Source organism: Streptomyces sp. ISL-1, from assembly GCF_018614585.1.
Classification (GTDB): Bacteria; Actinomycetota; Actinomycetes; order Streptomycetales; family Streptomycetaceae; genus Streptomyces; species Streptomyces maoxianensis.
Genome location: NZ_JAGGOI010000007.1, coordinates 173015 through 230685 on the forward strand (window position 1 = coordinate 173015; position 57671 = coordinate 230685).

Below are 57671 nucleotides of genomic sequence, written 5' to 3' on the forward strand. Positions count from 1 at the left end.
GGATGCACCGGGTTGACCGGAACGTCTTCCTACTGGCTCCGATCGGCACGGAGGTCGAGGGGATAGCGGCCGCCGCCGTCCCCCGTTCGTAGGAAGCCCGTCGAGGCGGAACGGTTCGGCGCACTTCGCGCTGCGTACCGTCCGGCTCATGGACGCAAACACCCCGCTCAACGGCGCGAACAGCGCTCGCCCCGGCATCACCGAACTGCGGCTCTCCGCCTTCAGAACACACCGGGGCGCGGCCTTTCCCCTCGGTCCGCTGACGCTCTTCGCGGGGGCGAGCGGCAGCGGCAAGTCGAGCGTCCTGCAGGCGTACGAGGCGCTGGCGCGGCTGGGTGCGGGCGACGACCTCGAGGCCGCGTTCCCCGATCCCGTGGCGTGTGTGCCCGAGTGGGCCCAGGCCGACGGTCAGGGCCGGCGGGGATTCAGGATCGGCTGCACCGTCGACGGCCCGGCCGGTCCCGTACGGCTTGATCTCGCCGTACAGGCGGAACCCGAACTGAGGGTCGTCGGCGAGCGGTTGACCAGCGGCGGGCGAACCCTGCTGACCACCGCGCTGCGCGATCCCGGCCGGTCCTGCGTGCAGGCTGCCTGGCACACTGCCGGGGCCGCGTCGGTAACGCGTGCCCCACTGCCGGACGACCGGCTCGGCACGGCCCTGCTGCCGTTGCGCGTGGCAGGCAAGACGCAGGGGCAGTTACAGGTGCTCGCGGCCGCCGAGCAGGTGGTGGTCGCGCTGCGGTCCGTATTCGCCTGTGACCCGCAGCCGCACCGGATGCGTGAGCCGGTGGCGGCGGGGGATGGGCGGCTGAGGCGCGGCTGCGACAACCTCGCGGAAGTACTCCACCGGACCCGGAGCGAGTGCGCCAAGCGGCATGCGCGACTGGCCGCGGCCGCGCGCGTGGGGTGCGCGGGGATGGTTGAGGAACTGGCCGTCGAGGAGCTGGGCGACGGGACGGTGCGCGCGCTGCTGGGCCGGGGCGGCACGCGGGGAGCCACTCCCGTGGGGCGGCTCGGCGAGGGCGAGTTGAGGTATCTGGCGCTCGCGCTGGTGCTGCTGACCGGGCCGGGAGTGCTGGCCATGGAGCAGGCGGCCGAGGTGCCGTCGGCGTACCAGGCTCTCACTGTTCTCGCGGACGGCTTCGACCGCTGCCTGGACCCGCGACAGGCGCGTGAACTGGTGTCGCTGGGCACGGAGGTGTGCGCGCGGGGTCATGTCCGGCTGGTGGGGGCGGTCGCCGATGCGTCGTATGTGCGCGGAGTCGACGGCGTGACGGTGGTAGACCTGGTGCCGTGACGACAGATGACGGACGGGACGGACGGGACGGACGGGACGGACGGGCCGGACGAGACACAGAGGGTGGACGGGGCGGGTTGGACGGGCCGAGCGGACAGGACGGACAGGGCGGGCTGCGCGGGCTCGATGTGGCGGGGCTGCAGCGCAGGCTGGCCGAGTTCGCGGCGTCGCGCGGCTGGGAGCCGTACCACACCCCGAAGAACCTGGCCGTGGCGCTGAGCGTCGAGGCGTCCGAACTGGTCGAGATCTTCCAGTGGTTGACGCCGGAGCAGTCGGCGCGAGTGATGGACGAGGAGGGGTCGGCGCACCGGGTGCGGGACGAGGTCGCGGACGTCCTGGCGTATCTGCTGCAGTTCTGCGAAGTGCTCGGAATCGACGTGCTCGCCGCGCTCTCCGACAAGATCGACCGGAATGAGATCCGGTTCCCGGCGAAGTGATCGTCGGCGCGCCGCGTGATCCGCCGGACCTTCCTTCGTCACTCTATGGAGTTGGCCGGATATCCACAACGGCCTTGGTGTCCACAGATTTCCGAATTCCCTTGGCGTTCAGGCTCAAGCTCCTTCACTCTGGGTAATGAACTGAGTGGGCAGTAAGTCGTACGAACGGGGGCGGCGTACATGGATGCGGAACGGCTCATCGGAGTCAGCCGGCATGCCCTGGCTCAGAGTCGGGCGGTGCCGGACATTGTGGCGGAGGCCTGGCAGGCGCAGGCACTCGCACAGGCGATCGGGAGCAAGCTGGCGGTCTGTGGACCGCTGGAGCTGAGAGCCGAGGCGCGCGGGCTCAGTGAGATCGGCGGGCGCGCATGCGGAGTGCTTGATCATCCGATGGTGCGCAGCGGTGGGGTCAGGGCGGCACAGTTGTCCGAAGTGGCAGATGCGCGGGGGACGTTGATCGGGCTGGGAGTGCTGCTGGGAGATGTGGGAATCGCGCTGGTCGGGGTCGCGTGCGCCACGGATGAGGAGGGCTTGTACTGGCAGTGCATCGAGGCGATAGACGCCGCGGACGAGTCGAGCGACCGGGTGCGGGGAATGCTGCGCCGGCTTGCGGAGAGACCGCCCGACACGATCCGGGGCAGAGCTGATCCGGTGGCTGTGGCGGGGCCGGTGGAGGCGGTGGAGCCGTTGGGGTCGCTGGATGTGTCGGATATGCCGGATTCAGTGGAGCCGTCGGCCTCGTTCGGCCCGTCTGGCCCGCCCGCCCCGTCCAGTGCGCCCTCCGGCTCGGTGGACGTCCTGGACGCGTTGGACTCGGCGGCGGGGCCGTCATGACCTCGCGGTGGTCCGGCGGGGGCCGCGCGGGCGGGGCGCGCCCCGCAGGAGTGGAGGGTCTTCACCCCACCCGGCCGGTGCCGCCCCGGTGGGGACAGCGGGGTTGGCAGTCGTTGAAAGGTGCAGGATGGATGCATGGATCTTCGAATCTTCACCGAGCCCCAGCAGGGGGCGAGCTACGACACCCTGCTGACCGTTGCCAAGGCCACCGAAGACCTCGGCTTCGACGCCTTCTTCCGTTCCGACCACTATCTCGCCATGGGGTCCGCCGACGGACTGCCGGGGCCCACCGACGCCTGGATCACCCTGGCCGGGCTGGCCCGCGAGACCAAGCGGATCCGCCTCGGCACGCTGATGACGGCCGGCACGTTCCGGCTGCCTGGCGTGCTGGCCATCCAGGTCGCGCAGGTCGACCAGATGTCGGGCGGCCGGGTCGAGCTGGGGCTGGGTGCCGGCTGGTTCGAGGAGGAGCACAAGGCGTACGGCATCCCGTTCCCCAAGGAGAAGTTCGGGCGGCTGGAGGAGCAGCTGGAGATCGTCACCGGGCTGTGGGCCACGGAGGTCGGCAAGACGTTCTCGTACGAGGGCGCGCACTACCAGCTCGTCGACTCGCCGGCGCTGCCCAAGCCCGCCCAGTCGAAGCTGCCGGTGCTGATCGGCGGGCACGGGGCGACCCGCACCCCCCGGCTGGCCGCGCAGTACGCCGATGAGTTCAACATCCCGTTCGCCTCGATCGAGGACACCGAGCGGCAGTTCGGCCGGGTCCGTGCCGCGGCGCAGGCGGCCGGGCGAGGAGCGGACGATTTGGTGTACTCCAACGCCGTCGTCGTATGTGTGGGCAGGGACGACGCGGAGGTGGCGCGCCGCGCGGCGGCCATCGGGCGGGAGGTGGACGAACTGAAGGCGAACGGGCTGGCCGGCTCGCCCGCCGAAGTGGTCGACAAGATCGGGCGGTACGGCGCCATCGGATCGTCCCGGATCTACCTCCAGGTCCTGGACCTCGACGATCTCGATCACCTGGAGCTGATCTCCTCCCAGGTCCAGTCCCAGCTGAGCTGATCGCCGTGCGCCCCGCCCGTACTCTCGCCGCCGCCCTGGCCGAAGGGGTCGTCGTGCTCGACGGTGGCCTCTCCAATCAGCTGGAGGCGCAGGGCTGCGAGCTCTCCGACGAGCTCTGGTCGGCTCGGCTGCTCGCCGACGGTCCGCGCCAGATCGAGGCGGCGCATGCGGCGTATGTTCGGGCGGGCGCTCAGGTGCTGATCACCTCCAGCTACCAGGCCACGTTCGAGGGGTTCGCGCGGCGGGCAGTCCCGCGGGAAGAGGCGGCGGGACTGCTGGCGCGCAGTGTGGAACTGGCCCGAAGCGCGGGCGAGTTGATCGGGCGGGAGGTGTGGGTGGCAGCCTCGGTCGGGCCGTACGGCGCGATGCTCGCGGACGGCAGCGAGTACCGGGGCCGGTATGGACTGTCCGTGCGAGAGCTGGAGCGCTTCCACCGGCCGAGGATCGAGGCCCTGGTGGCGGCGGGCCCCGATGCGCTGGCGCTGGAGACCGTGCCGGACATGGATGAGGCAGAGGCGCTGATGCGGGCGGTCGACGGGTGCGGGGTGCCGGTCTGGCTCTCGTACAGCATCTCCGGCGAGCGCACCCGGGCCGGCCAGGATTTGGCGGAAGCGTTCGCTCTGGCCGCCGGCCGGGACCAGGTGATCGCTGTCGGGGTGAACTGCTGCGAGCCGGGTGACGCGGACCGTTCGGTGGAGCTCGCGCAGTCGGTGACCGGTAAGCCGGTGGTCGTCTATCCGAACAGCGGCGAGCGCTGGGACGCCGAGAAGCGGGGGTGGCGGGGCGGGGCCACGTACGACCCCGGCCGGGTGCGGGACTGGCTGGCGGCCGGGGCCCGACTGGTCGGCGGCTGTTGCCGGGTCGGGCCGGAGCAGATCGCGGAGCTCACAGCGGCCATCGAAGGCGGCGACCGCTAAGGGCGGCGGCCATCGAAGGCGGTGGCGTCCAAGGTGCGGCGTCCAAGGCGCGGCGTCCAGGGTGCGAGCTACACGGGTGCGGCGTCCAGGGCTGCGGCGGTAGGCGCCGACGCCGCCACGCGAAGCTGTTCCCACCTGCCTGTGGGTAACCGCCCCCGCCTAGAATTCCCTGGTCAGGACGGGTGAATACGACCATACTCGGACGCGTGTTCCTGACGATCAGTACCACCGGCACCCCAGAACGTCCCGCCACCGACCTCGGCTTTCTGCTGCACAAGCATCCCGACAAGGCGCAGACGTTCTCCACGTCGCACGGCACGGCGCATGTCTTCTACCCCGAGGCGTCCGCCGAGCGCTGCACGGCCGCGCTGCTGCTGGAGGTGGATCCGGTGGCGCTCGTGCGGCGCGGCAAGGGCAAGGGTCGTGGCGGGGCGCCCGATTCTGCGCTCGCGCAGTACGTCAATGACCGGCCGTACGCGGCGTCCTCTCTGCTGGCCGTCGCGCTGAGCACGGTCTTCAAGAGCGCGCTGCGGGGCGTGTGCGCCGCGCTGCCCGGACGCGCCGAGGCCCCGATGCCGCTGCGCGTCGAGGTGCCCGCGCTGCCCGCGCGCGGAGGGGCGGAGCTGGCCGGAAAGCTGTTCGGGCCGCTCGGTTGGACGTCGGTCGAGGTCGAGCCGGTCGCGCTGGACGAGCAGTTCCCCGAGTGGGGCGACTCGCGCTATGTCCAGCTGACGCTGGAAGGGGAGCTGCGGCTCGCCGACGCGCTGCGGCAGTTGTACGTCCTGCTGCCGGTGCTCGACGACGCCAAGCACTACTGGGTCGCGCCCGACGAGGTGGACAAGCTGCTGCGGGCGGGCGAGGGCTGGCTGGCCGAGCACCCCGAACAGAAGCTGATCACCAGCCGCTATCTGTCCCGCCGCTGGGGGCTCACCCGGCAGGCGATGGAACGTCTTGAGCTGGTACGGCTGGCCGAGGCCGACGACCTCGAAGTCGAGGACGTCGACAATGCCGTTGACGAGACGACGGACACCGAAGAGAAGCCGGTTCCGCTCGCCGAGCAGCGGCGGGACGCGATTCTTGAGGCGCTGCGCGGGGCCGGGGTGAACCGGGTGCTCGACCTGGGCTGTGGACAGGGCCAGCTGGTGCAGGCGCTGCTCAAGGACGTCAGCTTCACCGAGATCGTGGGAGTTGATGTGTCGGTGCGTGCGCTGACCATCGCCGGGCGCAGGCTGAAGCTGGACCGGATGGGGGAGCGGCAGGCCGCTCGGGTCAAGCTGCTGCAGGGCGCGCTCACCTACACCGACAAGCGGCTGGCCGGCTATGACGCGGCCGTGCTCTGCGAGGTCATCGAGCACCTTGATCTGCCCCGGCTGCCCGCGCTGGAGTACGCGGTGTTCGGATCCGCCCGGCCGCAGACCGTGATCGTGACGACGCCGAACGTCGAGTACAACGTCCGCTGGGAGACCCTGCCCGCCGGGCACGCGCGCCATGGGGACCACCGCTTCGAGTGGACGAGGCAGGAGTTCCGCACCTGGGCGGAGGGCGTCGCCGAACGGGACGGCTACGGCGTCGAGTTCGTCCCGGTAGGGCCCGACGACCCCGAGGTGGGGCCGCCGACCCAGATGGCTGTCTTCACCAGGACCGACAAGGCCGAGGCTGACAAGAACAAGCCCGAGGCCGAGGCTGAGACCGAAACCGAGACCGAGAAGGAGGCGAAGGCCGCATGACCAGCACAAACACCACGACCGCCGCGCCGGCGAAGCGCAGGCTCCCGGTGACCGACCTGTCCCTCGTCGTCCTCATCGGCGCCACCGGATCCGGCAAGTCCACCTTCGCCCGCCAGCATTTCAAGCCCACCGAGGTCATCTCCTCCGACTTCTGCCGCGGCCTCGTCGCCGACGACCAGAACGACCAGGGTGCGAGCGGCGACGCCTTCGACGTACTGCACTACATCGCCGGCAAGCGGCTCGCGGCCGGGCGGCTGACCGTCGTCGACGCCACCAGCGTGCAGCCGGAGAGCCGCAGGCAGCTGGTGCAGCTGGCGCGGCAGTACGACGTGCTTCCCATCGCGATCGTTCTCGACCTCCCGGAAGAGGTGTGCTCCCAGCGCAATGCGCTGCGCCCCGACCGGGCCGGGATGCCGCGCCATGTCATCCAGCGTCACCGCCGTGAACTGCGGCGCTCGCTGCGCGGACTGGAGCGCGAGGGCTTCCGCAAGGTGCACATCCTGCGCAGCGTGGAGGAGGTCGAGACCGCCGAGGTCGTCCTGGAGCGTCGCTACAACGACCTCACGCACCTCACTGGCCCCTTCGACATCATCGGCGACATCCACGGCTGCAGCTCTGAGCTGGAGACCCTGCTCGCCAAGCTCGGTTATGCGGACGGCGCCCACCCCGCGGGGCGTACGGCCGTTTTCGTCGGCGACCTCGTCGACCGCGGACCGGACAGCCCCGGTGTGCTGCGCCGGGTGATGAGCATGGTCGCGTCGGGCAACGCCCTGTGTGTGCCCGGGAACCACGAGAACAAGCTCGGCCGCTACCTGAAGGGCAGGAACGTCCAGCACACGCACGGACTGGCCGAGACCGTCGAGCAGTTGGAGAAGGAGGACGACTCCTTCCGCGAGCAGGTGCGGGAATTCATCGACGGCCTGGTCAGCCACTACGTCCTGGACGAGGGCAAGCTGGTGGTCTGCCACGCCGGTCTGCCCGAGAAGTACCACGGACGCACCTCCGGCCGGGTCCGCTCGCACGCGCTGTACGGCGACACGACAGGCGAGACCGACGAGTTCGGCCTGCCCGTGCGCTACCCGTGGGCGGAGGACTACAGAGGGCGCGCCGCTGTGGTCTACGGCCACACACCCGTGCCCAGCACATCGTGGATCAACAACACCATCTGCCTGGACACCGGAGCGGTCTTCGGCGGCAGAATGACCGCGCTGCGCTGGCCGGAGCGCGAACTGGTCGACGTACCGGCCGAGAAGGTCTGGTACGAGCCGGTCAAGCCGCTCGGCACCGAAGCGCCCGGCGGCCGCGAAGGCAGGCCGCTCGACCTCGCCGATGTGCAGGGACGGCGGGTCGTGGAGACCCGGCACATGGCCCGCATCGGCGTACGCGAGGAGAACGCCGCGGCGGCGCTCGAAGTAATGAGCCGTTTCGCGGTCGACCCGCGGCTGCTCACGTACCTGCCGCCGACGATGTCGCCGACCGCGACCTCGAAGGAGGAAGGCTATCTGGAGCACCCGGCCGAGGCCTTCGCGCAGTACCGGGCCGACGGCGTCGCCAAGGTCGTGTGCGAGGAGAAGCACATGGGCTCGCGGGCGGTGGCGCTCGTCTGCCGGGACGCCGAGGTCGCGCGCGAGCGGTTCGGGGTCGGGGCTGCCTCCCCGGCCGGGGGCTCCGGGGCAGGTCCAACCGGTGCGCTGCACACCCGTACCGGGCGGCCGTTCCTCGACGACGAATCCATGACGGAAGAGATCCTGGACCGGCTGCGCACGGCCGTCACCGAAGCCGGTCTCTGGCAGGAACTGGACACCGACTGGCTCCTGCTGGACGCCGAGCTGATGCCCTGGTCCCTCAAGGCTTCCGGGCTGCTGCGCTCGCAGTACGCGGCGGTCGGCGCCGCTTCCGGCGCCGTCTTCCCCGGCGCCACGGCGGCCCTCGAAGCGGCGGTCGCGCGCGGCGTCGAGGTGGAGGGACTGCTGGCCAAGCAGCGCGGACGCGCCGGTGACGCCGCCGCGTTCACCGAGGCGTACCGGCGTTACTGCTGGACGACCGAGGGGCTTGACGGAGTGCGGCTCGCTCCGTTCCAGATCCTCGCCGTACAGGGGCGTTCGCTTGCGTCCGTGCCGCACGACGAGCAACTGGCATGGCTGGACCGGCTGGTGGAGCACGACCCCACGGGCCTGCTCCAGGTCACCCGTCGCCTCGTCGTCGAGACCGGCGACGAGGCATCGGTCGGCGCCGGTGTCGACTGGTGGCTGGAGATGACCGGAAGGGGCGGCGAAGGCATGGTCGTCAAGCCGCTCCAGGCACTTGCCAGGGACGGGAAGGGCCGGCTCGTGCAGCCAGGCATCAAGGTCCGCGGCCGCGAGTACCTGCGGATCATCTACGGTCCCGAGTACACCCGCCCGGAGAACCTGGAGCGGCTGCGCAATCGGTTCCTCAATCACAAGCGCTCGCTGGCGCTTCGGGAGTACGCGCTGGGTCTCGAGGCCCTGGACCGGCTGGCCGACGGCGAGCCGCTGTGGCGGGTCCACGAGGCGGTCTTCGCGGTGCTGGCACTGGAGTCGGAGCCGGTCGACCCCCGGCTGTGAACTGTTCGGGTGGATCTCGTGGACCATTCGCCGGGTGAAGGGAGCCCCGCGCGGCGAGGATGGGGGCATGGGATTCCACGTCGACTCCGAGACCGGGCGGCTGCGCCAGGTCATACTGCACCGGCCAGATCTGGAGCTGAAGCGCCTCACCCCCAGTAACAAGGACGCCCTGCTCTTCGACGATGTGCTGTGGGTGCGCCGCGCCCGTCACGAGCATGACGGGTTCGCGGACGTCCTGCGAGACCGTGGGGTGGTGGTGCACCTCTTCGGCGATCTGCTGCGCGAGTCGCTGGAGATCCCGGAGGCCAGAAAGCTCGTCCTGGACCGGGTCTTCGACGAGAAGGAGTACGGGCCGCTCGCCACCGACCACCTCAGAGCCGTCTTCGACGAGCTGCCCACGGCCGACCTGGTCGAGGCGCTCGTCGGCGGGATGACCAAGCGGGAGTTCCTCGCCGGTCATCCCGAGCCGACCTCCGTCCGCTTCCATGTGATGGACCTGGACGACTTTCTCCTCCGGCCGCTGCCCAATCACCTCTTCACCCGCGACACCTCCGCCTGGATCTACGACGGCGTGTCCATCAACGCCATGCGCTGGCCGGCCCGGCAGCGCGAGACCGTCCACTTCGAAGCGATCTACAAGCACCACCCGCTGTTCACCGGCCCGCGGGCGGGGGAGTTCCACCACTGGTCGGAGGGGCAGGACGACTACCCCTCCACCATCGAGGGCGGCGATGTCCTGGTCATCGGCAATGGCGCGGTGCTGATCGGGATGAGTGAGCGCACCACTCCGCAGGCCGTTGAGATGCTGGCGCGCGGGCTCTTCGCGGCGGGCTCCGCCCGGACCATCGTGGCGCTGGACATGCCCAAGCGGCGTGCCCTGATGCATCTCGACACCGTGATGACGATGGTCGACCGTGACACCTTCACCCAGTACGAGGGGCTCGGCATGCTCCGCTCGTACACCATCGAACCGGCCGTCGGACCGCAGGCCCTCAAGGTCACCGACCATCCGCCCGAGCACATGCACAGCGCGATCGCCGCCGCGCTGGGGCTGAAGGAGATCCGGGTGCTCACACCGACGCAGGACGTGCACTCGGCGGAGCGCGAGCAGTGGGACGACGGCTGCAATGTGCTCGCCGTCGAGCCGGGCGTCGTCGTGGCTTATGAGCGCAATGTCACTACAAACACCCATTTGCGCAAACAGGGCATCGAAGTGATCGAGATCCCCGGCAGTGAGCTGGGGCGGGGCCGTGGAGGTCCCCGCTGTATGAGCTGTCCGTTCGAACGCGATGCCGTGTAGGGCCGTAACCCGACCCCGCGGCCCCATGGTGCCCGTATAGCAATGCAGTCTCTCGTATATACTTCCACGGTCACCGCATTTGCGACCCAGGAGCAGCCACCATGGCGATACATCTCGAAGGCCGCCACTTCCTCAAGGAGCTGGACTTCACCGCCGATGAGTTCCGCGGCCTGATCGATCTGGCCGCCGAGCTCAAGGCTGCCAAGCGGGCGGGCACCGAGGTCCAGCGGCTGCGCGGCAGGAACATCGCGCTGATCTTCGAGAAGTCGTCGACCCGTACGCGCTGCTCGTTCGAGGTCGCTGCCGCCGACCAGGGCGCTTCGACGACGTACATCGACCCGTCCGGATCGCACATCGGCAGCAAGGAGTCCGCCAAGGACACCGCGCGGGTGCTCGGCCGCATGTTCGACGCCATCGAATTCCGCGGTGACGGCCAGGCCACCGTCGAGGAGCTCGCCGCGTACGCGGGGGTGCCGGTCTACAACGGCCTCACCGACGACTGGCACCCCACCCAGATGCTCGCCGACGTGCTCACCATGACCGAGCACAGTGACAAGCCGCTCGACCGGATCTCCTTCGCCTATCTCGGGGACGCCCGCTTCAACATGGGCAACTCCTACCTGGTGACCGGCGCGCTGCTGGGCATGGACGTACGGATCGTCGCGCCGAAGTCGTACTGGCCGGCCGAGGAGATCGTGACCCTTGCCCGCGCGGCCGCCGAGACCAGCGGCGCCCGGATCATCCTCACCGAGGACATCGCCGAGGGGGTCCGGGGTGCGGACTTCGTCGCCACCGACGTCTGGGTGTCGATGGGTGAGCCCAAGGAGATCTGGGACGAGCGCATCAAGGTGCTCGGTCCCTATGCCGTGACCATGGAGGTGCTGCGCGCCACCGGCAATGCGGACGTGAAGTTCCTGCACTGCCTCCCCGCCTTCCATGACCTGGGCACCAAGGTCGCTCGCGAGATCCATGAGAGCCACGGCCTGACCGAGCTCGAGGTCACCGACGAGGTCTTCGAGTCTGAGCACTCCGTCGTCTTCGACGAGGCGGAGAACCGTATGCACACGATCAAGGCGGTCATGGTCGCCACACTCGCGGCCGCCGGATAGTCACGCGGTGGTCGGGGGCCGCGCCCTCTCCCGCAGCCCCGAGCGGGAGCAGGTCAGCAGCTCCGCGAGGGGAGCGTGAACCAGACCGCCTTGCCCGCATCGGTGAGGCGGTGCCCGCAGGCCGAGCTCAGCGCGCGGATCAGCAGCAGACCCCGGCCGTTCTCCCTCCAGGCGTCGGGCGCCGGGCCGTGCCCGGGCCGGGGCCAAACGCCCGGCGGGGCCGGGTCGCCGTCATGGACCTCCACCTGACAGCCCGTCGCCAGGAGTTCCACCACCAACTCGATGGGGCTCTCGCCACTGGTGTGCTCCACCGCGTTGGCAACGAGCTCCGCCGTGAGCAACTCTGCCGTGTCGCTGTCCGCCGACACCTCGATCTCCGCCAGCGCCGTACGGATCAGGGCGCGGGCGATGGGCACGGCGGCCGCGGTGTGCGGCAGCGCGATGCGCCACGAGGCGGGGACTGGCATGCCGGAGAGTTCGAGCAAGACGGGGGTCCATTCGAGGTGCGAGGTCGTGGATTCAACCTTACGAAGCCCAAGACGCCGGACAAGGGCTCGCGGCCCGTCCTGGATGGGACCTGTGCCACAACTGGGACGGGATCTTCGCATCGATACAAGCGTCGTATCGCGCACTCGTGACGAGAGTCACGCAATGGTGATAGCTTCGAGAGGCAGCCAGCAGCCCGCCCGCTGAAGGAGGCCACACTCCATGAGCCCCTTTTCCAGCTCCGCGCAGCGCACCGAACAGTGGCGCCATCTGCGGCTCAGGACGGACGACGGGGTCGCGACCGTCACCCTCGCCCGTCCCGAGAAGCTCAACGCCCTCACCTTCGGCGCCTACGCCGACCTGCGCGACCTGCTGGCCGAGCTGGCGCGGGAGCGGTCCGTACGAGCGCTGGTGCTGGGCGGGGAGGGGCGCGGGTTCTGCTCCGGCGGTGACGTCGACGAGATCATCGGCGCGACGCTCTCCATGGACACCGCCCAGCTCCTCGACTTCAACCGGATGACCGGGCAGGTCGTACGGGCGCTGCGCGAATGCCCCTTCCCGGTGATCGCGGCGGTGCACGGCGTCGCGGCGGGAGCCGGCGCGGTGCTGGCGCTGGCCGCGGACTTCCGTATCGCGGACCCGTCGGCCCGTTTCGCGTTCCTCTTCACCAAGGTGGGGCTCTCGGGCGGCGACATGGGCGCGGCGTATCTGCTGCCGAGGGTGGTCGGCCTCGGCCACGCCACGCGGCTGCTGATGCTCGGCGAACCGGTCCGCGCACCCGAGGCCGAACGGATCGGCCTGATCAGCGAGTTGACGGACGAGGGCCGGGCGGACGAGCGGGCGGCGGAGCTGGCCCGCCACCTTGCGGACGGCCCGGCGCTGGCGTATGCCCAGACCAAGGCGCTGCTGACGGCCGAGCTGGACATGCCGCTCGCGGCGTCGGTCGAACTGGACGCGGCGACGCAGGCGCTGCTGATGAACGGCGAGGACTACGCGGAGTTCCACGCCGCCTTCACGGAGAAGCGCCCGCCGAAGTGGCGGGGGCGCTGACGATGACCCCGCCGCCGGCCGCGCCCGGGGTGACGGGTGAGGAGCGCCCCACCCCGCGCTTTCCCGGAACCGGGGGACAAGCCCCCCGGACCCCCGCCGCAGGCTTCGCCGCGACCCCGGCCGCGCCCGGGGTGACGGGTGAGGAGTCCCCTACCCCGCGCTTTCCCGAAGCTGGGCGGCAAGCCCCCCGGGCCCCCGCCGCCGGGGCGTCCGACGCGCCCCCCGCGCCCGCCGAAGCTGCGCCCTCGGCCCACCGGACCCCGCAGCCCGCGGCGGTCGCTCCCACCGCGCCCGCGGACGACGAGCAGACCCCGCGGCCCACGACCGCCGCCGTCATTCCCGCCCCCCGCCCCTCTCGTCCCCTCCGCATCGGTGTCATCGGTGGTGGGCCCGGTGGGCTGTATGCCGCCGCGCTGCTCAAGCGGCTCGGACCCGAGCGCGACATCACGGTCTGGGAGCGCAACGCTCCCGACGACACCTTCGGCTTCGGTGTCGTCCTGTCCGACGAGACCCTCGGTGGGATCGAGCACGCCGACCCCGTCATCTACCGCGCGCTCCAGGACGAGTTCGTACGGTGGGACGACATCGACATCGTCCACCGCGGCCGCACCCTCACCTCCGGCGGGCACGGCTTCGCCGCCCTCGGGCGGCGCCGGCTGCTGGAGATACTGCACGGGCGCTGCGCATCCCTCGGCGTACGCCTCCGCTTTTGCACCCCCGCCCCGCCCGCCGCCGAACTCGCCGCCTCGTACCACCTGGTCATCGCGGCGGACGGGGTGCACAGCCTCACCCGGGATGCGCACGCCGACACATTCGCGCCGCGCATCACCACCCACCGCTGCCGCTACATCTGGCTCGCCGCCGACTTCGCCTTCGACGCCTTCCGGTTCGAGATCGCCGAGACCGCGCACGGCGTGATGCAGTTGCACGGCTACCCGTACGCCCCCGACGCCAGCACCGTCATCATCGAGATGCGCGAAGAGGTATGGCGGGCCGCGGGTTTCGACACCGCCGACGAGCAGGAGTCCACCGACCTCTGCGCCAAGATCTTCGCGGAAGCCCTCGGCGGCCGCGCCCTCCGCTCCAACAGCTCCTCCTGGGTCGCCTTCCGTACCGTCGTCAACGACCGCTGGTCCCACGGCAATACGGTGCTTCTCGGCGACGCCGCCCACACCGCCCACTTCTCCATCGGCTCCGGTACCAAGCTCGCCGTCGAGGATGCCCTCGCGCTCGCCGCCTGCGTCGAGGAGCAGCCCGACCTGCCCGCCGCGCTCGCCGCGTACGAGACCGAGCGCCGCCCGGTCGTCGAGTCCACGCAGCGCGCGGCGGCCGCCAGCCTCCGCTGGTTCGAGGAGCTCGCCGGCTACGTCGAGCAGCCGCCTCGGCAGTTCGCCTTCAATCTCCTCACCCGCAGCCGCCGTGTCACCCACGACAATCTGCGGCTGCGCGATGCTGCGTTCACCGACGCCGTCGAGCGCGACTTCGGCTGCCCGCCCGGCACACCGCCGATGTTCACCCCCTTCACACTGCGCGGACTGACCCTCCGCAACCGGGTCGTCGTCTCACCCATGGACATGTACTCCGCAGTGAACGGCGTCCCCGGCGATTTCCACCTCGTTCACCTCGGCGCACGGGCCCTGGGCGGAGCCGGCCTGGTGATGACCGAGATGGTCTGTGTGAGCGCCGAGGGCCGCATCACGCCCGGCTGCACGGGTCTCTACACCCCCGAACAGGCCGCCGCCTGGCGTCGCGTCACCGACTTCGTGCACGACCACTCGCCCGGCACGGCGATCGGCGTCCAGCTCGGCCATTCCGGCCGCAAGGGCTCCACCAAGCTGATGTGGGACGGCATCGACCAGCCGCTGGACGAGGGGAACTGGCGCATCGCCGCCGCCTCACCGATCCCGTACCGCCCCGGCGTCAACCAGGTACCGCACGCCCTGGACCGCGTCGGACTCACCGACATCCGCGAGCAGTTCGCCGCCGCGACCGGGCGCGCCGCCCACTGCGGGTTCGACCTGCTCGAACTCCACTGCGCCCACGGCTACCTCCTCTCCGGCTTTCTCTCCCCGCTCACCAACGGGCGAACGGACGCCTATGGCGGCTCCCTGGACAACCGTCTTCGCTTCCCACTCGAAGTCTTCGACGCGATGCGTGGCGTCTGGCCCGACGACCGGCCCATGACCGTCCGCATCTCGGCCACCGACTGGGCACAAGGCGGCACCACGGCCGAGGACGCGGTCGAGATCGCCCGTGCCTTCGCCGCCCATGGCGCGGACGCCATCGACGTCTCGACGGGACAGGTCGTCCCCGACGAACAGCCGGAGTACGGCCGCTCGTACCAGACGCCGTACGCCGACCGGATCCGCAACACCCTCGGTGTCCCCGTCATCGCGGTCGGCGCGATCTCCTCCTGGGACGACGTCAACTCGCTGCTGCTGGCGGGCCGCGCGGACCTGTGCGCGCTGGCCAGGCCGCATCTGTACGACCCCCACTGGACCCTGCACGCGGCAGCGGACCAGGACTACGCGGGGGCGGCGCTGTGGCCCGATCCCTACCGGGCGGGCAGCCGCAAACCCCCGGCCGGCCGCACCGACGCCCCGAAGCCGCGGCTCACTCTGAGCTGAGCTGTACGAACTCCGCGCCCGCGTCCCGCAGCAGCGCGTGCAGCCGAGCGAAGACCTCCGCCGACCGTCCGCCGGGCCAGCCCTGCGGCAGCAGCTCGGCCGGCAGCCCCGGATCGATGTACGGCAGCTGCCGCCAGGAGTCCAGCGCCGGCAGATAGTCCCGGTAGGCATCCCGCGGCGGCACCTCACCGCGCGCCTCCCACGCCCGCAGCACCGGCTCGTGCAGATCCAGGAACTCCTCGTGCTGCTTGGCGATCGCGCCCAGATCCCACCAGCGCGCCACCGCCTCCGCCGTCGCCGCGAAGCCGAGGTGCTCGCCGCGGAACAGCTCGACGTACGGGTCGAGCTGGAGGCGGCGCAGCGTGTGCCGGGTCTCCTCGTACAGCCACGCGGGGGCGATCCACACCCCGGGCGCCGCCGACCCGAAGCCGAGCCGCCCCAGCCGCGAACGCAGCAGATGGCGCTTGTGGCGCTCGGCCTCGGGCACCGAGAAGACGGCGAGCACCCAGCCGTCGGACAGCTGCGGGGCGTGCCGGGCGTAGATCCGCCGGTCGCCGTCGTCGAGCAGCTGGCGCGCGGCGGGCGACAGGGCGTAGCCGGCCGCGCCGTCCGGGGTGCGTTCAGGCACGAGCAGGCCGCGGCGCTTGAGCCGGGAGACCGAGGAGCGCACGGACGGCGCGTCCACGCCGAGAACCGCCAGCAGACGAATGAGCTCGGCCACGGGGAAGGGACCCTGCCGCTCGCGTCCGTAGGCGCCGTAGAGGGTGACGATCAGGGAACGGGGAGTGTGTTGCTCGGCCACGTGATCACTTTAGGGCCGCAGGCGGAAGCGCTGCAGCTTGCCGGTGGGGGTGCGCGGAAGAGCGTCGAGGAAGACGATGTCGCGCGGGCATTTGTACGGTGTCAGGCGCCCTTTCACCGAGTCGGTGAGCGCGGCGACGGTGTCCTCGCCGGCCGGGACCCCCGCGCGCAGCACGACGTACGCCACCACGATCTGTCCTCGTAGGTCATCGGGGTGGCCGACCACCGCGGCCTCCGCCACATCCGGATGGTGCAGCAGCGCGTCCTCCACCTCGGGTCCCGCGATGTTGTAGCCGGCCGAAATGATCATGTCGTCGGCGCGGGCGACGTAACGGAAGTAGCCGTCGGGTTCACGGACGTATGTGTCGCCGGTGACGTTCCAGCCGTCGTGCACATAGTCCAGCTGCCTGGGGTCCGTCAGATAGCGGCAGCCCACCGGGCCGCGCACGGCCAGCAGGCCCGGCTCCCCGTCCGCGACGGGCCGCCCGGAACGGTCCACCACGCGCGCCTGCCAGCCAGGAACCGGAATCCCGGTGGTGCCGGGTCGGATCGCCTCGTCCGCCGCCGAGATGAAGATGTGCAGCAGCTCGGTCGCGCCGATGCCGTTGATGATGCGCAGCCCGGTCCGCTCCCGCCAGGCCTGCCAGGTGGCGGCGGGCAGATTCTCACCGGCCGACACGCACCGCCGCAACGAGGTGGTGTCGTGCCCGTCGAGGCCGTTCAGCATCACGCGGTACGCGGTGGGCGCGGTGAACAGTACCGACACCCGGTGTGTGGCGATCGCGGGCAACAGCTGTGTCGGGCCCGCCTGTTCGAGCAACAGCGCGGACGCGCCCGCCCGCATCGGGAAGATCACCAGACCGCCGAGCCCGAAGGTGAAGCCCAGCGGCGGACTGCCCGCGAAGACGTCGTCGGGCTGTGGCCGCAGCACCTGCGCGGAGAAAGTGTCCGCGACGGCCAGCACGTCCCGGTGGAAGTGCATGCACCCCTTGGGGCGGCCGGTCGTGCCCGAGGTGAAGGCGATCAGCGCGACATCGTCGGCCGCGGTCGCCACCGCCTCGTACGGCTCACCGTTCCCGGCGGCGGCCAGCCGCAGCAGATCGTCGGGGGAGTCGCTGCCATAGCCGGTGATGCGCAGCCCCGGCACCTCGGCCTTCGCCAGATCGTCGAGCGACCGGATGTCGCACAGGGCGTGGCTGACGGCGGCGATCTCGCACACCGTCGCCAGTTCCTTGGCCCGCTGCTGGGCGAGGACGGTGACCGCCACCGCGCCGGCCTTCATCACCGCCAGCCAGCAGGCCGCGAGCCAGGGCGTGGTGGGGCCGCGCAGCAGGACACGGTTTCCGGGGACGACTCCCAGGCGGGAGGTGAGAACGTGGGCGATCCGGTCGGCCTGGTCGCGCAACTCCGCGTATGTCCAGACCTCACCGCCCCCGGTACGGAAGACGGGCCGCTGGGCGCCGAAGCGGTCGATCGTACGGTCCAGCAGCTCGGCCCCGCAGTTGAGCCGCTGCGGATAGCGCAGCGAGGGCAGCTCGAAGAGGAGTTCCGGCCACTGTCCGCCGGGCGGGAGATGGTCGCGCGCAAAGGTGTCGCGGTGGGCCGAGGGTGACAGCTCCATGGTTCGCCCCTTCTCGTGGTGGGGTCGCCAATCGAGCGTATCGTGAAGGTGACGACAGTCAACGGTCCGCGATAGATGCGTCAGAAGTGGGGGCACGAATGCCCGTATTCTCGCTCGATCCGGCACAGGCCGCCTGGTGTGCGCAATTGCGCACGCTGGCCGCCGAGAAGCTGCGACCGCTCGCGGAGAAGGCCGAGCCGGGCCGCGTCAACCGGCCCTTGGTGGCCGCTCTCGGTGAACTGGGCCTGCTTGAGCGGCTGTTCGGAACCACGGGCTCCCCAGCCCCAGCCCGAGCCGCAGCCGGAGCAGGAGCAGGACCCGGAGCGGGAGCAAGGGCGTTCGAGCTGTGCCTGCTGCGCGAGTCCCTCGCCTACGGATGCACGGAGGCCGAGACCGCCCTCGCCCTCCAGGGGCTGGGCAGCTACCCCATCGTCCAGGCGGGCACAGCCGCGCAGCGGGAGCGCTGGCTCCCTGAGGTGACCGCGGGCCGCGCCGTCGCCGCCTTCGCGCTCAGCGAGCCCGACGCCGGCTCGGACGCGGCAGCTCTCGCCCTCAAAGCCGTTCCGGATCAAGGGGGTTGGCGACTGAGCGGCGAGAAGCGCTGGATCTCCAACGCCCCCGAGGCCGACTTCTACACCGTCTTCGCCCGTACGACCGAGGGCGCGGGCGCCCGGGGCGTGACCGCCTTCCTCGTCCCCGCCGACCGGCCGGGCCTTGCCGGGACCGCGCTGGAGATGCTCTCGCCGCACCCCGTCGGTGCGCTGACCTTCACCGATGTCCCGGTGACCAGGGACGATGTGCTCGGCGACGAGGACCGGGGCTTCCGTGTCGCGATGAACACCCTGAACCTCTTCCGCCCCAGCGTCGGCGCCTTCGCCGTCGGCATGGCCCAGGCGGCGCTGGACGCGGCCCTCGACCACACCGCCCGCCGCACCGCCTTCGGCGGCCCCCTCAAGGACCTCCAGTCGGTCGCCCACCAGGTCGCGGAGATGGCCACCCGCACCGAGGCCGCGCGGCTTCTCGTCTACGCGGCGGCCGCGGCGTACGACGAAGGCACCGACGACGTGCCGAAACGGTCCGCGATGGCCAAACTGCTCGCCACGGAGACCGCGCAGTTCGTGGTGGACGCCGCCGTCCAGCTGCACGGGGCACGCGCGCTCCAGCGCGGCCATCTGCTGGAGCATCTGTACCGTGAGGTCCGTGCGCCCCGGATCTACGAGGGGGCCAGCGAGGTCCAGCGCACGATCATCGCCAAGGAGCTGTACGCGAAGAACCCGGACGCGAAGAACCTGGACGCGAAGGACCCGCTCGCGAAAGGGCTGCCCGCCCACGAGCTGCACGCCGACGGCCCGTACGCAGAGGGCACGAAGGAGCCGTACGCATGAGCCTGCACCGCCACAATCCGGCCGAGCTCTCGCCGCCCACCGGCTTCTCCCACGCTGTCACCGCCACCGGCACGCGGATCGTGTTCCTGGCCGGGCAGACCGCCCTCGACGCCGCGGGCAAGATCGTCGGCGAGACCCTGCCCGAGCAGTTCGAGACCGCGCTGGCCAATCTCCTCACCGCCCTCGCGGCCGCCGGTGGCGCCCCGCAGGACCTGGCCCGTGTCACCGTCTACGCCACCGATGTGGCCGACTACCGCGAGCACGCCCCCGAACTGGGCAGGATCTGGCGGCGGTTGGCGGGCGGCGACTACCCCGCGATGGCGGTGATCGGGGTGGTCCGTCTCTGGGACGACGTGGCGCTGGTGGAGCTGGACGGGTTCGCGGTGCTCCCCTGACGGACACGACGCAGTCACGCCAACGCCGATAGGAGGGGGAGAGGTCGTGCCGGAGATCGAGCTCGGCGCAGGGACGATCGCTTACGAGGACAGCGGTGGCCCGGGCCCGGTCGTTGTCCTGCTGCACGGGCTGGTCCACGATGCGACGGTCTGGCGCAAGGTGGTCGCCGACCTGGGGCGGGACCACCGCTGCATCGCCCCCACCCTGCCCTACGGCTCCCACCGCACCCCCATGCGCCCGGACACGCCCCTCACCCCGGACTCCGTCAACGAGCTGATCGCGGAGTTCCTGGACCGCCTGGACCTGCGCGATGTGACCCTTGTCGAGAACGACTGCGGGCGCGCCCAGACCGTAGCGGGACGCCATCCAGAGCGACTCGCCCGGCTCGTGCTCATCTCCTGCGAGGCCTTCGACAACTACCCGCCGGGCGCACCCGGCAAGATGATCTCCCTCGTATGCAAGGTACCCGGAGGTATCGCGCTGATGGCCCGGATCCTGGCGCTGAAGCCGCTGCGCCGCCTGCCCATCGGGCTCGGCGCGCTCACCAAGCGTCCCGTACCGCCCGAGATCGCAGACGGCTGGCTGCGGCCCCTGCTCACCGACAAAGCCATCAGGGCCGACTTCAAGCGCTACAACGCGGGCGTACGCAAGACCGAACTACTGGAGGCGGTCGAAGGGCTGCGGAAATTCGACCGGCCCGCGCTGGTCGTCTGGGCGGCCCAGGACCGGATGATGCCGCGCGCACACGGCAGGCGGCTGGCCGAACTGCTTCCGCAGGGGCGGCTGTTGGTGATCGAGGACAGCTGCACGCTCATCGCGGAGGACCAGCCGGAAGCCCTGTCCACGGCCCTGCGCACCTTCGTCGCGGAGCCGTCCCGCGGCGGGTCTTGATCGACTGGTGGTGGCCCCGAGCCGGGTTTACCGTCGGTTAGTGGACGGAACCGTCTACTGACTCTCGTAAGACTGACGCTCGTCGCCGACCCTCGTAAGAGGGGCGCGATCCGCTATGACGCCCCCGCAGCCGACACCCATCTCCAAGAGCGCCGCCTTGAAGACGAAGGGCGGCGGCGATGGGATCGCGCTTCTGGTCATCGCGTCCTGCCAGTTGATGGTGGTTCTCGACATCACCATCGTGAACATCGCTCTCCCGCACATCCAAAGCGCGCTGAACTTCTCCACCACGAGCCTGTCCTGGGTGGTCAGCGCCTATACGCTCACGTTCGGCGGTCTGCTGCTCCTCGGCGGACGCGCCGGCGACATCCTCGGCCGCCGCAGGGTCTTCATCTTCGGAGTTCTGCTGTTCGCGCTCGCCTCCCTGCTGGGTGGCCTGTCCCAGAACTCCGGCCAGCTCCTGGCCGCGCGCGCCCTGCAGGGCGTCGGCGGCGCCATCGCGTCACCGACCGCGCTGGCGCTGATCACCACCACGTTCACCGAAGGCCCGGCCCGCAACCGGGCGTTCGGCGTTTTCGCCGCGGTCTCCGCGGGAGGCGGTGCGATAGGTCTGCTGACGGGCGGCATCCTCGTCGAATGGCTCGACTGGCGCTGGGTCTTCTTCGTCAATGTGCCTATCGCCCTGCTGATCGTTCTGGCGACCCCCCGCCACATCAAGGAGTCCGAGCGCCATCCCGGCCACTTCGACCTGGCCGGCGCGCTGACCTCCACGCTCGGCATGGTCGCGCTGGTCTACGGCTTCATCCGGGCCGCGCAGGAAGGCTGGCGCGACACATTCACGCTCGCGTCGTTCGGCGCCGCTCTGCTGCTCCTGTCCGCCTTCATCGTGGTCGAACGCCGCTCGAAACAGCCGATCACCCCGCTGCACCTGTTCGCCGACCGTAACCGCGCGGGCACGTACGGAATCATGCTCAGCCTCGCCGCCGCGATCTTCGGCATGTTCTTCTTCCTCACGCTCTTCGTACAGAACGTGCTGGACTTCAGCCCGCTGCGAGCCGGACTGGCCTTCCTCCCGGTGAGCGCGGTCATCGCAGTGGGCGCGGGTATCGCCTCCCAACTCCTGCCCAAATACGGCCCGAAGCCCTTCATGGTGACCGGCGCGATCCTCGCCGCGGCGGGCCTGTCCTGGCTGACTCTGACCGACATCCACTCCACGTATCCGGGAAGCATCCTGGGCCCGATGCTGCTGTTCGGCCTCGGCATGGGCATGAACTTCGTCTCGCTGACGCTGATGGCCGTCTCCGGAGTGGCCAGGCACGAGTCGGGTGCGGCATCCGGCATGCTCAACGCCACCCAGCAGGTCGGCGGCTCCCTCGGCCTGTCCATCCTGGTCACAGTGTTCGGCACGGCCAGCCGCAACGAGGCCGAGCGGCAGGTCCCGCTCTTCCTGGCCCAGGCCGGACCGCGGGAGCGGCAGTTCTTCCAACGCACCGGTCAACTCCCGCCGCCCTGGGGCGACGAAGTGCTCACCTCCGGAGTCTCCGCCGCCTTCATCATGGCCGCCATCTTCACGGTGATCGCCGCGCTGATCGCCCTTCTGGTCATCCAGGTCCGTCCCGCGGACCTGGAACGCCTGCAGGGAGGCATCAGCCCGCGGCCCTGAGGCTCGCCCCCCGGCCCCTGCCTCCCCACAATCCGGCCTGCGACCTGGCTGAAGTGTGCCAAGGGGGGTAGACGTGAGGCGCATGGGACAGGGGAGAAGGGCCAGGACCCGGAAGAGGCGATCATGTGAGTGCCGACTCCCTCGGCGGGTATCAGAGCGCCTACTCGCAGGCGCCTGATTCCGTAGGCCTGGCTGTCCTCGACACCGATACGAGGTACGTCTTCGCGGACCCCGCCTACTGCCGGATCGCGGGGGAGGAGTGTGAAGGGCTGGCGGGCAGCCCCGTCAGCTGGGGAGCCCGGCCGAGAGTCGGCTCCACGCTGCTCCTGACCAGGGTTCTCGCCGACGGAGCGTCCCGCACGCACGTGACCCCATCAAGCCGCTGCACATGGCACCGTCTGACGATCCACGGAGAGGTCGTCGGTGTCGTGGGCGTCATCGTCGAGACCGCGCCCACCTCGGCCGGCGAGCTACAGGCAGCTCCGTCCTACCTCTCGCTGGCGGAGACCGGCGAAGGCATCGGGACGACTCTCGACACCGAGACCACGTGCCTGGAAGTGGTCAGCTACCTCAGTCCCGGTGTTGCCGACGCGGCGGCGGTCGACCTGCTTCCCTCTTCTCCGCTCACCACCGGTGACGTGGGCAGGGAGGACCTGCACGGGGTGTACCGCGCCGCCGTGTCAGGCCGGGAGGAGCTGCTCGGCCACTCCTCCGGGGACGCCGTCCCGCTCTCGGTCCGTGCGATGCGGACCGGCCGCCCAGTCCTGGACGAGCGAAGACTGGCCATGCCGCTGATCGCCGACAACCGGGCCATCGGCGCCGTGCTGGTCGCCCGCACCCACGGCAGGTTCACGCAGGAAGACGTACGCAGCGTCCAGGCGGTGTCCGCGCGGGCAGCCATCGCGATCGAACACGCCCGTCAGTTCGAGCAGGCCCAGCGGACCGCGTTCAAGCTGCAGCGAGCCCTGCTGACCGATCCCGGCCTCCCGCACCCCAATATCGAACTCGCCACCCGGTACCTGCCCTCCGGATCCGGCAGCCTGGTGGGCGGGGACTGGTTCGAGACCGTACGTCTGCACTTCGGCCGGACGCTGCTCGTGATGGGCGATGTGATGGGGCACGGCGTGGAAGCCGCAGTCGACATGAACAGCTACCGCTCCACGCTGCGCGAGGTCGCGGCCAACGACCTGCCGCCGCACCGGGTGCTGCGCCAGCTCGACAATGCCATCTCCGAGGCCGCCACCCGGCGGCCCGCCACCTGCCTGCTCGTACGCGTGGACCCGGCGCGCGGCATGGGCTCCTTCGCAAGCGCGGGCCATCTGCCGCCTGCCCTATTCCGCCGGGACGGCGTCGCGGAGCTGATAGACGTGCCTGTCGGACCACCCCTCGGCACCGGCCTCGGCGGATACGAAATCGTCTCGCGCGGCCTCCAACAGGGTGACACCCTCCTGCTGTTCACCGACGGCCTGGTCGAACGGCGCCGAGAGGACATCGACGCCTCGCTCGCCCGCCTCGCACAGGTACACGCCGGCCCCGGCAGCACAGTCGACGAACTGCTCGACATCGTGCTCGACGAACTCGACGCAGAGCACGCGGAGGACGACGTGGCGGTGATGGCCGCCCGCATCCGGCGCAGGCCGGTGGTGGAGCACCACTGACGGCACCGCCGACGTTTGACGCTCATGACGCGCCCGCGGCCACCACTTTGAGTTCGTCGAGCGACTCCCGCAAGAAGTCCGCCAGTGCGCGTTCCCCGCTGTCGCCGACCCAGCGCTCGAACCCGACCTTGAAGACGGCGATGCCCGCCTCCGCGGTGACGCTCGCGGCCGGATCCTTGACGCCGCGCCGGCGCAGCGTGGCGGCGAGCGCCGCGGACAGCGACGCGAGCTTGATCAGCTCGCGCTCCTGCAGTTCCGCGTTCGCCATGATGACGGCCTGGCGCTGCCGGGCGAATTCGTGGCGCTCCAGGAAGAGGGCGGCGACGGTCTCCAGCGTCGAGGCCATCGCGTCGATCGCCGCGGCCGTGTCCGGGGTGCCGGCGAGGGTGTCCACGAAGATCTTTCCTGCGGAAACGTCGGACGGTACGGAGCACCCCGTGCAGGCCCTCCTGAAAGATCACAAGAGATCAACATCGACAGTTACAGCCCGCGGCCATTGCGCGCCAGATCATGAAATTGCGCATTCACTGCGCATCCTCAGCCGACATTTCGCGTCGAATCGAGGACCCTGCAGTGCGCGGGTTGGGGATGCTGCGGTCGTTTTGAAGCTCCCAGAGTTCACGGAAGAGCCCGGGTGCTTCGACGAGTTCGCTGAAGGTGCCCTGCTGGATGATGCGGCCGTGGTCGAGGACGACAATGCGGTCGGCGATGGCGACATTCGCGAGGCGGTGGGTCACCAGAACGACGGCGTGGTCCTGGGCGATGTCACGTAGGCCGGTGAAGATGCGGTGTTCGGCCCGGGCATCGAGAGCGCTGGTGGGTTCGTCCATGACCAGAAGGCCGGCGGGGCGGTGGAAGGCGCGGGCGATGGCGATGCGCTGCCACTGGCCGCCGGAGAGTTCGACTCCTCCGAACCATTCCCGGGCAAGAAGGGTGTCGAGGCCGCTGCGGAGATCGTCCACGACTTCGTGGGCGCCGGAGCGTTCAGCGGCGCGGTGGACTGCCTCCTCGCCTCCGTGCGGCTGGCCGAGGGTGATGTTGTCGCGGGCGGACAGGGGCCAGTGGGCGAACTCCTGGGGGACGACGGCGGTTTGCTTCCACATGCCGTGGGGGTCCAGGTCGCCGGTGGCTGTGCCGTCCCAGGTGACGGATCCGTCGGTGGGGAGGTACAGCCCGGTGAGGAGCTTGGACAAGGTCGTCTTGCCCGAGCCGTTCTCGCCGACCAGGGCGAGGACTTCGCCCCGGCGCACTTCGAGCGTGATCTTCTCCAGGGCGGGCCGGTCCGCGCCGGGGTAGCGATAGGTGAGTGCTTCGGCCTTGACGCTTCGCGGAGCGGGCGGGGTGGTGGTGCCACGGATCAGACGGTGGCCGCCGGCTTCCTCGATGAATTCCGCCCAGTCGTCGAGGTAGAGGCCGGTGCGGTAGAGGCGGGTGCCGTATCCGACCACACCCCGGATGGAGGAGCCGACCGTGCGCAGGGCGAAGACGGCGGTTCCGGCGGACGCCACCGACATTCGGCCCGAGCCCAGGAGGAGGGCCAGGGCGATCCATACGAGCCCGGAGGCCAGCCCCCCGGCCACCGCGCCGATGATCGCGTAACGGGCACCCTGGTGGACGGCCTTGTCGGTCGCGTCGTCGACCCGGTTGCCGATGCTCCGGTAGCGGCCCAGGAGGAAGGCAGCCATGGTGCCGGTGCGGAGTTGGTCGGCGGTCCCTTTGTCGATCACGAACCAGCGCAGGAAGCTCAGAGTGCGCCGGTCCGCGCCCATGGCGCGGGAGGTCTGGTAGTGGACGCGGGCGGCCCGCACGCTCGCGATGCCTTGTGGCAGTGCGGCCAGCAACAGGAGCGGCAGCAGCGCGGGGTGAAGAATGGACAGGACGCCGGCGGCGGCGATGAGCGAGGCGAGGCAGGCCATGAGGTCCTGGGACTCGGTAAGCAGATCCTGGGCGACCTCCGCGCCCCGGTCGGCCGCCTCGCGTTTGTCGTTGAAGCCAGGGCTGTCGTAGGCGGCGAGTTCGGCGCTGATCGCGGCGTCCAGCATCTGCATCTCCGCCTCACGGGAGATCCGGGGTGACAGACGGCTGGAGATGTTGTTGACAGCGATGCCCAGCAGGGCGCGGAATCCCGCCGCTCCGGCGAGAACGGCGATCGAGGGGGCCGCGTCCCAGAGCCGGTCCGTGATGTTCCCGCCGGCGATCAGAGCCGTGATGGTGCTGGTGGTGGCCAACAGGCCGAAGGCTTCGAGGAACCCGGAAAGGGCTTGGCACACGAGGAGGGCCACGACGGCGCGTTGGTCCACGCGCCAGGCCAGAGACAGGGCCTTGCGCACGAGTTGGGGCAGCCGCCGGGTCATCGCCCGCGTGGTGACGGGGGAGTTTTCCAAGGCGGTCAAGCCGGCGGAGCGGAACCGAAGTTCCTCGCTGGGCTTCTCGGTCGTGTCGGCGGTCAACGTGTTCCCTTCTGCGGCGCTTCCAGTAGGGGCGGTGAACGGTTCACGATTCCGTACGCTTCCTGCATAGTGCCTGGTGAGGAGCGGATTCCACTCGAACGTGGGGCGCACGGTTCTCCAGAAAGAAGTGAGCCCCGGGCCGAAGCCCGGGGCTCACTCCTCACGTTGTGCCGGTTTGCCCAGCCACTCAGATGTAGCGGAACTGATGATTCGGGTTTCTGGCCGCGTCGCGACAGAGAAAAGGAGACCGCGCAGACTCGCACTCGCAGACCAGCCACCCATCAGCCGCGTGAACAACGCTGCGGGTCAATACAGCTAGCGGTACCCAGCCACCCTGGGCCTCCCGATCCTGCGAGTGACCGGGGTCAACCCATCAGCAGCGTAAGGAGATGCCGTTCGCTCGAGTATCCGGTCGGTGAGCTGTCCGAGCGTGTTCAACTGCCCCTCGCACTGCTGGACGGATCGGTATGACGGCGGGCGTCAAACGCTCCGGGACATGACGCGGCGCGCCATGTCTCCCATTGCTGCCGTCACGGGCGCTTCACGCGCTCCGTCCCCGCTACAGCCAGCCCCGGCGGGCCGCCTGCCAGGCGAGCTGCATACGGGTCGCGGCGCCGGCGAGGGTCATCATGTGCTGGATGTGGCGCTGGACGGTGCGGCGGCTCAGCCCCATCTGACTGGCGATGGCCTTGTCGGCGACGCCCGCGACCAGGAGTGAGAGCAGCCTGCGGTCGGTCTCGCCAAGGGGGTCCGTGTCGTCGGCGTCGCCGGCGGCGTCGACCGTGCCGGAGTCGCTGACGTGCAGCGGCACGGCGTCCTCCCAATAGCGTTCGAAGAGGGCGGTCAGTGCCTCCAGGAGGTTGCTGTCGCGCAGCAGTGCCGCCGTGGGTTCGCTGGGGCTGCCGTACGGGCCGCCGGGCACCAGCGGGCAGATGGCCATGGCCCGGTCGGCGACGGCGAGCCGCAGGGGGAGGTGGGGGACGGAGCGGGCGACCTCGCCGGCGCGGACGCCTCTAACAACGTTGTCAACGGCGCCGTCGTCGTCGAAGAAGGCCCGCTCGTACAGGACGCGGTAGCGGACACCGCGGGCCAGGGCTTCGTACTCGGCGCCATTACTTCCCGAAGGCATGGCGACGTACTGGGCCTTGCAGAACCACAGCATCTCGTGGCGGGCGTTGTCCTGCAGTTGGCGCAGGTGCTGGCGCAGCGCCCCGGCGCCGGTGATGACCTCGATGAGCTGGCCGGCATCCTGGCGGCGCCGGGTGCTGCGGTAGCTCTCCAGCAGGTCGGTGACGGCGGCGCGGGCCTGGTCGAGGGCGTCGGCGTTGCGTTGCAGGCGCGGCAGCAGGGCCACATCGGGAGAGGCCGCGGTGAACTGGCGGGGCTGCCGGTCGGTGGGACTGGCGAGTCCCTGGGTGGCGAGCGTCGCGAGGATGCCTTCGGCCTCCCCGGGTGCGAGTCCGGTCTGCGAGGCGATCTCGTCGGCCGTGGCCGAGGCGGTCGTGATCAGAAGCCGGTAGACGGTCTCCTCGACCGCCGTCAGGCCAGCCGCCTCGAGCATGCCGCGTCCTTCCTGGCCCGGCCGAGTTCGCGCAGGCGTACGGACAAACATATCGTTGAAGGTTGGACTGTACCTGGGTGTCCTTCGCATGACACGGCGGGTGCCGGGGTCCACACCCCCCGGCACCCGCCGCGACTTCAAGAGGGACAGCCCACCGTCACGGTCACGGTCACCGTGCGCCGCGGTGCAGGTAGGCGCGGTCCACTGTCTGCCGAACGGTGTTGCCGGCCGCGTCCTTGGCGGTCACGCGCAGCGTCACGTACGCGTCGCCGTGCACCCGGGCCGGCCGCTCCACGGAGGCGGTGAAGCCGTTGCCCTTGGGGGCCGTGGTGGCAGTGGTCCAGGTCCGCCCGTCGTCGTAGGACGTCTCGACCTTCAGCGACAGGCCGCGCGGCGCCGCCATGCCGTCCTGCATCCGGACGTTCAGGCCGAGGGCGTATCGCCGTGCCGAGCCCACAGCGTTCAGTGCGTCGGCCGGCACGCTGTAGTCGACCTGAAGCAGGGGCAGCAGCGCCGAGTGGGCGGCCGTGTCCGAGCGGAACGTCCACGACGTACGCGTGCCGGTGCCGAAGCGCCAGTCGTCCGACACGCGGGCGGTCGCCAGGTCCAGCCGGTACTCGGCGTTGCCCGAAGGCACTTCGATGTCGCCCCACGCGCCGTTGTCGGACTCGGCGATCCGCTGCCCGTTCCGGTACAGCACCGCCGAGGCCGTGTCGGCCGCGGAGGCCGCCGGAGCGCCGAGACGGACGCCGCCGCCACCCGGGTTGAAGGGGATCTCGCGGAACGCCCAGTGGCCCGTGTCGGAGTCGCTGAACTCCGGAACGAATACGGACAGGGTGTCGCCGTTGCGCACCGACGGCCAGGGCGCACCGCGCGGGATCGACGGGCGGACCGGAGCTCCGAACCACCGCTCCGTCGCCTGCTGGCCGGGCAGGTACGTGTGCGGCACGTCCCTCATACCGACGTTCAGCGGCGTGTCAGGGTTGCCGACGACATTGTGGTGCACGGTGTGGCTCCACAGCGTGTCCCCGCCGGTGACGTACTCGACGCGTTCCCCGCCCACCGGAACGTAGCGGCTGTAGTCGTTCCACGCGGTGTCCTGGTACGGCCGCCACCCGAAACGCTGCTCGCTCGTCCAAGACGAGGCACCGGTGCGGGTGTACGTGCTGCGGACCACGGCGCTGTCCTGCTCGGAGACCGTGTGGACCAGGTTCTTGGGGACGGAGCCCTTGGAGGTCTGCATCACGTCGTAGTGGTAGGGGCTGCGCACCGTGCCGGAGAACTCCAGGGGCGTGGTGCCCTTCTTGACTTGCTCCAGCAGGGCGGAGCCTTCCTTCGAGGAGATCCGGACGGTGGGCAGGGCCGTCCGGTCACCGTCCGGGTGCCACCGCGTCCAGGCAACATCCCACTCCGGGCACACCATGAGCAGCGCCTTGGCTCCCGCGGCCTTCGCCGCCTGCGCGAGCGCACGGGTGTCACCCGTACCGGAGTCGGCCATTCGTACGACGGCCGCCTTGCCGCGCGCGCCGCGGAAGTCGGGAGCGTCCGAGGTGCCGGCGTCGACGGCGGTCAGCCGCGCGCCCCGGTCCTCGAAGGCCGCGGAAGTGTCCGCGTAGTACGCGTTGAGTCCGAGTGAGCTGCCGGAGACCTTCGCCTGCAGGTCCGGGGCCGCCATCTGCCAGCGCGAGTTGAACTCGAAGGTGCCATCGGTGACCGGAGCAACGCGGCTGACGTAGAGCCGCTTGACCTCGTCGAACATCATGTGGCCCTGGAGCAGGCCGTATCCGTCGATCTGGCGGTAAATAAGAGTGCTGAGGATGCCGCGCTGCTCGGCCGGGCGCGGAGTGCGGATCTTCACCTCCGTGACGTCGGCGGCGTTCAGCGTCACCGTCGTGTCCTTGGTGACCTTCACCTCGGGGTGGACGATTTCGCCCGCTTCGATGCCGTCGTCGACCTTGTCGAAGAAACCGAAGTTGAGGTAGTAGGTGCCCTCTTCCAGCACGGCGACGCCCGCGTCGCGGTCGGTGTAGGACATGAACCCTTCGGGGCCCCAGATGTTCGGCAGCGCGCCGGGCACGACCTTGCCGTCGCGGTCGCGGTAGACGACGGTCAGCCGGTGCTGCTTACCTTTCACCGCGAGGGAGACGGTGGTGTGGGTGAGCACGGTCCCGTCGGCGGACTTTGCGGTGACGTATCCGTAGTACTTGCCGCGGGCGGCGTTCGCAGCGTCGAGGCGCACCGGCACCTCGGCCGTGGCGCCGGGAGCCAGCTGCACGGTGTTGGAGCCGAGGCGGACCACTCCGTCTGCGAGCGCGCGCCCGGAGTCTGTGGCCAGGCTGACGGCCAGGGCGAGCGTGAGCGGGTGGTCACCGCTGTTGGTGTAGCGGACGGTGGCCGACTGCTGCTGCCCGTCCGTACCGCCGGCCTGGATCGGGGTGAAGGCGACGGAACCGGTGGCCGTGACCGGGCCCATGGCCGTGGCCAGGTCGATACGGCCGCCGCCCTGCTCGGTCACCTTGGTGCCAGGCACCGTGTGCGAGGTGCTGATCAGGGCGTCCTTGAGCTGCTGGGCGCCCCAGTCAGGGTGTTGCTGGGCCAGCAGCGCGGCGGCGCCGGCGACATGCGGGGTCGCCATCGACGTGCCGGACGCGGCGGTGTAGTTGGCGTCGACCGGGCTGCCCATGGTGGTGCCGGACCCGCGGGCGGCGACGATGCCGACCCCGGGGGCGGTCACGTCGGGCTTGGCCGCCGCGTCGCCGAGGCGCGGGCCGCGGCTGGAGAAGGGGGCGAGGGAGTCGTCGCGGTCGACGGCCCCGACGGTCAGCGCGGCATCGGCCGCGCCCGGCGAGCCGATGGTGGACAGGCCGTTCTGGCCCGCGTTGCCCGCGGCGACGACGAAGAGCGTGTCGGTGGACGCGGTCAGCGTGTTGACGGCCTGGCTCATGGAGTCGGTGCCGTCGGTGGGGGCGTCCGAGCCGAGGCTCATGTTGACGACCTCGGCGTCCTGGGAGGCCGCCCACTCCATGCCGTCGATGACGGACGACTCGGTCCCGAAGCCGTCGTCGCCCAGCACCTTGCCGATCAGCAGGTCGGCGTGGGGCGCGACACCGCGCCGGGTCCCGGCCGACGCGGCGCCCGTGCCGCTGACGGTCGAGGCGACGTGCGTGCCGTGGCCGAAGGCGTCGTTCGTGCCCGCGCTGCCGGAGAAGTCCTTGGCCTCCGCGATGCGTCCGGCCAGGTCGGGGTGGTTCGCGTCGACACCGGTGTCGAGGACCGCCACCTTGACGCCCTGGCCTTCGTAACCGGCCTTCCAGGCGGCGGGCGTGTTGATCTGCGCGGTGCTGCGGTCCAGCACGGCCTTCACCTTGCCGTCCAGCGAGATGCGCGGAGTGATCGCGGCACGGGCGGCGTCAGACGTTCCCCCGGGGTTCAGCGTCTTCCAGAACCGGCCCAGATCGCCGCCCGCGATCCGCAGCGACCGCGCGTCGATGCTCGTCAGGCTACGGGCCGGCGTCGCGGCCGTGTTGAACGTCATCAATCGGTCGGCAGCGGCCGCGGCGGCCTTGGCCGCCCGCGCGGTACCCCTGGTCCCGTCCGGTGACGACTCGGAGGAGATGATCAGCGGAAGCACGGAGGTGTGGGCCTCGTCGTAGCCCTGGGAGATCAGGGCCGTCACGTTGAAGAGCCGACGGTCCAGTGTGCCGGCGGTCACCAGCGCCTCGGTGTCCGACGGCAGCACGGTCAGCGCCTTGTCGTCACCCTCCAGCGTCCGGAAGGAGAAGCGCTCGCGCCCGGGTCCGGGCTGCACCGACGCGGTGCGCCGCCCGCCGGGCAACGTTGTCACGGTCACCCGGTCGCCGGTCAGCAGTCGCACGGTGGCGGAGACCGCCTTCTCGCGGTCGGCGAATTGCGCCGTTCCGTCCGATGTCGTCCCGGCGGAGACGGGCGATGCGCCCCCGACTGTCACCACCAGTACGGTCGATATAGCCGCCGATAGACGGATCCATGCCATCTGTTGAACACCTTTCATGCAGCTTGCGGTCATGCGGTGTACGACACAATCCGCCGACGTCACAGGGCATGTCACTGGGTATCAGGTGTCACAGATGCGACATGTCCCAACGGCGACGCGGACACAGCGTGGCGCCGTCAGAACACACCCAGGCGGTCGGCGCCCGTGGGCGCTGGAACGGTGACCTCTCGGCGCTTGGCCCCGCGCGTCGCCTGCCCGGCCAAGTTCTCGCCAGAGAGCAGGAGTTGGCAAGGGAATGCGGCCGTCCCGGCGCCGCGAAAACGCGGAGGCCGGTGGCCTCACGGGCCGGGCTCAGGACGGAGCAGGCGCGCGGCGGGCGGAGCCGCGACTCCGACATGCACGCGCGGCCCGGGGAACGGCGGTGGCCCCGGGAGGACGGTGCTGTCGATCTCCATCTCCGCGGCCGTCCTCTCCCTCTCGGCGGCGCGGAGTTCCGAGGTCACCGGTCGACGCGCAGGGCAGGCGCAGCCGCGGGCCGGCGACAAAGGGATACCGACGACGCGCTCGCGGCTTCGGGCCGTGATCGTTGCCTGCGTACGCCGGTGGCGCGCGGTGTCGTGGTCCGGGGCGGTGCCTCCGCGCGCCCGGTCGGCCGACCACTGGGACCGAAGCGCAGCGCCGGCTGGTGCTGGTGGTGCGTCCGAGTTCTTGCCGTGCTCGGAGCCCGTTCCGGCGGTGTCGCACCTGCGTCATGTCTCCGTAGCGCCAGCCCAACCCCATTGTGCGAGGCAGAAGGCGCCCCGATCATCCAGATCATCTCCCGTCCTCAGCTTCCCTCTTGGGGGTCTCCTTGCCTGTCGTTCCCATGCCCAGACCAGGGCAGATCGCGCTCGCCGCGGTCGCCGCCCTGGCGATGGCCGTCATACCAGCCTCCGCTTCCCCTGCGAATTCCCCTGCGAACCCGGCCGGGCCGGTGCCGCCTGCCGGCGCCGTACTTCAGTCACCCGGAGCCGGCGGCACACACACCGTCACCCTCATCACCGGTGACAAGGTCACGATCGGTACCGCCGCCGACGGCACGGCCGTCCGGTCCTTCGAAGGTGCGAACGGAGCCACCACAGGTTTCCACCGCGCCGTCATCGACGGCTCGACGTACGTCTATCCGGACGCCGTCCTGCCGTATGTCAGCGCCGGGAAGCTGGACAAGCAGCTGTTCAACGTGACCCGGCTGATCGCTGACGGTTACGACGACGCTCACGCCGACCGGTTGCCGCTCATCGTGAGCTACACCGACGCTGCCGCCAGGTCCCGGACCCAGCCGAACGTGGCCGGCTCGAAGGTCGTCCGCCGGCTGGGCAGCATTCAGGGCGCGGCTCTCGCGCAGAGCCGCAAGCAGGCTCCGGCGTTCTGGTCCGCGCTCACCGGCGGTTCCGGTGCGGCGGCCCGGTCGGCCAAGCCGTCCTTCGCGGGTGGCATCGCCAAGGTCTGGCTGGACGGCAAGGTGAGGGCCAACCTGGCCGACTCGACTGCCCAGATCGGTGCGCAGCAGGTCTGGGCGGAGGGGAACACCGGCAAGGGTGTGAAGGTCGCGGTGCTCGACACCGGTGTGGACCCCGAGCACCCTGATCTTGCCGGGCAGGTCGACGACAGCGCCAGCTTCATCCCGTACGAGCCGGAGATCACCGACCGTCACGGCCATGGCACCCACGTCGCCTCGACGGTCGCCGGGACCGGCAGCGCCTCCGAAGGGAAGGAGCGAGGCGTCGCCCCCGGCGCCCGGCTGGCCATCGGCAAGGTGCTCGACGCCAATGGTGGGGGCGAGTCGTCCTGGATCATCGCGGGCATGGAGTGGGCGGCCCGGGATCAAAAGGCCAAGATCATCAGCATGAGCCTGGGCGGCGGCGGCGACGGCACCGACCCGATGAGCGAGGCGGTCAACCGGCTCAGCCGCGAGACCGGCGCGCTGTTCGTCATCGCGGCGGGCAACGGCGGCCCGCGCACCATCAACAGCCCCGGTGCGGCGGACTCCGCACTGACCGTCGGCGCCGTCGACTCCGCGGACCGGCTGGCCGAGTTCTCCAGCCAGGGCCCGCGTGACGGCGACTTCGGGCTGAAGCCCGAAATCACCGCGCCCGGCGTCGACATCCTCGCGGCCCGCTCCCAGTACCGGCGGGGCGGCTCGGGCCACTACACCACGATGAGCGGCACGTCGATGGCGACACCGCACGTCGCCGGCGCTGCCGCGCTGATGGCCGCCACGCACCCCGACTGGACCGGCCCGCAGCTGAAGGAGGCACTGGTCAGCAGTGCCAAGGCCACTCCGTCGTACAGCCCCTACCAGGCGGGCAGTGGGCGGCTCGACGGCCTGGCGGCGGTGAACACCTCGGTCTTCGCGACCGCCAGCGCCTACTCCGGTTTCCACCCCTGGCCCCACAAGCCGGGACAGACCGATGCCCAGAAGGTGACGTACACCAATGCCGGCGACGCCCCGGTCAGCCTGGACCTGGCGATCGACGCGGCCGCCCCGGCAGGGCTGTTCACCCTTTCCGAGGACCGGGTCACCATTCCCGCGCACGGCACCACCGCCGTCACCCTGACCGCGGAACCGGACCGGCTGCCGGCCGAACAGTCGATCAGCGGCATGATCACAGGTACGGACAGCACCGGAGCGGTCCGGGCCCGGACCCTGATCGGCGCCGCCAAGGAGGGACGGCGGCAGAGCCTGACCGTCATCGCGAAGGACCGGTCGGGCAAGCCGCTCTCCGGCAAGGTCCTCCTCACCGCCGCCCGTCTCTTCACGGCGATCGAGCTCGACGAATCCGGCACCGGCACCGTGCGCCTGCCCGTCGGCAACTACAGCGGATGGCTCACCGGCGACGTGCGGGGGGCCAACGGGCCGCACTCGCTGGGCATGGCGCTGCTCAGCTTCACCGACGTGCAGTTGGACCAGGACCGCACCGTCACCCTGGACGGCCGGAAGGCCCGTCAGATCCTCGGCCACGTGCCGAGGCAGACCACCGCGGTCGCTCCGCGACTGGACATCCACCGGTCGTTCACCGACAGCCTGGTCGCGTCCTCCATGATGCCCAACGCGTCCTACGACAGCATCTGGGCGCTGCCGACCGGCAAGAAGGTCACCGACGGAGAGTTCGAGTTCGGCGCCCGCTTCCGCCTCGAACAGTCGGCGCTGACCGTGGGCACGCAGTCGGAGACCTACCACGACCCGTTGGTCAAGCGTGCGGCCAAGCCGCTGCCGGCCGGCACCCGGACCCTGACGGCTGTCTTCGCCGCCGAGGGTTCGGCAGAGAAGCTGGCCCGGCACGACGTGCGCGGCAAGGCCGTGGTGGTACGGCGCAGCGACACCGTCGCGATCCAGGAGCAGGCGAAGGCCGCCGCGGCGGCGGGCGCGCGCGTGCTCCTCGTCGTCAACGACGGCATCGGCCGACTGCAGCCCTGGGACGAGCATCCCTGGAGCCCCGAGAGCCCGGCCCCGCTGACGGTGGCAACGCTCAACGCCGACCAGGGCGGTGACCTGATCGACGCGCTCCAGCGCGGCGGAGTCGGACTGAAGGTCACCTCGCACCCCACCACCGACTACCTCTACGACGTGGTGCACCACTGGTCCGGCGCCGTCCCGGCGGACCCGACCTGGCGGGCGGAGCCCAGTGACCTGGGCCGGGTGGACGTCGCCTTCCGCAACCACCGGCCCGGCAAGTCGAACGAGTTCCGTTACGACGTCTGGCGAGGCTGGACCGCCGGAAACCAGCTCACCGCTCCCGCCCAGGGAGAGCGGACCGACTGGGTCACCTCCGACGCCGCATGGCTGGAAGACGCCTTCATCCCCACGGAGACCGGGCAGCACTCGGCCGGCGTCATGCGCTACCCGGCCGGGAAGACCGGCAAGGTCAACTGGTTCGGACCGATCCAGCGGCCCCGGATGGGTCCGATCGGCTATCAGCCGGTGCGCTACCTCGACACGGTGTACATTCCCGCCCCCGGCTGGGGTGACTCCGGCGCCGGCCATGTCGGAGAAGCCCATGGCAACTTCGACGTGAAGAACTGGATGTCGCTCTACCAGGGCGACCGGCAACTCAACTGGGGCAACTCCGAGTTCCTGCCGGTACCCGGGCTCGCCGCGGAGCGGCTGCCCTACCGGCTGCTGGTCGACAACGACCGGGGCGCCTGGGCCCATCCGTACTCGACGCACACGCTGACGGAGTGGAAGTTCACCTCGGCGGCCACCGGGAACGAGTCGGCCGAGTCCCTGCCGCTGGTCCAGCTCGACTACGGTGTGGACACCGACAAGGCCGGCCGGGCAGACCGGCGCGCCAAGCTGACGGTGACCGCATCGCATCTGCCCGGGACGAAGGCCGCCATCGGGAAGGTCTCCATCGAGATCTCGTACGACGACGGGGCGACCTGGCAGCGGTCCGAGCTGGACCGTCATGGTGACGGATGGCGGACGAGCCTCAAGTCCCCGAAGACCGCCGGCTTCGTCAGCCTGCGGGTCACCGCCCGGGACAGTGCCGACAACAGCGTCTCGCAAACGATCACCCGGGCCTTCGGCCTGCGCTGACGTCACCCGCGGTCGCGTTTGTGATCTCCTACCTCGCCTTCAGCATTCCAGCCGTAGTTGCGGGGATCGCCACCACAAACATGGGCTTGCACGAGACCTCGGTCGTCTACAGCACGGCTGTCATGACCCTCTCCACCCGTGCGCTCGTCGCGCAGCGGCTGCGCAGGGGACGGGTCAGGATCGCCAGTGGCTGAAAGCAGGCGGTCGGAGCGAGAGGCTGGGCGTCACCGTCGGCCAGGCCAATCTCTGGGACCAATCGATGACACGCGTTCGACATCGTTGAAGCCGGCGCCCATCGGGAGGGAATGCGGCCGGGCAAGCCTCGGGCCGGACGGCGGCCCACTCCGACAGCGGCCCGTAGGAGCCCGCCTCAGGCCCAAAGTCCCAGAGAAGTCCCACGGGTGCCGCTGCACCCCTTCCTGACCCGCTTCATTGCAGGTCAGAGAGGGTGCGGCGGCCTTCGTTGCTCAGATGTCGCGGAAGATCTCGATCTGCGCGCCCACCGAGTTCAGCCGCTCCGCCAGCTCCTCGTAACCCCGGTTGATGACATACACATTGCGCAGTACGGACGTGCCCTCCGCCGCCATCATCGCCAGCAGCACCACCACAGCGGGCCGTAGCGCCGGCGGGCACATCATCTCCGCCGCCCGCCAGCGGGTCGGACCCTCGACCAGGACCCGGTGGGGGTCCAGGAGTTGGAGGCGGCCGCCCAGCCGGTTGAGGTCCGTCAGATAGATCGCCCGGTTGTCGTAGACCCAGTCGTGGATCAGCGTCTTGCCCTGGGCGACCGCCGCGATGGCCGCGAAGAACGGGACGTTGTCGATGTTCAGGCCGGGGAACGGCATCGGGTGGATCTTGTCGATCGGCGCCTCCAGCTTGGAGGGCCGCACGGTCAGATCGATCAGCCGGGTACGGCCGTTGTCGGCGGTGTACTCCGCCGTACGGTCGTGGTCCAGGCCCATCTCCTCCAGCACCGCGAGCTCGATCTCCAGGAACTCGATCGGCACCCGGCGGATGGTGAGTTCGGACTCGGTGACCACCGCGGCGGCCAGCAGGCTCATTGCCTCGACCGGGTCCTCGGAAGGGGAGTAGTCGACATCCACGTCGATGGTGGGCACGCCGTGCACGGTCAGCGTCGTCGTCCCGACGCCCTCGACCTTGACGCCCAGCGCCTCCAGGAAGAAACACAGGTCCTGGACCATGTAGTTGGAGGAGGCGTTGCGGATGACGGTCACCCCGTCGTGCCGGGCGGCGGCCAGCAGCGCGTTCTCGGTCACCGTGTCCCCGCGCTCGGTCAGCACAATGGGGCGTTCGGGAGCGGTCGTGCGCTCCACTTTCGCGTGGTAGAGCCCCTCGGTCGCGGTGATGTCGAGGCCGAAGCGGCGCAGCGCGATCATGTGCGGCTCGATGGTCCGCGTGCCGAGGTCGCAGCCGCCCGCGTACGGCAGCCGGAAGGTGTCCATCCGGTGCAGCAGCGGCCCGAGGAACATGATGATCGACCGGGTCCGGCGCGCCGCCTCCGCGTCGATGGCGTCCATGTCGAGCTGGGCGGGCGGCACGATCTCCAGGTCCACGCCGTCGTTGATCCAACGGGTGCGCACTCCGATGGAGTTCAGCACCTCCAGCAGCCGGAAGACCTCTTCGATACGGGCCACCCGGCGCAGTACCGTACGGCCCTTGTTGAGCAGCGACCCGCAAAGCAGCGCGACACAGGCGTTCTTACTGGTCTTGACATCGATGGAGCCGGACAGCCGCCGGCCTCCGACCACCCGCAGGTGCATGGGCCCGGCGTAGCCGAGAGAGACGATTTCGCTGTCGAGCGCCTCACCGATGCGCGCGATCATCTCAAGGCTGATGTTCTGATTGCCGCGCTCGATGCGGTTCACGGCGCTCTGGCTGGTACCGAGCGCTTCAGCGAGCTGCGTCTGTGTCCAGCCCCGATGCTGACGGGCGTCACGGATGAGCTTGCCGATGCGTACGAGGTAGTCGTCTGCCATGGCCGCAGGCTATCTCAGATATGAGATGTGATCGTGTTGGGGTAGGCCATCAGAGTGACAGGCTGTGGGCAACCGGGTGTCGTGGCTCGTACAGCGTTAGTTCGGCCCCGCTCGGCATCCGTACGGCGGCCAGTACGCCCCACCCCTGCTCGCTCGGCTGTCGTGAGATTTCCACGCCGCGCTCCTCGAGCGTGGCGAGTGTCCGCTCGAGGTCGTCGCACATCAGATAGAACTCCGCCTTCGGCTGATCGCCGGTGGGATGAACGGCGACCTCCGCCGGCGGCAGTTTGAAGATGAGCCAGCCGTGCCCGGCGTCGACGTGCGGAAAGCCGAGAACATCCCGGACGAAGGCCCGGTCGGCATCCGCGTCCTGGCTGTAGAGGATCACATGCGCGCCGCTGAACATGCTCCGATGCTGAGTCGGGCGCGAGGGGCGGGCAAGTCCTGTGCCACCGAACGGGCAAGTCCGGTGTATCGGTACGTCGAGGTACAGGGACCGGTCGAGGTCCGGGCATGACCGGGAAGCGGTCATGTACTAGAGTTATCTCGACATCGAGATATCTGCCGAAGGCGTACCGCAGCCGCCGTCCGATAAGGGTTACCTAACTAAGTCTTACCTTAGCGGATCGGCGAGAAGTCGTGGCGGCAGCATTGAGGTAGTACGCGCACATTGATGAAGGAGACTGTCGTGTCGGCGAACAGCTTCGACGCCCGCAGCACGCTGCGCGTGGGCGACGAGTCGTACGAGATCTTCAAGCTGGACAAGGTCGAGGGCTCCGCGCGCCTCCCTTACAGCCTGAAGGTGCTGCTGGAGAACCTGCTCCGCACCGAGGACGGCGCGAACATCACCGCCGACCACATCAGGGCGCTCAGCGGCTGGGACTCCCAGGCGCAGCCCAGCCAGGAGATCCAGTTCACGCCGGCCCGCGTGATCATGCAGGACTTCACCGGTGTGCCCTGCGTCGTGGACCTCGCCACCATGCGTGAGGCCGTCAAGGAGCTCGGCGGCGACCCGGCGAAGATCAACCCGCTCGCCCCGGCCGAGCTGGTCATCGACCACTCCGTCATCGCCGACAAGTTCGGCACCAACGAGGCCTTCGCCCAGAACGTCGAGCTGGAGTACGGCCGCAACAAGGAGCGCTACCAGTTCCTGCGCTGGGGCCAGACCGCCTTCGACGAGTTCAAGGTCGTCCCCCCGGGCACCGGCATCGTCCACCAGGTCAACATCGAGCACCTTGCCCGCACGGTCATGGTCCGGGGTGGCCAGGCCTACCCCGACACCCTCGTCGGCACCGACTCGCACACCACCATGGTCAACGGCCTCGGCGTGCTGGGCTGGGGCGTCGGCGGCATCGAGGCCGAGGCCGCGATGCTCGGCCAGCCGGTCTCCATGCTCATCCCGCGCGTCGTCGGCTTCAAGCTGACCGGTGAGCTCAAGCCGGGCACCACCGCCACGGACCTCGTCCTCACCATCACCGAGATGCTGCGCAAGCACGGCGTCGTCGGCAAGTTCGTCGAGTTCTACGGTGAGGGCGTCGCCGCCACCTCGCTCGCGAACCGCGCCACCATCGGCAACATGTCGCCGGAGTTCGGCTCCACCGCCGCGATCTTCCCGATCGACGACGAGACCCTCAAGTACCTGAAGCTGACCGGCCGCAGCGAGCAGCAGGTCGCGCTTGTAGAGGCGTACGCCAAGGAGCAGGGCCTCTGGCTCGACCCGGCCGCGGAGCCCGACTTCTCCGAGAAGCTCGAGCTCGACCTGTCGACGGTCGTCCCGTCGATCGCCGGCCCGAAGCGTCCGCAGGACCGCATCGTGCTCGCCGAGGCCGCGTACCAGTTCTCGCAGGATGTTCGCAACTACGTCGAGGACGACGACGAGGCGGGCAAGGAGTCCTTCCCGGCCTCCGACGCCCCGGCCGCCACCGACGGTGTGCCGACCCGGCCGACGCTGGTCACCGCCCCCGACGGTTCGACGTACGAGATCGACCACGGCGCCGTCACCGTCGCCGCGATCACCTCCTGCACCAACACCTCGAACCCGTACGTCATGGTCGCCGCCGCGCTGGTGGCCAAGAAGGCGGTCGAGAAGGGCCTCACCCGCAAGCCGTGGGTGAAGACGACCCTGGCGCCGGGTTCAAAGGTTGTGACCGACTACTTCGACAAGGCGGGCCTGACCCCCTACCTCGACAAGGTCGGCTTCAACCTCGTCGGCTACGGCTGCACCACCTGCATCGGCAACTCCGGCCCGCTGCCGGACGAGGTCTCCAAGGCGGTCAACGACCACGACCTGGCCGTGACCTCGGTGCTCTCCGGCAACCGTAACTTCGAGGGCCGGATCAACCCCGACGTCAAGATGAACTACCTGGCCTCCCCGCCGCTGGTCGTCGCGTACGCCATCGCGGGCTCCATGAAGGTGGACATCACCAAGGACGCGCTGGGCACCGACCAGGACGGCAAGCCGGTCTACCTGCAGGACATCTGGCCCACCGAGGCCGAGGTCAACGAGGTGGTGGCCAACTCCATCGGCGAGGACATGTTCAACAAGTCCTACCAGGACGTCTTCGCGGGCGACGCGCAGTGGCAGGCGCTGTCGATCCCGACCGGCAACACCTTCGAGTGGGACCCGCAGTCCACCTACGTGCGCAAGCCCCCGTACTTCGAGGGCATGACGATGGAGACCACCCCGGTCTCGGACATCGCCGACGCCCGCGTGCTCGCCAAGCTGGGCGACTCGGTCACCACCGACCACATCTCCCCGGCCGGTGCGATCAAGGCCGACACCCCGGCCGGCAAGTACCTCACTGAGCACGCCGTGCAGCGTCGCGACTTCAACTCGTACGGCTCGCGCCGAGGCAACCACGAGGTGATGATCCGCGGCACCTTCGCCAACATCCGTCTGCGCAACCAGATCGCGCCGGGCACGGAGGGCGGCTACACCCGCGACTTCACCGTCGACGGCGCCCCGGTCGTCTTCATCTACGACGCCTCGCAGAACTACCAGGCCGCCGGCATCCCGCTGGTCATCCTGGCGGGCAAGGAGTACGGCTCGGGATCGTCCCGCGACTGGGCCGCCAAGGGCACCGCGCTGCTCGGCGTCAAGGCCGTCATCGCCGAGTCGTACGAGCGCATCCACCGCTCGAACCTCATCGGCATGGGCGTCCTGCCGCTGCAGTACCCGGAGGGCGCGTCCGCCGAGTCCCTGGGTCTGACCGGCGAGGAGGCCTTCTCCTTCACCGGCGTGACCGAGCTGAACAACGGCACCACGCCGCGCACAGTCAAGGTCACGACCGACACGGGTGTGGAGTTCGACGCGGTCGTCCGTATCGACACCCCGGGTGAGGCGGACTACTACCGCAACGGCGGCATCATGCAGTACGTGCTGCGGAACCTGATCCGCAAGTAATCGGTCAGGCACCCGAAAGGGCAGCACGACAAAGGGCCGCACCCCCGTCACTGGGGTGCGGCCCTCGTCGCTGCTCGGCCCGCCGAGGTCCGCACGCTGGGATCCACAGCTCCGCGTCCACCTCCGTGCCGTCCGCGGACAGCCGGGTGAGCAGGATCTCCGGCCCGGCCTGCTCCGGAATGGGTTGGACGGGAACCACTGCGTGAACAGAACTCGCTGTACTTCTTCGGGTCGCCGGTATCCAGGGCATTCCTGCCCGCTTCAGTGAGGATCGGCCCGGCGCCGTCGAGGGTCTGCGCGATGGCGACCCGCATGCTCTGGGATGCGACTTGGTACTGGCCGTTGTTGTATGCGCTGGCCCGGCAACGTTACGCAACCTCCGACGCCAGGCGAGCAAGGGGCGCGCTCGACCGTGGGATAGCACTGTATGAAGCTATCCGGCCGGAAGTGGCCGTGGAGGAGGCCGAGCACGAAGGCACCCTCGAGACCTACCGCCTCATGCTTGAGCTCAGGATCGAACTCGTGATGAAGGACGGCTGGATGGACCAGTCACTCGACCTGATCGAGCGCAGCAAAGCCAGACTTGGTCCGAGCAGTTGGTCGCCCGGTACGGCAAAGAAGTGGACGAGCAGCGACCAGTTGACGCAGCCTCGGTCACTGGCCCGAAGGCAGTCATGCTCAACTACTTCGTCGGCCCGAACACCACCTTCGTGGCCTACAACAGGCCTGGCCGGCCCTCTGTGCTGCAGCTCGACCTGGCAGAAAAGGGTCTGCGAGAACTGACGGACCGATTGACCTCCCAGATGCTTCTGTGGCCAAGCCGGTCCGGGGCGGCCGCCGAGGCCTGGCGTCTGGTCCTCGGCGCTCTCCTGCTCGGGAAGCTGGACCTTGCTGGTGCCCAGACAGTGTTCGCTTTCCCGACGGGCCGCTATGGGACGTCCCCTTCACAGCAATGCCGACTCTGGACTATACCGACTACTTGGGAGCGGCAGCCACGGTCATCGTGGCGCCCACGCTCCGGGTTCTTGGCCAGATACAGCGGCGCAAGAAGCCACTCAGCGGCCCGTCGTAGTGGCGGAAGGTCGCGCGCGGCGATCCCGCGGCCGGGCCAGCTTACGACCCCATCCTGGGTACAGGCAGGCAGGTCGGCGGTCTTCAGCTAATCGTCTGTGGCGTGTGATTGCGAGGGCGGGAGATGCCGCTAGAATTGCTGGTGACGCCCTCTTTCGCCGGGGGCTCTACTGAGCATCCCGGACTGTCAGGAATTCGAGCAGTAGAGAGAACAGGCGGTGGACGGCGTGCCGCTCCTGCTCCCGGTCCAGTGCCGTCCAGTGCCGGATCCCGGCGTCCGGGAACGCCTCCTCAAGGATCAGCGCAATCCAGTTGAGACTGGTCTCTTCGCCCTTCCGCGCGACCAGCCACTCGTTGAACCCGCGCAGCAGGCCGCCGGAGCGGCCCAGGTCGAACCCGACGAGGAACGTGACGGTCGGATAGTAGGTACCGTTCAGACCGTAAATTCCCGGCCGGGCACGAACCTGCTCGATGAACTCTTTGTCATTCATGGGTGTCTTCAGAAGCCGAATTGAGGACGCCGCCGGAACTGCGGCGGCGTCCTCACCTGGGTTTGCCTCCCCTACTCCTGCTCGTTCTCAGGGGCGTGCAGCGCGTGGTATTCCGCGTACATTCGGGCCAGTGCCGCAGTGTCGCCCCGTACGTCCAGGAATTCGAGGACGAGTGAGAAGAGATGATCCACAGCCCGCTGGTCCTGCTCCGGCTCCAGACGTCCCCAGTTCCGGAGGCTGACGCCAGGGAGTGCCTCCTGAAACACGAGCGCGTACCACACGAGGCTGGAGCGTTCGCCCTTGCGCACGATCAGCCACTCCCTGAAGCCCCGCAGCAGGCCGCCGTCCCGGGCCAGGTCGAACCCGATCAGGAGCATGGCGGTCGGGTGGTAGGTGCCGTTCAGGCCGTACATGCCCGGCCTGGCGCGGAGCTGTTCGATGACCTGCTTGTCGCCCACGCGGCTCCTAGAATCCGAAGTTGATGACATCGGGCCAGTCCCACTTGGCCTTGTACTCGGCGATGGTCTCACCGCCTCGTCCTGTAAAGCCGTCATAGACCCGGCCGTTGTGCACGACCACGACGTGTTCAAACCAGAAGCTGTCCTGCCCCCGGTAGCCACCGAGGCCGTGCTGGCCCGCCGGCTTGATGGTGATGATCTCGCCGGCTCCCAGGCTGTCACGGATGCGCTGGGCGCATACGCCGCAGTCACTGGAATCGGGGATCTTCGACTTGTCCCTGGGCAACCCCGGGACATTGTGCTCGAAGCACGGAACGTCCGCGGACGAGGTCAGCGCGGTCCGCGCCACTCCGGCGGACCTGACGGCGGACCTGCCGACAGCGTTGCAGCCGCGCTTCAGGAGCTTCAGGCTGTCGTATGCCTTCTCCAGCGCCTTCAGTTTGGCGCCGATGAGGACGTCGGCTGCAAGGCCTGAGCAGTGCTCGAAGTCCTTCTCGTCCAGGCAGGCTTCGAGTTCGCTGAGGCCCGTGAGTTCCTTGGTGACGCCCCACAGGTGGTTCATGGCGTCTTCGAACTCGTCGCCCATGGAGAGGATGTCGCACTCGATCTCGTTGTGCTGGCACCAGCGGGCGAAGCCCTGCGGGTCGCAGGGGACGAACCCCTGGCCGCAGCGGTACATCTCTCGGGCGCGCGCCCCCGCGTCGTTCTTCGCATTCTCCTTCGCCTCGATCGCGGCCTTGCGCCGGGCTTCTTCCTCCTCTCGCTGCTTCTTGACCGCGATGGTGAACGCCTCGGTGGCCGCCTTGAGCGCGGCCTCCGCGTCCTCGCCCGCGGCGATCGCCGATTTGCGTGCCTCGTCGGCGGCGACCCATGCGCTGGACGCCGACGCCTGGGCCATCTCCGAGGAGAGGGTGGCGTCAGCGGCTGACCTGGCCGCGTCGTCGGCGGCGATATTGGCCTGGTTCGCCGCGTTGCGTGCGGTCTTGGCGGACGCGGCGGCGCTGGCCGCTGACGCCTCGGCGTCCTTGGCGTGCTGAGCGGCCTGGGCGGCGTATCCCTGTGCCTCGGTCGCTGAAGCGCTGGCCTTCTGCGCCCACTCGTTGGCCTCGGCGGCCGCCTTGCGGGCGAGGGCGGCGACCTTCTGGGCGGTTGCGGCGTTCTGCTGCGCGGTGGCGGCAATCTTCGCTGCGTCCGCGATCAGTTTCTGGACCTGGGCCACGTGGGTGGCGGCGAGGTGGTCCTTGCGCTGTGCCTTGTACTGGCCGGAGACGATGAAGGCGTGCAGTGTCTGCGGGGAGCCCTCCAGAGCGATCCGGGCGGCCGACTTAACCTCGGGGCCGCCGGTGGAGACCAGCTGGGCCGCCCTGACCCGCTCGTCCTGCGTCCGCGCGGTGAACTGCGTCTTGACCAGGAACTCGCTGTACTTCTTCGGGTCGCCGCTGTCCAGGGCATTCCTGCCCGCGTCGGTGAGGATCGGTCCGGCGCCGTCGAGGGTCTGCGCGATGGCGACCCGCATGCTCTGGGATGCGACTTGGTACTGGCCATTGTTGATGAACTCGGTGATGGTGGCGGCGTCGCCGTCGAGGGCGGCCTCGGCCGCGTCGCGTACCTCCTTGACCTCGCTCTCCTCGGCGAGGCGCTCGACATACGAGCGGTCGTCCTGCTCCTTGGCGGTCTTCCAGCCGTTGCGCAGGTAGTCGATGACAACCTCGTCGGGGCCGGCCAGGGCGGCCTCGGCCGCGGCACGGCCCCATGCCGTGCCGTTCTTCATCGTCAGTACGGCCAGCTTGCGGCCCTTGTCGGCGACGGCCTTGAGGTCGGCTCCGGGCTCGGCGGCCTCGGCCACCAGCCGACCCTGCTCGGCGTCCCGGTCCTTGACCGCCTGCTCCAGTGCGACCAGCCCGGCGGTCCTGGCGGCGTCGGCCGCTTTCTGGTCCTTGGCGCGCTCGATACCGGCGTTGGTACGGCCCAGCAGTTCCTCGGCCTCCACCTCGCGGGCGAGTGTGTAGACCTGCTGCGCCTTGAGCACGACGTTGGTCGACACCATCGCGGCCTCAGTGGCCGCATTGGCGTGCGCGGTGGACTTGGCGGCAGCCGTGGCGGCATCGCCCGCGTGCTCGGCCGCCTCGTCGGCTGCCGCGGCTGCGTTGTTGGCGTGCGTCGCGGCTGATCTGGCGGCGTCGCGCGCCTCGCCCGCGGCCGTGGCGGCCTTGCGGGCCAGGGCCTCGGCGGCGGACGCGGCACGGTTGGCCTCGGCGGCGTGGCGCTTGGTGGCCGCGGCGGCGGCGCGCGCCTCGGCGGCGGCCGCGCTGGAGTCGCCCGCGTAGTTGCTCGCCTCGATCGCGGCGTTGGCGGCGAGGTTCGCGTTGGCGCCAGCGCCCGCGGCGGAGCGCGCGGCGTCTCCGGCGGCAGTGGCAGCCTTGGACGCCTGATCGGCGGCGTCGGCGGCGAGATTGGCACCCTTGGCGGCGTTACGGGCGTTAACGGCGGCCACACGCGCGGCATCCGCGTTCCTCGCGTCCACCGCTGCATCAGCGGCCGCGTTTCGGGCGCGGGATGCCGCCTGGGCGGCACCGGCCGCCGCAGCGGCCGCCTGGGAGGCGGCATTCGCGGCGACGCGAGCCGAGTTGTTCGCGGCGCGGGACGCGTCAATCGCCTGCTGCGCCGCGGCGGCGGCCTGGGACGCGGCCTTGGCGGCCCGGCTCGCGGCGCGCGCGGCCTTGGCGGTGTCGTCCTTGGCGGCCTCGGCCTCGGACGCGGCCTTCAGCGCCGCTGCCTTGGCGAGCTGTGCAGCCTCGATCGCCTTGGCGGCCTCCGCCTTGGCGGCCTCGGTCTCCTTGGCGGCCTGCCTGCCCGCTTCCTTCGCCTGCTCGGCGAGCTGGGCGACAGTGGCGTGCTCCTGGTCCTTGTCGCGCGCGACAAACTGGCCGACCTCCAGGAACTCCCGGATGTCCGCGGCACTACCGTTCAGCGCGATGCGCCCGGCCGCCTTCACATTGGTGCCGCCCACGCTGATGATCCGGACGAGCTGTACCCGCTCGTCCTGCTCACGCTGGGTGTACTGCCCCTCTCGGAGGAACTTCCTGACGTCGTCCGTCGTGCCGTTCAGTGCGGCGCGCCCGGCCTCCTGCACGATGGGCCCGCCCGCGCTGATGATCTGGGCCACCCGGACCCGGTCATCCTGCTCCATCGGAGCCTCCCAGCCCCAGCTGAGGAAGATCTCCAAGTCCTCCTGGGTTCCCGCGAGAGCCGTACGGGCAGCGGTCAGCACCTCCGTACCGCCGACGCTGGCAAGCTGGGCAGCGCTCACCCGCTCGTCCTGGAAAGCCAGTTCGTCCACGGCCGTGAGGAACGCCTGCACGTCGACGTCGCTGCCGGTCAGTGCCGCCTCGGCGGCCGCCTTGACGCCAGGGCCGCCCGCCATCCAGTAGTCAACGACCCGGCCACGGTCGGTCGGAGTCGCCTCCGCCAAGGCGGCGATCTGCCCGCTGTCCAGGGAAGGTTCCTCGGCCACGGCGGGGGTGGAGCCCAGCAGGCCCACGATCAGCGCCAGGGGCAGCAGGCTCAGGCTCAGCGCGCGTATCGCATGCAAGGCCCTCCCCGCGATGCCCGGCCCGTGGATTCTTCGCTTCACAAGACACTCATCTCGTTTACCGGCACCGTTACGCTGCCGAATATTGGTGACGCGAGATCATAAGCGGACGGGAGTGCCGTGTCATCGAGATGCATAGCCGAAGCAAGGAGATGTCAACTCGGCTTGTGCATAGACCTGTTCGCCCGCAGACCCTGAGACCCTCCCTGTGTGACGCGCGACACGTTCTAGGCTGGGGGTGTTGGGCTATTCTTCAGCGGCACTCTGACTATCAATCAGCTGTGCGGGGGGCAGAGTTCCGGGGGGACAGGGTTTTCGGGCTTTGGCGTCGCCGCGCGCTGCCCGGAAGGACCCCTCGGTGATATCTCGCTTTCGTCGGCGCCTGCTTGCCGGCTTCATCGGCACTCTCGCCTCCCTGGCCGGGGTGTCCACCCTCGCCTTTGCCGCGGCCTCCCCGTCCTCGGACCCCGCCAGCCGCCCGGCCGGGGACATCCCCCCGCTCGCAATCGAGGACTACACATACCCGAACGCCGCGCAGATCCTTGCGGACAAGGGCATCCTTTTGAAGAAAGGTGATGGCCAGATTCTGCTGGCCGAGTGCGGCCAGACGGCAAACCAGATCAAGGTGTTGACCGTCAAGGATGATTCGGCGGGCCGGGACGGCACCTACTGTTTCCAGGCCACCGCCGCGACCGGTTATCTCACGCTGGAACTTCCCCGGGTGTTCGCCCTGGAGACCACGGAGCACCCCATCAGCGCGGACCTGACCGCCAACGGCGAGACCAACACCGTGCAGGTGCCCAAGGACGGCTTCGAACCGGTCGGTGAAGGCACCGTCGGCGGTGCCGCGTCCGTCCTGGTTGAGATCCGCGTTACCGGCTGACCCGCGACTCCCCCGTCCTCTTCCCGCACAGGTATGACTAAGGAATAGCACGTGCCTCCCAAGCGTTCACGCGCGGCATTCACGACCGCGCTTCTGGCGACCACTCTCGCGGCCGGGCTGCTCACCACGCCCGTCCACGCCGTCTCCGGTACCCCAGCCGCCGACAACACCTATGCGTTCACCGCGAAGCTGGACATCGGCGAGGGCGACAGCAAGCGCGCTTGCTCTGCTGCGCTGCTGAACTCGTCGTGGCTGCTCACCGCCGCCAGCTGCTTCGCCGACAACCCGGCCGCAAGCCTTGACGTGCCCGCGGGCGTTCCCGCGCTAAGGACGATCGCCACCATTGGCCGCACCGACCTGAAGACCACAACCGGACAGGTGCGTCTCGTGGTCGACCTCCGTCCGCATGCCGACCAGGACCTGGTGCTTGCCAAGCTCGCCAGCCCGGTCACCGACATCACCCCCGTCGCCCTCAGCGTGACCGCACCCGTAGCAGGGGAGGAGCTGCGGGTTGCCGGACACGGCCGCACCAAGGACGAATGGGTCCTGCCGCGTTTGCACACCGGGACTTTCACCGTGGACTCGGTGAGCGGCACCGAGGTCGCCATCACTGGTAAGGACGGCGCCGCCGTCTGCAAGGGCGACACCGGAGGCCCCGCCTTCCGCGAGGCCAGCGGATCAGTGCGGCTTGTCGGTATCAACACCCGTTCCTGGCAGGGAGGTTGCCTCGGCGCTGACGAGGCCGAGACCCGCACGAGTGCCATCGGCACCCGCGTCGACACACCTGTACTCGCCGCCTGGATCAGGGTCAACGCGATACTCAGGGCGCCCGGCGCTCCGCACGACTACACCGAGACTGGCTCACCGGACCTGCTGGCCCGCGACAGCTCTGGCCAGCTGTGGCTCGAGGACACCCGCTACGACCTGCTCAACAAGCGGTTCACAGGCGTGCCGCGCCGGCTCATCGGCCCTCAGTGGAACAGCTACAACCAGATCGAGGCCGTCGGCGCCGTCGGCGGTCCGGCCTCTGGCGGCTTCGGCGGTACGGGCGTAGGCGATCTCGTCGCGCGGGACGCGTCCGGGGTCCTGTGGCTCTACCAGGGCAAGGGCGACGGCACCTTCGCCACCCGCACGGAGATCGGCCCCGGCTGGCAGATCTACCAGCAGCTCGCCGGAGGCGGCGATCTCACCGGCGACGGCAAGGCCGACCTGGTCGCCACAGATGCGGCGGGAGCTCTTTGGCTCTACGAGGGCACCGGGGACGACCCTGCGCCTTTCGCCCCGAGAAGGAAGATCGGCCTCGCGGGGTGGCAGCACCTCAACCAGCTCAACCTGACGGGCAATATCGCCGGTTCCGCGGCCGGCGATCTGGTGGCTCGCGACACCTCGGGTGTGCTCTGGCTCTACCAGGGCAAGGGGGATGGAACCCTGAGCCCCCCAGTGGAGATCGGCCCCGGCTGGAACGGGTACACCCACATCACCGCCATCGGCGACGGCAACGTCGATGGCAAGCCCGACCTGTATGCGTTCGGCCCCAACGCCGAGACATACTTCTACGAGGGCACAGGCGACGCGAGCGCCCTGTTCCGGGCCCGCTCGGCCACCCCGGTGTTGAGAGACAACTGGCAGACGTACAACCACGTCCTCTGACCCGACAGGCAGCGACGTGGTCCGGCTCCGTGAGGCGGACTACTACCGCAGCGGCGGCATCATGCAGTACGTGCTGCGGAACCTGATCCGCAACTAAGCACGGCAGTACGGCGGAAGGGCCGCATCTCCGGTGACGGGGATGCGGCCCTTCTGTATGAGCTACTGGATCAGCAGTTGTCGGCTCAGAACAGCTTGTTGTAGATGTTGAAGCCGGAGCCGACCTTGGTACGAGCGCTGAACGGGGCACCGGCGTTGCCGGTGCCCTTGTACAGCCACATCGCACCGGCGGCGTCGCGCGCGACGAGGTCCGCACGGCCGTCCAGGTTCAGGTCACCGTTGGCGATGACCTTGTTGTAGATGTTCCAGCCGGAGCCGACCTTGGTACGGGCCGAGAAAGGTGCGGCGGCGTTGCCCGTGCCCTTGTACAGCCACAGCACGCCGGCCTTGTCCTTGGCGACGAGGTCCGCGCGGCCGTCGCCGGTCAGGTCGCCCTTGCCGGTGATGTGCGTGTAGATGTTCCAGCCGGAGCCGGCCTTCACACGCGCGGACAGGGTGCCGTTGAGGTTGCCCTTGTACAGCCAGAGCGCACCGGCGTTGTCCCGGGCCAGGACGTCGTCCTGCGTGGTGCCGCCGAGGTTGCTGGGGGACAGGACCAGGTTGTAGATGTTCCAGCCCTTGCCCACCTCGCGGGTGGTGCCACCGTCGAAGTAGACGTAGCCGGCGGTGTCCCACAGCCAGACGCCGTCGTACTCGCTGTCCCCATTGAGGTCGATCGACGACACGTGCTTGACCGTGTTCCAGCCGGTGTCGACGTAGTCGCGGGTGTTGAAGCCGCCGGTCCCGCTCGGGCCGTAGAGGTAGGCGCTGGCGTTCTTGTCCACACCCCAGAGGAGGAACACCGGGGTGGTGCCGGCCTGCGCCGCAGCCGGCGCGTTCGACGGCTCGGCCACCAGGGCTTCGATGTCGACGTTCTTCAGCGGGGCGGGCACGGGCGTGTCCGCGACGGCGGACCCGGCGGTGGTGCCGACCAGGGCAGCGGCTGTCGCTGCGACGGCGAGACGCGTCAGGAAGCGTCCGCGCTTACGGCCGGGAAGATTGGCCACGTAGTTCTCCATGTGGGTGATGAGGTGCGATGTGCCTCATGAGGTCATCGCAGGATCATCAGGATCGTTGCACAACATCTTTACGAGTCAACGGGTTTGAAGGGGAATCAGCGGGTCCGGGAGGGGGCTACAGGGGGACAAACAGGTCCGCATTCGGAAGAACCGAATGCGGACCTGTCCACTTGTGTGACGAACTCGTAACGTCAGGAGAGCAGCTCGACCTCCGCGAGCGTCCCCGAACCCGTCGCCACCAGCCGGTACTTGGCGTACGTGCCCGGCGTGCCCACCGTGAAGACGCGCGTCTGCCTGTCCCAGGCGAACGACTGGCCCGACCGCTTGTCGAGGTCCTTCCAGACCGTCCCGTCCTGCGAACCCTGCAGCACCCATCCCGCCGGGGCCTTCGCCCGTGCCGACGAGGTGAGGGTGTACTGCACCGCCCGGGTCTTCGACGCCACCGGCAGCTCCGCCGTCTCGAACGCGGCCTCCGTGGCGGAGGCGTTGTCGAAGAGCGGACCGCCGGCCGTGATCACATCGTGGCGCGGTGAAGGCACCTTGTCGTCCTGGGTGATGGAGACCGGGGCGGCGTTCCTGCCCGTACCCCAGGAGGACGGCTTCCGGCCCATCGCGAACTCCAGCGTGCCGCCCCGCGCGATGAGCTGATGCGGCAGAGCAGTGGAGTTCCAGGTCATGCCGTTCACCTTCAGACCTTGGACGTAGATGTTCTTCGCACTGTTCTTCGGGGCCTTGACCACCAGGTCCTGGCCGTTCTCCAGATGCACGGTCGCCTTGGTGAAGAGCGGCGAGCCGATCGTGTACTCGCCACTGCCCATCACCAGCGGGTAGAAGCCGAGCGCGGAGAAGAGATACCAGGCCGACTGCTCGCCGTTGTCCTCGTCGCCGTGGTAGCCCTGCCCGATCTCGCTGCCGGTGTAGAGGCGGGACAGCACCTCGCGCACCTTCTCCTGGGTCTTCCAGGGCTGTGAGGCGGCGTTGTACATGTACGTGACGTGGTGGGCGACCTGATTGGAGTGGCCGTACATGCCCATCCGGACATCACGGGCCTCCGTCATCTCATGGATGACGCTGCCGTACGAGCCGACGAACTCGGGCGAGGCCGTCTCCGGGGTGGAGAAGTAGCCGTCGAGCTTGTCGCCGAGCGCGGAGCGTCCGCCGTAGAGATTGGCGAGTCCGCGGCTGTCCTGCGGGGCCGTGAAGGCATAGCCCCAGCCGTTGGTCTCGGTGTAGTCGTAGCCCCACACCCGCGGATCGTACTTCTCGCTCTCGACCCGCCAGTCGCCCTTCAGATCGCGGCCCTGGAAGAAGCCCGCCTTGGAGTCGAAGAGAGTGATGTAGTTGCGGGCCCGGTTGAGGAAGTACTCCGACTCCTCCTGATAGCGCGCCTTCTTGGTCTTCTTGTAGAGGGCCTGGCCCATCTTGGCGAGGCCGTAGTCGTTGAGGTAGCCCTCCAGCGACCAGGACAGCCCCTCATGGGTCTCGGTGGAGGCGTAGCCGAGGAACGGCGAGGTCTCCATGCCCTTGCGGCCGACGCCCGAACTCGGCGGCACCACCGTCGCGTTCTTCAGCGCCGCCTCGTACGCGGCCTCGGCGTCGAAGTCCACGCCCTTGACGTACGCGTCGGCGAAGGCCACGTCCGAGCTGGTGCCGGTCATCAGGTCGGCGTAGCCGGGCGAGGACCAGCGGGAGATCCAGCCGCCGTCCTTGTACTGCTGGACGAAGCCGTCGACCAGCTCGCCCGCCTTCTTCGGGGTGAGGAAGGAGTACGCCGGCCAGGTCGTCCGGTAGGTGTCCCAGAAACCGTTGTTGACGTACACCTTGCCGTCGACGATCTTCGCGCCGGTACGGGTCGGGGTGTCCGGTCCGGTCATCGGCGAGAACGGGCTCGCGTACTGGTGCTTGGGGCGGGACGTGGTGCCGGTGTTCTCGAAACCGGAGTTGGGATAGAGGTACAGCCGGTACATGCTGGAGTAGAGCGTGGTGAGCTGGTCGTGGTTCGCGCCCTCGACCTCCACCTTGCCGAGCAGCTTGTCCCAGGCGTCCTGCGCCCGGTTCTTGACCCGCTCGAAGCCCGTGCCGGCCGGGATCTCGTCGGCGAGGTTCTTCTTCGCCTGGTCGACGCTGATCAGCGAGGTGGCCAGCCGGAGACCGACGGCGCGGTCCTCGCCCGCGTCGAAGCGGAGGTGGCCGCTGACGCCGTCGGCGCCCGACGCGGTGACCGGCGCGTCGAAGACGCCGTACACGAAGAGCCGGGTGGCGCCGGTGGACAGTCCGCTCTTGACGTCCGAGAAACCGGTGAAGGAGCGGGTGGCCGGATCGAGGGTCAGCCCGCCCTCCTTGGTGACGTTGTCGAAGATGATGCTCGCGTCGTCACCGGGATAGGTGAACCGCATCATCGCCGCGTGGTCGGACGGGGTGATCTCGGCCTTGAGGCCGTTCTCGAAGGTGACCCCGTAGTAGTGCGGGCGCGCGGTCTCCTTCTCGTGCCGGAAGGCCAGGGCGCGCTTGGCGCGGTCGGTGTCCGGTGTGCCCGCCGCCGCGGACGGCATCACCTGGAAGGTCTGCCGGTCGCCCATCCAGGGACTCGGCTCATGGCTGGCGCTGAAGGCCTGCACGGTGGGCAGATTGTCCGCGTTGTTGCCGCGCGCGTACTCGTAGAGCCAGCTCCTGGACCCGGCGCTGGTCACCGGCGTCCAGAAGTTGAAGCCGTGCGGTACGGCGGTCGCGGGGAAGGTGTTACCGCGCGAGAAGGAGCCGCTGGAGTTGGTGCCGCGGGTGGTCGACGCGTAGTCCGAAAGATGGGCGAGCTTCTTCTCGGGAGCCTTGGGCGCCAGTGAGATGTCGTCGATCCAGCCCTGGAACTTCGCCGGGCCCTTGGGGGAGTCGTACGCCACCAGGATCCGGTCGACCGTCTTGCCGGCCCCGACCGAGCCGATCCTGGACGCGACATGGTTCCACTGGTTGACATAGAGCCGCTTGGCGGCACCCTGGCCCTGCGGGGTCAGCAGTCCACCGTGGGAGTCGACGGCCTTCAGGTCACTCAGATAGGTGCCATCGGTGAAGGCGAGGTCCACCGACACATTCGTGGCCGGGTAGTTGAGATCCGTCTCCGGCAGGGACGGGAAGATCCGGTACGAGAGCGCTGTGTCCCCGAGCACGGCCGTATTGACGTCGAAGACCTTGTTGTACGAGTAGGCCCGGCCGTCCGGCTTGTGAGTGCCGGCGTACTTCAGCGCACGCTTGCCGGTGAAGCCCGCATTGGCCTTGGCGGTGGGGGAGCCACCGGGTCCGCGGTCGACCTGGCTGCGCATGTCGTCGGGGGTGGGCGTGCTCGTATCTCCGTTGGAGAACTGCACATCGGCGAGCTGGGTAGCGTCGCCGGCGCCGTTGTTCTTGGTGATCTCCAGACGGTAGTGGGCGTACGCCGTCGCATTCGTGCCGTCGCCGATGTCGTATGTCTTCGTCTCGAAGCGCTTCTCGAAGGTCTGGCCCTCGCGGGAGTCCAGGACCTTCCACTCCTTGCCGTCGGTCGAGCCCTTGAGGGTCCAGTCCCTCGGGTCGCGCTCGGCATGGTCGTTCGCCGAAGTAAGCGCATATGTGACGACCTTGACCGGCTCGTCCGTGTCGAACTCGATCCAGGCGGTGGGCTCGAACCCCAGCCACTTGGTACCCGGCTGCAGATCGACCAGGTTCTCCTTGGTCTCACCGGCGCCGGTGTTCTCGTCGCTGGCGCGAAGCTCGATCACCTTGTCGGTGATGTTGCCTGGTATTCCGCTGGAAAATCCGCCGTCGACACCGGATGACCGCTTCTGTCCATCGGCTCCGACATCTACCGTATTGCGCCAGTCCGGCTGGGGCTCGTCCGCCTCGAAGGACGAGGTGAATTCCCGGTCCGCCGAGGGGGATTGGGCGGACGGCGCGGGCAGTGCGAAGGCGGCCGACGGGGCCGTCATCACGAGCATGGAAGCGGCAGCCACCAGGGCTGCCGCGTGGAATCGTCTCTGCCGATATCTGGGGGTGGGGGTGGGCTGCATCCCGGGGCCTTTCCTCCAGTGGAAGTCGCGATAGACAACGTTGTCAGGCGCGATGCGCAGGCTCCAGTAGGGAGGTAAGTGCCATACGGTGTCAAGGGTGTTGACGGGGTGAGGCGGCCGGATTCATTCGTTCGGCGAAGAATGCTGTGATCGTATGGGCGCGCGCGGGACTCAGGTGTCCGTGAGGTCTCAACTCGGGAAAGACTCCTGCCCAAACTTGCTTTCGATCTTGCTCACCCGATGTGAAGTGGACTATACCTGTCGGCACCCGCATAGCTGTTCCACATGGCAGCGGGCCAGGGGGGACGGGGGACGGCGGACCGGCGTCTGCACAGTGACTGCCGTCCGCCGAAGATCCGTTCCCGCTGCCGACCGTGCACGACCCGAGCTTCACTGAGTTTCCCCCCGGGAAGACACAGCAACTGAACGCGGTGGCGGGGCCCTTCCGCTCAGGCGAGAAGGACGGGCGACCGGTACACCGCCTGAGTCCTGGAGAAGGCGAGGACTTGAGCATGGGATCCACCTCCGCCCACAACAATGAGGGCCTTGGCCGTCGCGATCTGATCAAGCGTTCCGCGGCAATCGGTTTGATCACCGTTCCGACGATGAGCTTCCTGTCCGCGTGTGCGAGCAGCGACGGCGGCAGCGAGAACAAGGTCGAAAAGGGCAAGAAGACCGCCAAGAACCCACTCGGTGTCAATGAGACGGCGCAGCTCGAGGTCGTCATCTTCGACGGTGGTTTCGGCCAGCAGTACGCGCTGGACGCCGAGAAGAAGTACCAGGAGGCCTTCCCGAAGGCGCCGAAGGTCAAGCACCGCGCGACGCAGAAGATCCAGTCGGAGCTGCAGCCGCGCTTCAACGGCGGTACTCCGCCGGACCTGATCGACAACTCCGGTGCCCAGCAGATGGACATGGGCGTCCTGGTCGGCAAGAAGCAGCTCGCCGACCTCACCGCGCTGATGGACGCGCCGTCCATCGACGACCCGAACAAGAAGGTGCGCGACACGCTGCGCCCGGGCATCGTCGAGATGGGCCAGTTCGACGGCGACCCCGTCTGGATCCTCTACTACGCGTACACCGTGTACGGAGTGTGGTACTCCCAGACCGCGCTGGAGAAGCTCGACGCCACGTACCCGGAGACCTGGGACGAGATGCTCGCGCTGTGTGAGAAGGCGAAGAAGAAGGGCATCGCCGGCTGGACGTACGCGGGCAAGCACCCGTACTACCTGCCGTTCTCGCTCTACCCCTTCATCGCCAAGATCGGCGGCCGCGAGGTACTCGACGCGATCGACAACCTCGAGCCGAAGGCCTGGGAGCACCCGGCCGTCAAGGCCGCCTTCGAGGCGTACTACGAGCTCTTCAAGAAGGGGTACATCCTCAAGGGCACGCCCGGCATCGACCACATCCAGTCCCAGACGGCCTGGACCGAGGGCAAGGCACTCTTCATCCCCAACGGCTCATGGGTGGAGAACGAGGCGGCGAAGACCACGCCCGAGGACTTCAAGATGATGGTGGCCGCGCCCACCGGCCTCGACAAGTCCGACAAGCTGCCGTTCGGCACCATCTGGGCGTCCGGCGGTGAGCCCTTCGTCGTCCCGGCCAAGGCGAAGAACGCCGAGGGCGGCATGGAGCAGCTGCGCATCATGCTCAGCGAGGCCTCGTCCAAGAGCTTCACCCAGCAGGTGAAGTCGCTGACGGCGTTCAACGGCGGCACTGACGGCCTGACCCTGTCGACGGCCATGCAGTCCGGTGTCGACGCCCTGAAGAAGGCCGGCGAGAACGTCGTCAACCCGCGCCTGCAGGACTGGTACGTGAAGCTGCAGAAGGAGCAGATCGGCGTCGCCGGTATCGGCGAGATGATGGCGGGCCGAGCGACCCCGGCCGAGACCATCAAGAAGATTCAGGGCTTCGCGGACGCGGCGGCCAAGGACCAGTCCATCAAGCACTACAAGCACCAGTGAGCTCGCGTCACCAGCGGCGGCATTCGCCGGAAGATCGGGGTCGTTAACCATGCAACACGGCAAGTACCGGTTCATTGTGGGGTTCTTGGCGGCCCCATTGGCGTTGTACGCAATCTTCGTCATCTGGCCGTTCATCCAGTCCATTTACTACTCCTTCACGGACTGGACCGGCCTGAGCCCGGACTTCAAGATGGTCGGCTTCGACAATTACAGCCGAATGCTGGACGACGACATCTTCTGGAAATCGCTGCAGCACAGCCTGTGGTTCGCGCTGCTGCTGCCGCTGGTGACGCTCGGCCTCGCGCTGTTCTTCGCTTTCATGCTCAATGTCGGCGGGCGGCGCCGTAAGGGCGCCGCCATCGCCGGTGTGCGAGGTTCGTCCTTTTACAAGATCGCGTACTTCTTCCCGCAGGTGCTGTCGATCGCGATCGTCGCCTTGCTCTTCCAGTTCGCGTACAACCCCAACGAGGGCGCGATCAACGGGGCGTTGCAGGCCGTGGGCCTCGACAGCATCCAGCCGGGCTGGCTCGGCGACCCCGATCTCGCCCTGTGGTGCGTCATGGCGGTCCTGGTCTGGAGCACGGTCGGTTTCTTCGTGGTGCTGTTCTCC

The 57671-nt window shown here is 69.2% G+C and carries 37 protein-coding genes and 2 pseudogenes (2 of these 39 running past the window's edge); 24 read left to right on the top strand and 15 right to left on the bottom strand.

Annotated elements, in window-relative coordinates; all coding sequences use genetic code 11:
* From J7E87_RS06195 to argF, 10 genes and pseudogenes are all read left to right on the top strand, one after another.
* A protein-coding gene (locus J7E87_RS06195; protein WP_215090737.1) for a cell division protein SepF crosses the window boundary here: on the top strand, positions 1-92 show its final stretch. It extends 307 nt beyond the left edge of the window; only the last 92 of its 399 coding nucleotides appear in the window; its start codon lies off the left edge, out of view; it ends in the stop codon at positions 90-92.
* Positions 93-148: 56 nt separating this feature from the next.
* Positions 149-1297, top strand: coding sequence for an AAA family ATPase (locus J7E87_RS06200; RefSeq protein WP_215090739.1), 1149 nt, complete (start codon positions 149-151; stop codon positions 1295-1297).
* A 77-nt stretch (positions 1298-1374) separates the two neighbouring features.
* Entirely contained in the window at positions 1375-1734 is a 360-nt protein-coding gene (locus J7E87_RS06205) for a nucleotide pyrophosphohydrolase (RefSeq protein ID WP_374195142.1), read from the top strand.
* Between the two features lie 180 nt (positions 1735-1914).
* Positions 1915-2385, top strand: a pseudogene (locus J7E87_RS06210) (DUF6099 family protein); the annotation flags it as partial.
* 318 nt (positions 2386-2703) lie between these two features.
* Positions 2704-3627 (top strand): LLM class F420-dependent oxidoreductase, encoded by a 924-nt coding sequence (locus J7E87_RS06215; protein WP_215090741.1) that lies wholly within the window; start codon positions 2704-2706, stop codon positions 3625-3627.
* 5 nt (positions 3628-3632) lie between these two features.
* A complete protein-coding gene (gene mmuM / locus J7E87_RS06220) occupies positions 3633-4544 on the top strand; it encodes a homocysteine S-methyltransferase (RefSeq protein WP_215090743.1) in 912 nt (303 codons plus the stop codon).
* A gap of 206 nt (positions 4545-4750) precedes the next feature.
* Positions 4751-6271 carry a 3' terminal RNA ribose 2'-O-methyltransferase Hen1 gene (locus J7E87_RS06225; RefSeq protein ID WP_215090745.1) on the top strand — a complete coding sequence of 507 codons (1521 nt, stop codon included), beginning with the start codon at positions 4751-4753 and terminating at the stop codon, positions 6269-6271.
* A complete protein-coding gene (locus J7E87_RS06230) occupies positions 6268-8856 on the top strand; it encodes a polynucleotide kinase-phosphatase (protein WP_215090747.1) in 2589 nt (862 codons plus the stop codon). The genes J7E87_RS06225 and J7E87_RS06230 overlap by 4 nt, the downstream gene beginning before the upstream one ends.
* Positions 8857-8923: 67 nt before the next feature.
* Positions 8924-10156, top strand: coding sequence for an arginine deiminase (locus J7E87_RS06235; RefSeq protein WP_215090749.1), 1233 nt, complete (start codon positions 8924-8926; stop codon positions 10154-10156).
* 101 nt (positions 10157-10257) lie between these two features.
* The gene (argF, locus tag J7E87_RS06240; RefSeq protein ID WP_215090751.1) at positions 10258-11265 is read left to right on the top strand and encodes an ornithine carbamoyltransferase; all 1008 of its coding nucleotides are present in this window, start codon (positions 10258-10260) and stop codon (positions 11263-11265) included.
* A 53-nt stretch (positions 11266-11318) separates the two neighbouring features.
* Here the strand turns inward: argF and J7E87_RS06245 are convergent, their stop codons facing one another.
* Positions 11319-11732: an ATP-binding protein gene (locus J7E87_RS06245; protein WP_215090753.1), complete on the bottom strand. Its 414-nt coding sequence runs from the start codon at positions 11730-11732 to the stop codon at positions 11319-11321.
* 241 nt (positions 11733-11973) lie between these two features.
* Between J7E87_RS06245 and J7E87_RS06250 the strand changes: the two genes are divergently transcribed.
* Positions 11974-12801 carry an enoyl-CoA hydratase family protein gene (locus J7E87_RS06250; protein ID WP_215090756.1) on the top strand — a complete coding sequence of 276 codons (828 nt, stop codon included), beginning with the start codon at positions 11974-11976 and terminating at the stop codon, positions 12799-12801.
* Positions 12802-12803: 2 nt separating this feature from the next.
* A complete protein-coding gene (locus J7E87_RS06255; RefSeq protein WP_251017014.1) occupies positions 12804-15428 on the top strand; it encodes a bifunctional salicylyl-CoA 5-hydroxylase/oxidoreductase in 2625 nt (874 codons plus the stop codon).
* On the opposite strand, the gene J7E87_RS06260 is transcribed toward J7E87_RS06255, so the two are convergent.
* Both J7E87_RS06260 and J7E87_RS06265 read right to left on the bottom strand, forming a co-directional pair.
* Entirely contained in the window at positions 15415-16230 is an 816-nt protein-coding gene (locus tag J7E87_RS06260) for a PaaX family transcriptional regulator C-terminal domain-containing protein (protein ID WP_215090758.1), read from the bottom strand. The two genes, J7E87_RS06255 and J7E87_RS06260, sit on opposite strands and share 14 nt — an antisense overlap.
* Before the next feature lie 9 nt (positions 16231-16239).
* Positions 16240-17850, bottom strand: coding sequence for an AMP-binding protein (locus J7E87_RS06265; protein WP_215090760.1), 1611 nt, complete (start codon positions 17848-17850; stop codon positions 16240-16242).
* Positions 17851-17948: 98 nt separating this feature from the next.
* Here J7E87_RS06265 and J7E87_RS06270 point away from each other — a divergent pair, with 98 nt between their 5' ends.
* The 5 genes from J7E87_RS06270 to J7E87_RS06290 all read left to right on the top strand — a co-directional run bounded on the left by J7E87_RS06270 (position 17949) and on the right by J7E87_RS06290 (position 23843).
* Positions 17949-19235, top strand: a complete 1287-nt coding sequence (locus J7E87_RS06270) for an acyl-CoA dehydrogenase family protein (RefSeq protein ID WP_215090762.1) — start codon at positions 17949-17951, stop codon at positions 19233-19235.
* Positions 19232-19630 carry a RidA family protein gene (locus J7E87_RS06275; protein WP_215090764.1) on the top strand — a complete coding sequence of 133 codons (399 nt, stop codon included), beginning with the start codon at positions 19232-19234 and terminating at the stop codon, positions 19628-19630. Before J7E87_RS06270 ends, J7E87_RS06275 begins: the two co-directional genes overlap by 4 nt.
* 46 nt (positions 19631-19676) lie before the next feature.
* A complete protein-coding gene (locus J7E87_RS06280; protein WP_215090766.1) occupies positions 19677-20522 on the top strand; it encodes an alpha/beta fold hydrolase in 846 nt (281 codons plus the stop codon).
* A gap of 115 nt (positions 20523-20637) precedes the next feature.
* Positions 20638-22185 (top strand): MFS transporter, encoded by a 1548-nt coding sequence (locus tag J7E87_RS06285; RefSeq protein ID WP_215090767.1) that lies wholly within the window; start codon positions 20638-20640, stop codon positions 22183-22185.
* A 125-nt stretch (positions 22186-22310) separates the two neighbouring features.
* Positions 22311-23843, top strand: coding sequence for a PP2C family protein-serine/threonine phosphatase (locus J7E87_RS06290; RefSeq protein ID WP_215090768.1), 1533 nt, complete (start codon positions 22311-22313; stop codon positions 23841-23843).
* Between the two features lie 22 nt (positions 23844-23865).
* Here the strand turns inward: J7E87_RS06290 and J7E87_RS06295 are convergent, their stop codons facing one another.
* The 4 genes from J7E87_RS06295 to J7E87_RS06310 form a co-directional block, all read right to left on the bottom strand.
* Positions 23866-24237 (bottom strand): hypothetical protein, encoded by a 372-nt coding sequence (locus J7E87_RS06295; protein WP_374195143.1) that lies wholly within the window; start codon positions 24235-24237, stop codon positions 23866-23868.
* A 130-nt stretch (positions 24238-24367) separates the two neighbouring features.
* Positions 24368-26293 (bottom strand): ABC transporter ATP-binding protein, encoded by a 1926-nt coding sequence (locus J7E87_RS06300; protein WP_251017015.1) that lies wholly within the window; start codon positions 26291-26293, stop codon positions 24368-24370.
* A 559-nt stretch (positions 26294-26852) separates the two neighbouring features.
* Positions 26853-27854, bottom strand: coding sequence for a LuxR family transcriptional regulator (locus J7E87_RS06305; protein ID WP_215090769.1), 1002 nt, complete (start codon positions 27852-27854; stop codon positions 26853-26855).
* Positions 27855-28023: 169 nt separating this feature from the next.
* A complete protein-coding gene (locus tag J7E87_RS06310) occupies positions 28024-31866 on the bottom strand; it encodes a S8 family serine peptidase (RefSeq protein ID WP_215090771.1) in 3843 nt (1280 codons plus the stop codon).
* A gap of 826 nt (positions 31867-32692) precedes the next feature.
* On the opposite strand from J7E87_RS06310, the gene J7E87_RS06315 reads away from it, so the two are divergent.
* Positions 32693-36403, top strand: a complete 3711-nt coding sequence (locus tag J7E87_RS06315) for a S8 family serine peptidase (protein WP_215090773.1) — start codon at positions 32693-32695, stop codon at positions 36401-36403.
* A 467-nt stretch (positions 36404-36870) separates the two neighbouring features.
* Here the strand turns inward: J7E87_RS06315 and J7E87_RS06320 are convergent, their stop codons facing one another.
* Together J7E87_RS06320 and J7E87_RS06325 are read right to left on the bottom strand one after the other, a co-directional pair.
* Entirely contained in the window at positions 36871-38400 is a 1530-nt protein-coding gene (locus J7E87_RS06320) for a UDP-N-acetylglucosamine 1-carboxyvinyltransferase (RefSeq protein ID WP_215090775.1), read from the bottom strand.
* Between the two features lie 49 nt (positions 38401-38449).
* A complete protein-coding gene (locus J7E87_RS06325; protein WP_215090777.1) occupies positions 38450-38806 on the bottom strand; it encodes a VOC family protein in 357 nt (118 codons plus the stop codon).
* Between the two features lie 267 nt (positions 38807-39073).
* On the opposite strand from J7E87_RS06325, the gene acnA reads away from it, so the two are divergent.
* Positions 39074-41803 carry an aconitate hydratase AcnA gene (gene acnA / locus J7E87_RS06330; RefSeq protein ID WP_215090779.1) on the top strand — a complete coding sequence of 910 codons (2730 nt, stop codon included), beginning with the start codon at positions 39074-39076 and terminating at the stop codon, positions 41801-41803.
* Between the two features lie 4 nt (positions 41804-41807).
* Here the strand turns inward: acnA and J7E87_RS06335 are convergent.
* Positions 41808-42019: pseudogene (locus tag J7E87_RS06335) on the bottom strand (hypothetical protein); the annotation flags it as partial.
* A gap of 84 nt (positions 42020-42103) precedes the next feature.
* On the opposite strand from J7E87_RS06335, the gene J7E87_RS06340 reads away from it, so the two are divergent.
* Entirely contained in the window at positions 42104-42586 is a 483-nt protein-coding gene (locus J7E87_RS06340; protein ID WP_215090784.1) for a hypothetical protein, read from the top strand.
* A 455-nt stretch (positions 42587-43041) separates the two neighbouring features.
* Here the strand turns inward: J7E87_RS06340 and J7E87_RS06345 are convergent, their stop codons facing one another.
* From J7E87_RS06345 to J7E87_RS06355, 3 genes are all read right to left on the bottom strand, one after another.
* Positions 43042-43365, bottom strand: a complete 324-nt coding sequence (locus J7E87_RS06345) for a hypothetical protein (protein WP_215090786.1) — start codon at positions 43363-43365, stop codon at positions 43042-43044.
* 71 nt (positions 43366-43436) lie between these two features.
* Positions 43437-43823: a hypothetical protein gene (locus J7E87_RS06350; protein WP_215090788.1), complete on the bottom strand. Its 387-nt coding sequence runs from the start codon at positions 43821-43823 to the stop codon at positions 43437-43439.
* A 7-nt stretch (positions 43824-43830) separates the two neighbouring features.
* Positions 43831-47415 carry an ALF repeat-containing protein gene (locus J7E87_RS06355; RefSeq protein WP_215090790.1) on the bottom strand — a complete coding sequence of 1195 codons (3585 nt, stop codon included), beginning with the start codon at positions 47413-47415 and terminating at the stop codon, positions 43831-43833.
* A 424-nt stretch (positions 47416-47839) separates the two neighbouring features.
* On the opposite strand from J7E87_RS06355, the gene J7E87_RS34880 reads away from it, so the two are divergent.
* Together J7E87_RS34880 and J7E87_RS06365 are read left to right on the top strand one after the other, a co-directional pair.
* Positions 47840-48298: a hypothetical protein gene (locus tag J7E87_RS34880; protein ID WP_308312866.1), complete on the top strand. Its 459-nt coding sequence runs from the start codon at positions 47840-47842 to the stop codon at positions 48296-48298.
* 51 nt (positions 48299-48349) lie between these two features.
* Positions 48350-49948 (top strand): trypsin-like serine protease, encoded by a 1599-nt coding sequence (locus tag J7E87_RS06365; RefSeq protein ID WP_215090791.1) that lies wholly within the window; start codon positions 48350-48352, stop codon positions 49946-49948.
* A gap of 182 nt (positions 49949-50130) precedes the next feature.
* Here the strand turns inward: J7E87_RS06365 and J7E87_RS06370 are convergent, their stop codons facing one another.
* Together J7E87_RS06370 and J7E87_RS06375 are read right to left on the bottom strand one after the other, a co-directional pair.
* Positions 50131-51063, bottom strand: coding sequence for a VCBS repeat-containing protein (locus J7E87_RS06370; protein WP_251017016.1), 933 nt, complete (start codon positions 51061-51063; stop codon positions 50131-50133).
* A gap of 191 nt (positions 51064-51254) precedes the next feature.
* Positions 51255-55028 (bottom strand): GH92 family glycosyl hydrolase, encoded by a 3774-nt coding sequence (locus J7E87_RS06375; protein ID WP_374195147.1) that lies wholly within the window; start codon positions 55026-55028, stop codon positions 51255-51257.
* A 584-nt stretch (positions 55029-55612) separates the two neighbouring features.
* Between J7E87_RS06375 and ngcE the strand changes: the two genes are divergently transcribed.
* Positions 55613-57061 carry an N-acetylglucosamine/diacetylchitobiose ABC transporter substrate-binding protein gene (gene ngcE, locus J7E87_RS06380; RefSeq protein ID WP_215090795.1) on the top strand — a complete coding sequence of 483 codons (1449 nt, stop codon included), beginning with the start codon at positions 55613-55615 and terminating at the stop codon, positions 57059-57061.
* 49 nt (positions 57062-57110) lie between these two features.
* Positions 57111-57671, top strand: partial view of a carbohydrate ABC transporter permease gene (locus J7E87_RS06385; RefSeq protein WP_215090798.1) — the 5' portion only. The gene runs 363 nt beyond the window's last position; 561 of the gene's 924 nt are visible here — the first part of the coding sequence; the start codon lies at positions 57111-57113; the stop codon falls past the right edge of the window.

Excerpts from the sequence above, each read along its gene's own strand:
- acnA (WP_215090779.1), top strand. The coding sequence starts at position 39,074 with ATGAAGGAGACTGTCGTGTCGGCGAACAGCTTCGACGCCCGCAGCACG.
- J7E87_RS06325 (WP_215090777.1), bottom strand. The coding sequence starts at position 38,806 with ATGTTCAGCGGCGCGCATGTGATCCTCTACAGCCAGGACGCGGATGCC.
- J7E87_RS06375 (WP_374195147.1), bottom strand. The coding sequence starts at position 55,028 with ATGCTCGTGATGACGGCCCCGTCGGCCGCCTTCGCACTGCCCGCGCCG.
- J7E87_RS06320 (WP_215090775.1), bottom strand. The coding sequence starts at position 38,400 with ATGGCAGACGACTACCTCGTACGCATCGGCAAGCTCATCCGTGACGCC.
- J7E87_RS06200 (WP_215090739.1), top strand. The coding sequence starts at position 149 with ATGGACGCAAACACCCCGCTCAACGGCGCGAACAGCGCTCGCCCCGGC.
- J7E87_RS06275 (WP_215090764.1), top strand. The coding sequence starts at position 19,232 with ATGAGCCTGCACCGCCACAATCCGGCCGAGCTCTCGCCGCCCACCGGC.
- ngcE (WP_215090795.1), top strand. The coding sequence starts at position 55,613 with ATGGGATCCACCTCCGCCCACAACAATGAGGGCCTTGGCCGTCGCGAT.
- J7E87_RS06235 (WP_215090749.1), top strand. The coding sequence starts at position 8,924 with ATGGGATTCCACGTCGACTCCGAGACCGGGCGGCTGCGCCAGGTCATA.
- J7E87_RS06285 (WP_215090767.1), top strand. The coding sequence starts at position 20,638 with ATGACGCCCCCGCAGCCGACACCCATCTCCAAGAGCGCCGCCTTGAAG.
- J7E87_RS06345 (WP_215090786.1), bottom strand. The coding sequence starts at position 43,365 with ATGAATGACAAAGAGTTCATCGAGCAGGTTCGTGCCCGGCCGGGAATT.
- J7E87_RS06250 (WP_215090756.1), top strand. The coding sequence starts at position 11,974 with ATGAGCCCCTTTTCCAGCTCCGCGCAGCGCACCGAACAGTGGCGCCAT.
- J7E87_RS06245 (WP_215090753.1), bottom strand. The coding sequence starts at position 11,732 with ATGCCAGTCCCCGCCTCGTGGCGCATCGCGCTGCCGCACACCGCGGCC.
- J7E87_RS06255 (WP_251017014.1), top strand. The coding sequence starts at position 12,804 with ATGACCCCGCCGCCGGCCGCGCCCGGGGTGACGGGTGAGGAGCGCCCC.
- J7E87_RS06340 (WP_215090784.1), top strand. The coding sequence starts at position 42,104 with ATGGCGACCCGCATGCTCTGGGATGCGACTTGGTACTGGCCGTTGTTG.
- J7E87_RS06370 (WP_251017016.1), bottom strand. The coding sequence starts at position 51,063 with ATGGAGAACTACGTGGCCAATCTTCCCGGCCGTAAGCGCGGACGCTTC.
- J7E87_RS06315 (WP_215090773.1), top strand. The coding sequence starts at position 32,693 with ATGCCCAGACCAGGGCAGATCGCGCTCGCCGCGGTCGCCGCCCTGGCG.
- J7E87_RS06215 (WP_215090741.1), top strand. The coding sequence starts at position 2,704 with ATGGATCTTCGAATCTTCACCGAGCCCCAGCAGGGGGCGAGCTACGAC.
- J7E87_RS06265 (WP_215090760.1), bottom strand. The coding sequence starts at position 17,850 with ATGGAGCTGTCACCCTCGGCCCACCGCGACACCTTTGCGCGCGACCAT.
- J7E87_RS06270 (WP_215090762.1), top strand. The coding sequence starts at position 17,949 with ATGCCCGTATTCTCGCTCGATCCGGCACAGGCCGCCTGGTGTGCGCAA.
- J7E87_RS06305 (WP_215090769.1), bottom strand. The coding sequence starts at position 27,854 with ATGCTCGAGGCGGCTGGCCTGACGGCGGTCGAGGAGACCGTCTACCGG.
- argF (WP_215090751.1), top strand. The coding sequence starts at position 10,258 with ATGGCGATACATCTCGAAGGCCGCCACTTCCTCAAGGAGCTGGACTTC.
- J7E87_RS06230 (WP_215090747.1), top strand. The coding sequence starts at position 6,268 with ATGACCAGCACAAACACCACGACCGCCGCGCCGGCGAAGCGCAGGCTC.
- J7E87_RS06310 (WP_215090771.1), bottom strand. The coding sequence starts at position 31,866 with ATGGCATGGATCCGTCTATCGGCGGCTATATCGACCGTACTGGTGGTG.